Origin of the sequence: Sulfobacillus thermotolerans, assembly GCF_039623705.1 — a bacterium.
Taxonomy (GTDB): domain Bacteria; phylum Bacillota; class Sulfobacillia; order Sulfobacillales; family Sulfobacillaceae; genus Sulfobacillus; species Sulfobacillus thermotolerans.
In genome coordinates this window covers 1554997-1612667 of the sequence record NZ_CP133983.1, presented here as the reverse complement: position 1 = coordinate 1612667, position 57671 = coordinate 1554997, and the positions used below count along the sequence as shown (strand labels likewise).

Annotated in this window: 53 protein-coding genes and 1 pseudogene (2 of these 54 only partly in view); 19 read left to right on the top strand and 35 right to left on the bottom strand. The window is 53.2% G+C overall.

Going from position 1 to position 57671, the window contains the following annotated elements; translation table 11 throughout:
- The 3 genes from ORD20_RS08145 to ORD20_RS08135 form a co-directional block, all read right to left on the bottom strand.
- On the bottom strand, window positions 1–574 hold the 5' portion of the coding sequence (locus ORD20_RS08145; RefSeq protein WP_242968654.1) for a MurR/RpiR family transcriptional regulator. The gene continues 290 nt to the left of window position 1, outside the view; the window shows 574 of its 864 coding nt (coding positions 1–574); the start codon lies at window positions 572–574; its stop codon lies off the left edge, out of view.
- A gap of 320 nt (window positions 575–894) precedes the next feature.
- Window positions 895–2067, bottom strand: a complete 1173-nt coding sequence (locus ORD20_RS08140) for an MFS transporter (protein ID WP_103376810.1) — start codon at window positions 2065–2067, stop codon at window positions 895–897.
- Window positions 2068–2419: 352 nt separating this feature from the next.
- Entirely contained in the window at window positions 2420–2989 is a 570-nt protein-coding gene (locus ORD20_RS08135; protein WP_103376811.1) for an FAD-dependent oxidoreductase, read from the bottom strand.
- Window positions 2990–3167: 178 nt separating this feature from the next.
- Between ORD20_RS08135 and ORD20_RS08130 the strand changes: the two genes are divergently transcribed.
- A complete protein-coding gene (locus ORD20_RS08130; RefSeq protein ID WP_103376812.1) occupies window positions 3168–3749 on the top strand; it encodes a hydrolase in 582 nt (193 codons plus the stop codon).
- Window positions 3750–3903: 154 nt separating this feature from the next.
- Here the strand turns inward: ORD20_RS08130 and ORD20_RS08125 are convergent, their stop codons facing one another.
- The 3 genes from ORD20_RS08125 to ORD20_RS08115 form a co-directional block, all read right to left on the bottom strand.
- Window positions 3904–5073: a trans-sulfuration enzyme family protein gene (locus ORD20_RS08125; RefSeq protein WP_103376813.1), complete on the bottom strand. Its 1170-nt coding sequence runs from the start codon at window positions 5071–5073 to the stop codon at window positions 3904–3906.
- Between the two features lie 223 nt (window positions 5074–5296).
- Window positions 5297–6553, bottom strand: coding sequence for an APC family permease (locus ORD20_RS08120; protein WP_103376814.1), 1257 nt, complete (start codon window positions 6551–6553; stop codon window positions 5297–5299).
- Window positions 6554–7118: 565 nt separating this feature from the next.
- The gene (locus ORD20_RS08115; RefSeq protein WP_103376815.1) at window positions 7119–7718 is read right to left on the bottom strand and encodes a GNAT family N-acetyltransferase; all 600 of its coding nucleotides are present in this window, start codon (window positions 7716–7718) and stop codon (window positions 7119–7121) included.
- A gap of 267 nt (window positions 7719–7985) precedes the next feature.
- On the opposite strand from ORD20_RS08115, the gene ORD20_RS08110 reads away from it, so the two are divergent.
- On the top strand, window positions 7986–8306 hold the full coding sequence (locus ORD20_RS08110; protein ID WP_430626079.1) for a c-type cytochrome: 321 nt from the start codon (window positions 7986–7988) through the stop codon (window positions 8304–8306).
- Between the two features lie 93 nt (window positions 8307–8399).
- Here the strand turns inward: ORD20_RS08110 and ORD20_RS08105 are convergent, their stop codons facing one another.
- Window positions 8400–9107, bottom strand: a complete 708-nt coding sequence (locus tag ORD20_RS08105) for a GntR family transcriptional regulator (RefSeq protein ID WP_103376994.1) — start codon at window positions 9105–9107, stop codon at window positions 8400–8402.
- A gap of 75 nt (window positions 9108–9182) precedes the next feature.
- Here ORD20_RS08105 and ORD20_RS08100 point away from each other — a divergent pair, with 75 nt between their 5' ends.
- The 6 genes from ORD20_RS08100 (at window position 9183) to ORD20_RS08075 (ending at window position 15679) form a co-directional block, all read left to right on the top strand.
- A complete protein-coding gene (locus ORD20_RS08100) occupies window positions 9183–10388 on the top strand; it encodes an argininosuccinate synthase domain-containing protein (RefSeq protein WP_103376817.1) in 1206 nt (401 codons plus the stop codon).
- A gap of 14 nt (window positions 10389–10402) precedes the next feature.
- Window positions 10403–11116 (top strand): hypothetical protein, encoded by a 714-nt coding sequence (locus tag ORD20_RS08095; RefSeq protein ID WP_430626078.1) that lies wholly within the window; start codon window positions 10403–10405, stop codon window positions 11114–11116.
- Window positions 11100–11711 carry a DMT family transporter gene (locus tag ORD20_RS08090; protein ID WP_430626697.1) on the top strand — a complete coding sequence of 204 codons (612 nt, stop codon included), beginning with the start codon at window positions 11100–11102 and terminating at the stop codon, window positions 11709–11711. Before ORD20_RS08095 ends, ORD20_RS08090 begins: the two co-directional genes overlap by 17 nt.
- Window positions 11712–12085: 374 nt before the next feature.
- Window positions 12086–12682: a DUF4158 domain-containing protein gene (locus tag ORD20_RS08085; protein WP_430626077.1), complete on the top strand. Its 597-nt coding sequence runs from the start codon at window positions 12086–12088 to the stop codon at window positions 12680–12682.
- Window positions 12619–14691, top strand: coding sequence for a transposase (locus ORD20_RS08080; RefSeq protein WP_430626076.1), 2073 nt, complete (start codon window positions 12619–12621; stop codon window positions 14689–14691). The genes ORD20_RS08085 and ORD20_RS08080 overlap by 64 nt, the downstream gene beginning before the upstream one ends.
- A 94-nt stretch (window positions 14692–14785) precedes the next feature.
- Window positions 14786–15679: a tyrosine-type recombinase/integrase gene (locus ORD20_RS08075; RefSeq protein ID WP_103376821.1), complete on the top strand. Its 894-nt coding sequence runs from the start codon at window positions 14786–14788 to the stop codon at window positions 15677–15679.
- Between the two features lie 526 nt (window positions 15680–16205).
- Here ORD20_RS08075 and ORD20_RS08070 read toward each other — a convergent pair.
- The 7 genes and pseudogenes from ORD20_RS08070 to ORD20_RS08040 form a co-directional block, all read right to left on the bottom strand.
- Window positions 16206–16901 (bottom strand): response regulator, encoded by a 696-nt coding sequence (locus ORD20_RS08070; RefSeq protein WP_103376822.1) that lies wholly within the window; start codon window positions 16899–16901, stop codon window positions 16206–16208.
- Window positions 16876–17862: a GAF domain-containing sensor histidine kinase gene (locus tag ORD20_RS08065; protein ID WP_430626075.1), complete on the bottom strand. Its 987-nt coding sequence runs from the start codon at window positions 17860–17862 to the stop codon at window positions 16876–16878. The genes ORD20_RS08070 and ORD20_RS08065 overlap by 26 nt, the downstream gene beginning before the upstream one ends.
- Before the next feature lie 11 nt (window positions 17863–17873).
- Window positions 17874–18209, bottom strand: coding sequence for a potassium-transporting ATPase subunit C (locus ORD20_RS08060; RefSeq protein ID WP_430626074.1), 336 nt, complete (start codon window positions 18207–18209; stop codon window positions 17874–17876).
- Window positions 18210–18232: 23 nt separating this feature from the next.
- Window positions 18233–19150, bottom strand: a pseudogene (locus ORD20_RS08055) (HAD-IC family P-type ATPase); the annotation flags it as partial.
- A 220-nt stretch (window positions 19151–19370) separates the two neighbouring features.
- Window positions 19371–21068 carry a potassium-transporting ATPase subunit KdpA gene (gene kdpA, locus ORD20_RS08050; protein ID WP_103376825.1) on the bottom strand — a complete coding sequence of 566 codons (1698 nt, stop codon included), beginning with the start codon at window positions 21066–21068 and terminating at the stop codon, window positions 19371–19373.
- A gap of 19 nt (window positions 21069–21087) precedes the next feature.
- Window positions 21088–21171: a K(+)-transporting ATPase subunit F gene (kdpF, locus tag ORD20_RS08045; RefSeq protein ID WP_103376826.1), complete on the bottom strand. Its 84-nt coding sequence runs from the start codon at window positions 21169–21171 to the stop codon at window positions 21088–21090.
- A gap of 545 nt (window positions 21172–21716) precedes the next feature.
- Complete coding sequence (locus ORD20_RS08040; RefSeq protein ID WP_103376827.1) at window positions 21717–22541, bottom strand: alpha/beta fold hydrolase; 825 nt, start codon at window positions 22539–22541, stop codon at window positions 21717–21719.
- Between the two features lie 199 nt (window positions 22542–22740).
- Here ORD20_RS08040 and ORD20_RS08035 point away from each other — a divergent pair, with 199 nt between their 5' ends.
- Together ORD20_RS08035 and ORD20_RS08030 are read left to right on the top strand one after the other, a co-directional pair.
- A complete protein-coding gene (locus ORD20_RS08035; RefSeq protein ID WP_103376828.1) occupies window positions 22741–23775 on the top strand; it encodes a hypothetical protein in 1035 nt (344 codons plus the stop codon).
- A gap of 23 nt (window positions 23776–23798) precedes the next feature.
- Window positions 23799–24452, top strand: a complete 654-nt coding sequence (locus ORD20_RS08030) for a hypothetical protein (RefSeq protein ID WP_103376829.1) — start codon at window positions 23799–23801, stop codon at window positions 24450–24452.
- On the opposite strand, the gene ORD20_RS08025 is transcribed toward ORD20_RS08030, so the two are convergent.
- On the bottom strand, window positions 24449–24952 hold the full coding sequence (locus ORD20_RS08025) for a pirin-like C-terminal cupin domain-containing protein (protein ID WP_430626073.1): 504 nt from the start codon (window positions 24950–24952) through the stop codon (window positions 24449–24451). The two genes, ORD20_RS08030 and ORD20_RS08025, sit on opposite strands and share 4 nt — an antisense overlap.
- Window positions 24953–24992: 40 nt before the next feature.
- Here ORD20_RS08025 and ORD20_RS08020 point away from each other — a divergent pair, with 40 nt between their 5' ends.
- Both ORD20_RS08020 and ORD20_RS08015 read left to right on the top strand, forming a co-directional pair.
- Window positions 24993–26933, top strand: a complete 1941-nt coding sequence (locus tag ORD20_RS08020; protein ID WP_430626072.1) for an FAD-linked oxidase C-terminal domain-containing protein — start codon at window positions 24993–24995, stop codon at window positions 26931–26933.
- Between the two features lie 106 nt (window positions 26934–27039).
- On the top strand, window positions 27040–27300 hold the full coding sequence (locus tag ORD20_RS08015) for a hypothetical protein (RefSeq protein WP_103376832.1): 261 nt from the start codon (window positions 27040–27042) through the stop codon (window positions 27298–27300).
- Between the two features lie 38 nt (window positions 27301–27338).
- Here the strand turns inward: ORD20_RS08015 and ORD20_RS08010 are convergent, their stop codons facing one another.
- Window positions 27339–28295, bottom strand: coding sequence for an NAD(P)H-dependent flavin oxidoreductase (locus tag ORD20_RS08010; RefSeq protein ID WP_103376833.1), 957 nt, complete (start codon window positions 28293–28295; stop codon window positions 27339–27341).
- 455 nt (window positions 28296–28750) lie between these two features.
- Between ORD20_RS08010 and ORD20_RS08005 the strand changes: the two genes are divergently transcribed.
- From ORD20_RS08005 to ORD20_RS07990, 4 genes are all read left to right on the top strand, one after another.
- Window positions 28751–30709, top strand: coding sequence for a glycoside hydrolase family 15 protein (locus ORD20_RS08005; protein ID WP_103376834.1), 1959 nt, complete (start codon window positions 28751–28753; stop codon window positions 30707–30709).
- A 14-nt stretch (window positions 30710–30723) separates the two neighbouring features.
- Window positions 30724–31179, top strand: a complete 456-nt coding sequence (locus ORD20_RS08000; RefSeq protein WP_103376835.1) for a hypothetical protein — start codon at window positions 30724–30726, stop codon at window positions 31177–31179.
- Window positions 31169–32692 (top strand): ATP-binding cassette domain-containing protein, encoded by a 1524-nt coding sequence (locus ORD20_RS07995; protein ID WP_430626071.1) that lies wholly within the window; start codon window positions 31169–31171, stop codon window positions 32690–32692. The genes ORD20_RS08000 and ORD20_RS07995 overlap by 11 nt, the downstream gene beginning before the upstream one ends.
- Before the next feature lie 147 nt (window positions 32693–32839).
- The gene (locus ORD20_RS07990) at window positions 32840–33577 is read left to right on the top strand and encodes a PspA/IM30 family protein (RefSeq protein ID WP_103376837.1); all 738 of its coding nucleotides are present in this window, start codon (window positions 32840–32842) and stop codon (window positions 33575–33577) included.
- Window positions 33578–33741: 164 nt separating this feature from the next.
- On the opposite strand, the gene ORD20_RS07985 is transcribed toward ORD20_RS07990, so the two are convergent.
- The 10 genes from ORD20_RS07985 to ORD20_RS07940 all read right to left on the bottom strand — a co-directional run bounded on the left by ORD20_RS07985 (window position 33742) and on the right by ORD20_RS07940 (window position 45146).
- Entirely contained in the window at window positions 33742–33996 is a 255-nt protein-coding gene (locus ORD20_RS07985) for a hypothetical protein (protein ID WP_430626070.1), read from the bottom strand.
- Between the two features lie 120 nt (window positions 33997–34116).
- Window positions 34117–35523: an MFS transporter gene (locus tag ORD20_RS07980; RefSeq protein ID WP_103376838.1), complete on the bottom strand. Its 1407-nt coding sequence runs from the start codon at window positions 35521–35523 to the stop codon at window positions 34117–34119.
- A gap of 476 nt (window positions 35524–35999) precedes the next feature.
- On the bottom strand, window positions 36000–38513 hold the full coding sequence (locus ORD20_RS07975; RefSeq protein ID WP_103376839.1) for an adenosylcobalamin-dependent ribonucleoside-diphosphate reductase: 2514 nt from the start codon (window positions 38511–38513) through the stop codon (window positions 36000–36002).
- Between the two features lie 3 nt (window positions 38514–38516).
- The gene (gene nrdR / locus ORD20_RS07970) at window positions 38517–38987 is read right to left on the bottom strand and encodes a transcriptional regulator NrdR (protein ID WP_103376840.1); all 471 of its coding nucleotides are present in this window, start codon (window positions 38985–38987) and stop codon (window positions 38517–38519) included.
- Window positions 38988–39064: 77 nt separating this feature from the next.
- A complete protein-coding gene (locus ORD20_RS07965; protein WP_103376841.1) occupies window positions 39065–40018 on the bottom strand; it encodes a DMT family transporter in 954 nt (317 codons plus the stop codon).
- A 37-nt stretch (window positions 40019–40055) separates the two neighbouring features.
- The gene (locus ORD20_RS07960) at window positions 40056–40247 is read right to left on the bottom strand and encodes a hypothetical protein (protein WP_103376842.1); all 192 of its coding nucleotides are present in this window, start codon (window positions 40245–40247) and stop codon (window positions 40056–40058) included.
- A 21-nt stretch (window positions 40248–40268) separates the two neighbouring features.
- Entirely contained in the window at window positions 40269–42902 is a 2634-nt protein-coding gene (locus ORD20_RS07955; RefSeq protein WP_103376843.1) for a PQQ-binding-like beta-propeller repeat protein, read from the bottom strand.
- Between the two features lie 98 nt (window positions 42903–43000).
- The gene (locus ORD20_RS07950; protein ID WP_103376844.1) at window positions 43001–43660 is read right to left on the bottom strand and encodes a hypothetical protein; all 660 of its coding nucleotides are present in this window, start codon (window positions 43658–43660) and stop codon (window positions 43001–43003) included.
- 121 nt (window positions 43661–43781) lie between these two features.
- Window positions 43782–44183 (bottom strand): CoA-binding protein, encoded by a 402-nt coding sequence (locus ORD20_RS07945; protein ID WP_103376996.1) that lies wholly within the window; start codon window positions 44181–44183, stop codon window positions 43782–43784.
- Window positions 44184–44240: 57 nt separating this feature from the next.
- Window positions 44241–45146: a branched-chain amino acid transaminase gene (locus tag ORD20_RS07940; RefSeq protein ID WP_103376845.1), complete on the bottom strand. Its 906-nt coding sequence runs from the start codon at window positions 45144–45146 to the stop codon at window positions 44241–44243.
- A gap of 191 nt (window positions 45147–45337) precedes the next feature.
- Between ORD20_RS07940 and ORD20_RS07935 the strand changes: the two genes are divergently transcribed.
- Window positions 45338–45949 (top strand): hypothetical protein, encoded by a 612-nt coding sequence (locus tag ORD20_RS07935; protein ID WP_103376846.1) that lies wholly within the window; start codon window positions 45338–45340, stop codon window positions 45947–45949.
- A gap of 34 nt (window positions 45950–45983) precedes the next feature.
- On the opposite strand, the gene ORD20_RS07930 is transcribed toward ORD20_RS07935, so the two are convergent.
- The 4 genes from ORD20_RS07930 to ORD20_RS07915 are packed head-to-tail and all read right to left on the bottom strand — an operon-like array spanning window position 45984 to window position 50921.
- Window positions 45984–46733 (bottom strand): VIT1/CCC1 transporter family protein, encoded by a 750-nt coding sequence (locus ORD20_RS07930; RefSeq protein ID WP_103376847.1) that lies wholly within the window; start codon window positions 46731–46733, stop codon window positions 45984–45986.
- Window positions 46734–46777: 44 nt separating this feature from the next.
- Window positions 46778–47263: an NUDIX hydrolase gene (locus ORD20_RS07925; RefSeq protein ID WP_103376848.1), complete on the bottom strand. Its 486-nt coding sequence runs from the start codon at window positions 47261–47263 to the stop codon at window positions 46778–46780.
- A complete protein-coding gene (locus ORD20_RS07920) occupies window positions 47250–48518 on the bottom strand; it encodes a (Fe-S)-binding protein (protein ID WP_103376849.1) in 1269 nt (422 codons plus the stop codon). Before ORD20_RS07920 ends, ORD20_RS07925 begins: the two co-directional genes overlap by 14 nt.
- 15 nt (window positions 48519–48533) lie before the next feature.
- The gene (locus ORD20_RS07915) at window positions 48534–50921 is read right to left on the bottom strand and encodes an FAD-binding oxidoreductase (RefSeq protein ID WP_430626069.1); all 2388 of its coding nucleotides are present in this window, start codon (window positions 50919–50921) and stop codon (window positions 48534–48536) included.
- Window positions 50922–51368: 447 nt separating this feature from the next.
- Between ORD20_RS07915 and ORD20_RS07910 the strand changes: the two genes are divergently transcribed.
- Entirely contained in the window at window positions 51369–52226 is an 858-nt protein-coding gene (locus ORD20_RS07910) for an aldo/keto reductase (RefSeq protein ID WP_242968656.1), read from the top strand.
- 148 nt (window positions 52227–52374) lie between these two features.
- Here ORD20_RS07910 and ORD20_RS07905 read toward each other — a convergent pair whose 3' ends face one another.
- From ORD20_RS07905 to ORD20_RS07890, 4 genes are read right to left on the bottom strand one after another with little or no spacing between them, the layout of a single operon-like run.
- Window positions 52375–52749 (bottom strand): PadR family transcriptional regulator, encoded by a 375-nt coding sequence (locus ORD20_RS07905; protein WP_430626068.1) that lies wholly within the window; start codon window positions 52747–52749, stop codon window positions 52375–52377.
- Window positions 52750–52798: 49 nt separating this feature from the next.
- The gene (locus tag ORD20_RS07900) at window positions 52799–53653 is read right to left on the bottom strand and encodes an acyl-CoA dehydrogenase family protein (protein WP_430626067.1); all 855 of its coding nucleotides are present in this window, start codon (window positions 53651–53653) and stop codon (window positions 52799–52801) included.
- Entirely contained in the window at window positions 53578–54858 is a 1281-nt protein-coding gene (locus ORD20_RS07895) for an aspartate aminotransferase family protein (RefSeq protein ID WP_430626066.1), read from the bottom strand. The genes ORD20_RS07900 and ORD20_RS07895 overlap by 76 nt, the downstream gene beginning before the upstream one ends.
- Before the next feature lie 27 nt (window positions 54859–54885).
- Complete coding sequence (locus ORD20_RS07890) at window positions 54886–56361, bottom strand: aldehyde dehydrogenase family protein (protein WP_103376854.1); 1476 nt, start codon at window positions 56359–56361, stop codon at window positions 54886–54888.
- Window positions 56362–56601: 240 nt separating this feature from the next.
- On the opposite strand from ORD20_RS07890, the gene ORD20_RS07885 reads away from it, so the two are divergent.
- A complete protein-coding gene (locus tag ORD20_RS07885; protein ID WP_103376855.1) occupies window positions 56602–56904 on the top strand; it encodes a rhodanese-like domain-containing protein in 303 nt (100 codons plus the stop codon).
- Window positions 56905–56963: 59 nt separating this feature from the next.
- Here the strand turns inward: ORD20_RS07885 and ORD20_RS07880 are convergent, their stop codons facing one another.
- Window positions 56964–57671, bottom strand: the 3' portion of a protein-coding gene (locus ORD20_RS07880; RefSeq protein ID WP_146039121.1) for a heavy metal-binding domain-containing protein. It continues 294 nt past the right edge of the window; 708 of the gene's 1002 nt are visible here — the last part of the coding sequence; its start codon lies off the right edge, out of view — the gene reads right to left on this strand; its stop codon occupies window positions 56964–56966.

Below are 57671 nucleotides of genomic sequence, written 5' to 3'. Positions count from 1 at the left end.
GAAAGACCCATGCCACAACCAATGCCTCAGGATCTGGGTTGAGTCCAAACGTTTCCCATAATGGCGTGTTCGGCGTTGCGATTTCCACCCCATCTTTCACTTTGCTGAGAAAATATGCGGCATAGGGCACAATGGTCGACGACGCGCGAGCCCCCGCCAGGACGACACGGCGTGCGCCTGCTATGGCCTTGGCCATCTCTTGCACGTGGCTATCCGCAACTAACGCCGGTAATCCTTCGAGATTCTGAATCTCTTGAGCGACCAAAAGATCCGCTTGGGCCGACCATTCAGGTTGAACATAGACGGCCCGATCTGGCGTGTTCCATTGTTCGCGTACCAAGCCTTGCAACGTCCTGACAAAATCGGTATAGCCGGAAAAACCCATAGCCACACTGAAGCGGGTGATGGAGGCTTGGCTTACGCCAATGACGTGAGCTAGCTCACTAGCCGTCATAAAAGAGACTTCACGATAACGTTCAGAAATATACTCGGCAATTTGCTGATTAATCGATGACGTTTGGGCGGCGGCTGCCACCTGAGCGTGAAAGGTTTCTAAGGTCATAGCTTTATGCAAAATGTCCTCCCTGGATAAAACCTCTGCTCCGCGACTGCCCAAGGGCTGTTTCCACGTTCCGAATCAGTCCTAGCCCGCGCGCCCAGGGGTTTCATGCATTGGTCCGTTGCAACCTTGACAACACGATCATACAACACCCGGGGCGTCTGGTGCTGAGCGCGACACGATCATAGCACGACCGCCACACCGGGAAAAGTCGCTAGTCGCCAGTCGACAAAAATTCCCCGGCCATCGCAAGAAATGGCCGGGGAAAAGCGATTGCCTTTAGGGGCCTGGGGACTTTACACATCCCCGAGCCTTCTTCGTTTGCAACACGCCTCTTATATCTTTTTTAAGCGTAATGAAAATGGAATGCTCAGCAATACCAAGATGGCAGTAATCGTTAAGGCTTCTTGACTGCCCACGCGCGTAGCAATCATACCGATGCCACCTACGGCTAAAGCTCCTAGGGTATTGCCAATCCCCAACGTCAATCCTGAGGCCATGCCCTTATTCTCCGGGAAGAGCGCTTGCCCATACACCATTACCACAGAACCCGTGGAATACAATGAGAATCCGAGCAATCCGATGCTTAGCCAGATGCCAATGCCGCTTGCGTGCAAAAACGCCCATAGAAAAAGGCTCGACAATACGGCGGATCCAATCAAGACAGGCTTGGGGCCCAATTTATCCGAAATAGCCCCACCGGTCATATTGCCAATGCTCCCCACCAAAAACAGGGTGGACAATAATGCCGCCGATTGGCTTAAGGGCCGGTGTAAGTGATGCCACATAATCGGGAGCAATGTCATGGTAGCCATGGACGCCATATTTCGCAACATGACCACGGCTAACAGGGTGCCCGCATGCTTCAAGCCTTGGCGAAAGGCCGGGGTCCATATTTTTTGGTTGCGGATTTTAGGACGCGGGGCCGGACGCATCACAAACCACATGACAATCGCCATGGCCATTCCGGGTAGCGCTAATACCCATAAGCCGTGTCGCCCCAAATATAAGAATGTCGTGGTCGCCGCGATCGGGGCGATCGCGCGTCCAAAATTGCCCCCTATCATAAATAGACTCATGCCTAAGCCTTTACGTGAACCCGAGAGCTCCCCAACCAGAGCCGAGGCATGAGGATGAAATGCGGCATTTCCTAACCCGCCGATGAGCAAGGCTGCCACAAAGACGGCATAAGACGGGGAAAACGCTAAAGCCGTAGCTGACACCAAGCTGCCCACAAAAAGGCCGCCGGCCACAAACATGCGAGTTCCCACCCGGTCGGCCCACAATCCCATAAGCGGCTGCAACATTTGTGTCGTTAAGGCGGCGATGGAACTGAGTAAACCCGCCAACGCGACAGAGAAATGCATGCTCACCATCAGGACCGGTAACAACGCTGGATATAAATTCGGATACGCATCATTCAAAAAGTGCGAAAACGTATAATAGCCCGTCTTCCATGATGGGCGACTTGCCTTTGCTGACGCCGCAATCGTTCCCCCCGAGACCATCTGCGCTACCCTTCCTTCTTTGAACTGTCATTATCAGTATACTGATTTCGTATCTTCTGCCAATAGTCCAGTGGGTGGATTTTTCTTTTGGGCATCCGTGTGGGCAACAGGCGTCAGTGTGGCAGCGCAGTGGATTCGCGAAGCATGAAGAAGCACGGCGTAGTACGGCTCAACCCACCTGGCAGGCCAAGATATGTCTTTTAAGCCCTGCGCCGTGGGCCGACCTTAGTGGTAAAATCCTGTTACTCGCCGAGATTTTTGTTCAACCCCGAGACCTCTTCAAGCGACGTCCCCACGAAAAAATAACGAAGGCCTCCACATTACGAGGCCCTCGTCACGTCACTGCTTGACCTTAGTCCGGTTTGTAAACATCATGATCCACATAACGGTTCCCTGATAACTCGCTTAGTAGATTAATCGCCACTTTGGCTCCATCGCCTGCAGTAATAATCGTATGCATGCTGACTCCTGCAAGGGTTCCGGCGGCCCATATGCCGTCCACCGAAGTTTTGCCCGCGGCATCCGTCGCCACAATCGTTTTAATTCGCGGTTCCGTGCCCGGCTTGGTCTCAACCCCGATACGTTCAGCCAAATCGGTATAAAGACCGGTGGCGAGAATTACTTGTTTCGCTTGATAGACGTGGTGTTCCGTCTCGATGTCAAAGCCTCCACCATCGCGCGGAACAATATTGGTGACCTGTTCATCTGTGATCTCCGCTCCTAATTCCCTGGCTTGGGATTTTCCAAGCTCGACCATTTCAGGTCCCGTCAAAGTGCCTGCCCCATAATGGTTTTTTATCAAGGCTCGTCGCGTGACACTTAACCCATTGTCAAACATGAGGGTTTTTTGCCCGGCTTTTGCTAAAAACATCGCGGCGCTGGCCCCTGCCGGCCCAGCCCCGATAATTGCGACATCATACATCGGTTCTTTTCTCCTTCCAAGCCTTTCATGGGTGAGTCTTCGCATGTTTAGCATACCAGACAGGAATGGGTCCCTCAACGAAGGCGGCAAAGATTGGTATAATATTTCTAGCATATCCGAAGTGATATGTGTTGACACCGGTCCCGATGCCACCGACTTTGAAAATGGAGGAACCAAAATGCCTGAACCTTTAACGCTTGACCCTCAACATACGGCATTAGTCGTGATTGACTTGCAAAAAGGCATTGTCGGTATGCCTGCTGCACCACATAGTACCAGTACCGTGGTCTCCAACGCAGCTAAATTGGCAGACGCATGCCGAGCCGCTGGGGTATTCGTTGTGTTAGTCCATGTGGGACCGTCCCCCGACCGCAAAGACGCGCTAAATCCTCTGACTGATCAAGAAAACAGTTGGCCCACACCGCCTCCGGGTTGGGACGAAATTGTGCCGGAAATGGGGCCAAAACCGGGCGATCATATTGTTCGTAAACGGCAATGGGGTGCCTTTTATGGAACGGACTTGGACTTGCAGCTAAGGCGGCGTGGCATTAACACCATTGTGTTAGCGGGCATATCCACTAACTACGGCGTCGAAAGCACCGCTCGCGATGCTTATGAACGTGGTTACCAACAGGTCTTTGTTGAAGATGCCTGTTCCGCGCGCTCTGCTGAAGATCACGCGTTCGCCTTTCGTGTGGCCTTAAGCCGCATCGGACGCATCCGTTCGACAGACGAAGTTATTCAGAGCCTACAAGCTTAACGCTCAGGGGATAAACGCCCGTGCTTACGCACCGCGTTTATCCTTACCCTATCACACCAAGACTGCCTCTTCTCGCGGCGACCTTAATGTCACGACACTATCCGTGGAGAAGAACATGCTATAGTTCTGGAGCATTCGAAGGTACTCACGCGTGTCAAAGCGAATGGCTTAGCGCTTGAACAAAATCGTCAATAATATCGCTGCTGGATTCAATACCTACAGAAATACGCACAATACTCTCATCAATCCCTACAATCTCTTTCTCTTCAGAGGTTAACTCGCGGTGTGATGCCACCACAGGATGGGAAATGGTCGTCGCGACGTCTCCAAGACTTGGCACCAACCGCACCCGGTCGAGGTGACGGATCATCGTCTGAACGCCCTCATATCCACCGTCCACAGAGATCGACACAATGCTTCCAAAGCCCCGCTGCAGAAGGCGTGTTGCCACCTCATGATCGGGGTGAGATGGCAAGCCCGAGTAATAGACACGGCGCACGCCCTGGGCCTGCTCTAATGCCTGCGCCAGCTCAAGCGCATTTGTGCTCGCTTGCCGCATACGCAAAGCCAACGTGCGTGCCCCGCGTAAGCAAAGCCATGAGGCAAAAGGATCGGGGGTAAAGCCCGCCGCATCCACAATGTGCGATGCGCGCTGAATCGTGTCATGGACCCCCACCACGACTCCCAAGATGAGATCACTATGCCCTCCGATGAATTTTGTCAGGGAGTGTACCACCAAATCCGCTGCCCACTGTAATGGCGTCGCATGAAACGGCGTCGCAAAGGTATTGTCAATCATGACAGGCACATGGTGCTCGTGAGCTATGGTAATAAGGTGCTCAAGATCACAGACACGCCCTAAGGGATTCGAAATACTTTCCATGATTAGGAGCCCCGCGCCTTGCCCCAGTGCGTCACGAACCGTTTCTGGGTTGTGGGTATCGACCCACTGCAAACGATATCCCATGGGACCCAATATATCACGGACAAGCCCGACCGTTCCCCCATAAATTTCCCGAGCTACAAGGATGCAACCGGGATGGGGCAGCAATGTCATAATGCCGGCTAGAAGTGCCGCGGTCCCCGACGATGTGACAAGGCCGGCCTCAGCCCCTTCTAAATTGGCGACAAATTGCCCAAGCGCCTCCGTGTTAGGATTTCCTCCGCGCGTGTAGGAATAACCGGGGCGTTGTCCGCTCAGCACTTCGTCGACTTCGTTAATATCCCGAAAGGCATAGGCAGCCGTTTGAAAAATTGGTGGGGATACCGCGTTATCAGGAGAAGGAACAAGGATGGGCTGAACCGCTTGCGAATAAATATCCATAGAGTATCCGCCCCTTTATGATGCGTGAGTACAATGAGACTACTTTTTACGCCCAGCTTGGTATTTGAGTCATTATAGCCGGGCTATAGCCTACACCGCAAGGCGGCCACAAATTCCTGTTCTCATGTCGCGACCTCCACGCACTTAAAACGCTTAGAGCACTGACGACTGTTTGTGTATTCGGTCATCATCTCATGTGTTAGAGGCAAACCGTCAGAAACGGTCAATATGTTTGGGGCGGTATTTCGTGAGTCGGCGCCATTGCCCATCCGGTTAGTCCTAAAACTGCAGGTAATAATGCGGCCCAACCGACAAAAATAAATGCAGCAAAACTCACGAGCCCAACAATCAGGGCCGCGAACCGTTCAGTGGGAGCTTTCAACAAACGCCACGCGGATGCCATAGCCAAAAGGTATAACGCAATAAACACCGCAGACGGCCAGGCAATTAATGTGGCCAGCGATACATCAAAGAGGGCTTTGGCACCTAAAACGATGGCAAACGGAATGACTAACATCGCCAGAACCCGGTACGGCGTGTGCCATGTGTCATGCAGCTTTGAAAAGTAAGGCGGCAAATCCCCAAGACGCGACTGGGCATAGACCAAACGCGAGAACCCCGCAATATACGTATGCATAGTGCCATAAGTAATGAGCAAGGCAATGACCGCGGTCAGCATGGCCCCCCACGGTCCCAGACCAAGTCCCACCAACTTGGCCAAGCCCGCACCACTGTGCCCCATATCGTACGATTTTGTCCCAATGGTTACCGTCACGACACTCAGATATAACACGTCGATAACCACCACAGCTAGCCCCAAAGACTTGGGGATGTTATGAACCGGGTCAACAAATTCTTCGGCCAAATGCCCGACCATTTCCCATCCCACAAATGCCCAGTATAACAACGCAATCGATTGACCAACAGGCCACCATCCATGCGGAGAAAAGGGGCCAAAGTTTCGCCAATGGACGGCCGTGACTGCGCTGGCTACGGCTGCGACGAGCAGGGCGCTAATCCCCAACACAATTCCCGTTGCTGTTTTTCCTGACCATTCCACGCCCAACAAATTGATCACCAGGGCCGTAACAAGTAATGCTGCGGCCAATAACACAATAGCTCCATTACTCCAATGAAGCAAAGCTCCCATATAGCCAGCGCCAATCAGTGCTGCTGCGGGCGCGGCGACGGGAACGGTGCCTAAATAGAGAATCCCGACCATTCGTCCTGCCCGGTCGCCAAAAGCCGCTCGAACATAGCTGGCAATGCCGCCTGCATCCGGATAGCGGGTTCCTAGTCGGCCAAAGGTCCACGCCGTAGGAATCGCGAGACAAGCCATCGTCAGCCATGCCACCATCGCAGCAGGACCTGCCATTTGGGCGGTGACTTCAGGCAAAATGAGAACGCCAGAACCCAAAACCCCCGCGATCGTCAACCCTGCGCCCTGACGCCACGTCAACACCTTGTTCAATGAGGCCACGACTGTTCTCTCCTAATCATGAGGTTGACTGCCCAGAGCCTCCATGGTGTATTTTAACCCACACAAAAAATAGGACGGACTGTCTCAATCCGCCGTCACGGCTAGGAGTATAACGCAAGGACACCTTGACTGTCGAGGTGGTGAACTTCTGCTCAGCTGCAGGAAGCAACATTTTGACTCCCAAATGGAAGAGAAGAACGATAACATCAATCGACGTGCGCTAGCGCATTGCGGATGGAGCCCACGCATTACGTCCGACGGTTTCACTTATACGTTAGATAGTGGCGCCGACACGTCCCTTCGGAGGCGAGGGGCTTTTTGCTAGACACTTCCCTCTGGACTATGGTTTTCCACGGCAAACGCGGTCATGGCGTATTATCAATCGGGGTGTATTTTCCGTAACCTCAACGCCCACACCCGTCAAAATGACGCCCTCTATTATTGTTTAAGCGAGACGATGTGGTCCTTCATCCAAGACCACTTTACGTTCCATGACCATTTTGCTGTCGTGGATCGCACGGGCTGGCTATGGGCGATCAAACTAGATAATAGCTGAGCTGCGGGGTCACTCAAAGGCGGAGCGTTTTCTCATCATGTCAACCCGGGCAAAATACTCCGGGGCAAGCAATCCATAATATTTTACCGTTCGAAATTGCCCTTTTGACCACACGTGATCCCAGAGCATCCCTTCATAGGTCAAGCCGAGCCGCTGATAAATGCGCTCCGCTTGGGTATCATCGCGTAAGCAACGTCCTGTTACCCGGTGAAGTTCCAAATCTGTAAACCCAAAACGTAAAATCTCCTGCCCTGCCTCCCATTCTATCCCTTGTCCCCAAAAGTCACGGGATAAAACATACGCATAGCGTGCTCTGTGACTTTTCCTATGCCAATGATCATCAAATCCGCAGCTACCAATCACTGTTCTTTGGCGTTTGTCTTCTATCGCCCAACAAAAATATGGGGCCACCGTATAGCGCTCAACCACCGACTGTACCCTTAACCGCGACGCATTCCCGTCCGCATGGGCTTCCCATAGCGTCCACTGAGTCACCATAAGATCCGAGGCGTACGCGAAGACATCTTCACTATCAGACAGCCTGAAAGGACGCAGAATTAACCGGGGCGTTTCTATTTGCGGCAAGCCTTTGCATACATCGAATCCCACAGACGCACCCCCATTTCGAGGATTTCAGGAGTTGGTTACCGACTTTAGTCTAACGCTCTTCATAAAGAAAATATTGTCACTTGTCTTCTTCATGTAAGACAAGGCCAGTCGAGACATTCAGACAGCCCTTTGCACAATCAGCCTGGGGTCGGCACGCCTCGGCATACGAATCGCATGACAGGTGGGGGACTTGTAGGAATAGGACACGAAGTGGACAGACACACTGTCATTAGACCACACAATTTGGCAATGAAAAGAGGGAGTCTAATGAACTATCGCGCCCTATTTGTTGGGTTTGGGGTTACCATGCTTCTCTTCACCGGTTGTGGCACCGAAAATCCTCCGACACCAACACCCAAATCCCTGCCCTATGAAAGCACGCTTCTAGGACGAGGCCACCAAATCTTTTCTAATACCTGCACTCCCTGCCATGGTCAAAACGGTCAAGGTATCAGCGGGCCCGCGTTATGGGGACCAAATTCTGCGGTCGCAGGATTTCCAGGATTTAGCCAACTTGAACAGTTTATTCAGCAGAATATGCCCGCCAGTATCCATTCAGGCGAAGCAGCACGTCTTTCACCGGCTTGAGTGACCGTCCCCGACCAAGGCATGGCGGCCTTCAACCCCGGCCTATCGGCAAACAGGCTTCGGTCGCCGACTATTTGCGGGTCCACAAGCCCCTTACAGAAGCGGGCCTGCCGTTTCGCTAGATGCTATATCGTCTATGTCGAGGGCCTGAGCCAACTCATACATCGGTCGTAGCCAGTTCGCCTCCATCACTGTTCCTAGGCGATCGAGGTCTTTCGTTTCGAAAGCACGAATCAGCTCTTCATGCTCTAGAACGGACGCCTCGCCAGGCGAGGCGTGGGTGAAGAATCGATACTTCAAGCGTCGAATGTGAAGTTGCAAAGTTCCGACGAAGGCGGTTATATAATGGTTCTCGGCCGTCTCGACAATGCGGTCATGAAACTCTTCGTCATGCTCCATGGCCTTGAAGACATCATGCTCCTTGAGAGACTCCGCAAAGCGGCCATTGATTTCTCGGAGCTCGTCAAGGATGCGCGAGGTCATTCTGGGCAAGGCCAACCGGACTGCAGCTCGTTGTAAGGCGGCTAGGGGCGGATACAGTTGATAAAGATCCCGCGCCTGCACAGCGCGGACACGGGTATCGCGCCCACGCCGCATCTCAACGAACCCTTGCGTTTCCAGAATGAGTAACGCTTCGCGGACGGGCGTGCGACTAATGCCCAGCGCTTCGGCGATGACCGCATCGGATATCCGCTCCCCGTCTCCCAAGGTGCCGTCAATAATCCAACGCTGAAGCAGTTCCATGGCATACGATTTCGACGAGTGTTGCGGGACCGGTGGGATGCGTGGTGGAATTGGCATCACCAATCTACCTCCTATTTGTTGCCTAAACTCTACCAAATATATTAGTATATTACTCCGTAAAGGGGTGATAAAATGTCGCGTGTTTTCTCCACGTTTGCGGACGTCGACCGTTCCGTGACAGGCGCTGTCTTATTATACTCGGGCGGCCTCGACAGTCTCTATACTGCTCAGAGGCTACGGGATATGGACATTGCGGTGACCGCGCTCACGGTGAATGTGGGACAATCAGCCTTGCCGAGCCACGAAGAGGTCAAGTCGTACGGGCTTGACCTCATTGTGGTTGATGGGCGGGAGCGGCTGGCTGACGAGTTTTTGGCAGCGGGTATTCGAGCCAACGCTCGATACAATGGCAACTTTCCCCTGTCGTCGAGTTTTACCCGGCCGCTGATGGCCCAGGAGGCCGTACGGCTGGCTACGGAGCGTGGTCACACCTTGATCGTCCACAGTGCCACGCCCTATCAAAATACCGCAGCCCGAGTCAACTTATCCATATTTTCCTTGGCCCCTAGGTTGGATCTGCTGTGTCCCGGTTTTGGCGATTACATTTCACGGGAAGCCAAGACGCAATACCTCGCCGACCGCGGCATCGCGCCACCGCGGACCTTACATCAGACGTACTCCATTGATGAAAACCTCTGGGCCCGGGTGATCGAAAACGATTCGTTAGAGGACCCCGCGATCGACATTCCGGTGGAATCGGTGTTTGCGTGGACGCGCATGGAGGAGAAGCCACCGATCGTCGTTACGATCGCGTTCGAGCAAGGGCAGCCTGTCGCTGTCGATGGTGTCCCCTATCCTCTCTCGCAATTGATCGACCATTTGAATCAATTGCTTGGGCCCTATGGTATTGGGCGCTTTGTAGGATTAGAAGACGGTGTGTTTGGCGTCAAGAATCCCGAACTCCGAGAAGCGCCGGCAGCCCACCTGATTCTTGAAAGCCACGCGTTGCTCGAAGAGCAGATCCTAGCAAGGGAGGAACTTCGGATCAAACGCACGCTGGACGACGAATGGACCCGGCACGTCTGTCTCGGCGGTTGGTTTTCGCCGCTCAAACAGAGCCTGGATTTGGCCATTCAGAATCTAAACCGTCCGATTACTGGCGAGGTACGATGGTCCGTATCCCATCAAGGGGCGTTTTGCTTGGCGCGGCGTGCGCCGGATTCCTTACACGCCGGAGCCATCCCAACCTTTCCGGACGAATTCCAACCCTACACCCTTGAAAGTTTTTATCGCTCTCTGGCTCGTCAATACCGCATTGGAACGGTGGGCAACGAATAGGAGGAATGAATACCATGGCAATACAATTCGAACCGTGTGACATGATGACATCTACACACTCCGTAGGTCTTGTGCCGACGCTCGTTTTGTCGGCTGAAGAACGGGAGATTGTGGCTGGCGTAGTCGAGGAACTCCCCCTGTTTGATGTCTTTAATCCTACGCCAGAAATTTTAACATGGGCACAACAAGCCGCGTCCCGATTGCCGCCCCGGCTTGTCTCCATTCTCTTGGACTTCCGGGCCCGCTCCAATGAATTCGGCACACTGCTGTTTCGCGGCCTGCCAATAGACGCAGCCTTACCGCCGACCCCTCAAGATGGCCGTCCGTCGCCTGAGAAAGGCACCCGGGTCAGTGAAGGGGTCTTGCTCACGATCATGTCGGTGCTGGGAGAACTTTTATGTTATGCGGACGAAAAAGACGGGGCGCTCGTGCAGGATGTGATCCCCGTCCAGGGGAAGGAAGACACGCAAGAGAATACGGGATCGGCCTACCTCGAATTTCATACGGAAGACGGATTTCATCCCTATCGCCCCGACTACGTGGCGCTGTTGGGTTTACGGCCCGATCATGACCATCGAGCCGAGACCGCGACAGCTTGTATCCGCCGTGTCTTGCCCAAACTGCCGAATCATGCCATCGAAATCCTGCGACGGCCGCTCTTTAGGATCCGAGCGTCGTCGTCTTTCGGGGCCGCATGGAGTCGGAGTAGTGATGGTTCCGTGGGTTGAGGCGCTTTTACTACGGTATCGCATCCGCTGGCCCTTGATAGGAGCCATGGCGCTGGCGGTCTTGGGCACCGTGCTCGTAACGTCCGTGCACGGAGGCCCGTTCACGTTGAATCTCGGCGACGGACTAATCTTGATTGCCGCTGCCCTGCGCGCGACCCAAATGACCGTGACGAAGCGGTGGGTCCCGGTCGACCGTATGGATATCATTGCATTGAACGGGATCCAGTTCACCACCGTGTTCCTGATCTGTGGCGTTGCGAGCGTGCTCACAACCTCATCTAGCCACAACATGACCGTTCTCCATGCTCCACTGTTCTGGGTGATCGCGGCCTACTTAGGCGTCTTTGGCACGGTTGTGGCATTTGTCGTCCAAATGGTCAGTATTCAACACACCTCCGCGGCGCGGGCCGCCTTGTTGCTTGGCCTGGAGCCAGCTTTTGCAGCGGTGTTCGCCGTCGTCGGGGGTGAAGCCTTGTCGGTAGTGGCGGGAATTGGAGGTGCGCTTATCGTGGCCGGAACCCTGTGGGGGCGGAGGGCCGAAGAAGTCCGTCGCGCTGCTATGGATGGAGACGTATTAGCGCCAACATCCTCTTAGAGCATATCACGTGCCGAACACTCATCGCGGCAGCGGACCTTCCGGGATTCACCGCCGCCAAGTGGTTAACCGTCGCACGGGGAAATAAGAGACTCCAACCGACTCGTATCAGCGCAGAACTCTGGAGACCAATGCATTCATAGGCTGACTTCGGACTTCCTGCGCCGTAAGTATAGACCGTCGTGTCAGCAACGTTAGTTCCGAACCGTGGAACTAACGTTGCTGACAGGGTGAGTGGGAACGGCGTCATATTGCGGTTTTGCGGGATTTAGAATGTCGACAAGTTTACTTCTCTGGACACGAGTCGACATAGAATCTCCCGGTTTAGTTGCGGCTTTGACTGGCGGGTTCGGTCGGCAAAGGGGGTGAAAGAGTTGCCCAGTGTTCGAGAAACGGCTTATCCGAGACTGAAAAGCAGCTACTCACAAAAAGAGTTAAACGAAATATATACTCCTACTCCCGAAGAACTGATATGGGCGGAACAGAACACTCGAGGCGATGTGGCCCACCTGGGTCTCTTAGTCCTGCTGAAAATATCCCAACGGCTTGGGTATTTCGTGCCCCTTACCGAGATTCCGGAGGTCATCATGGATCATATTGCCCAGTGTGCGGGAATTCCTTTACGGTCTTCGGACGGTTGGAACAAGTACCACGCATCCGGTACGCATAAGCGTCACCGGGCATTGATTCGAGATTACCTGGGTATACGATTTTTTGATCGGGAAGCCCGACAAATCATGGTCAATGCCATGGCTGAGGTGGCGTTAGTGAAAGATGAGCCGGCCGACTTGGTCAATGTCGCGATGGAAAAACTGATCCAACAAAATGTTGAGTTGCCCGCGTTCAATACATTGGCCGAGGCTGCCCGTCACATTTATGCCCGCAGCAAAAGCGTACCGATGAACTCGTGGCGACGCTCCGGGATTTTCTCACGGCTTATCAAACCGAAGGCAGTGCCGAAGAACGCGTAGAGGCATTGAAAAATGTCATTGGTGACCGAACAGCGACTCTTTTAGAAGGCTGTGAATCCCACCTGGGTTATGCGGGCAACAACTATTACCCATTTCTTTGGCGACACTACAAGAGTCATCGAGCCACCTTGTTTAAAATTCTCCACTCCATTCGACTGCGCTCCACGAGCCAGGATACCTTGATGGAGCAAGCCATTACCTTCTTACAATCCCATCAGCACTCACGAGCGGATTGGGTTCCGACCGTCCAAATGGTCAAGAAGGGATCGGGAAAAGATGAGTCAGAAAGAGTCCCCCTGGTCGATCTCTCGTGGGTACCGGATTCTTGGTGGCGGTGGATTAGCCCTCAACGTAAGAGAAAATCCATGCCGGAAGAAATCAACCGCCGACACTTTGAAGTGTGTGTGTTTACTCACGTCATGCGGGAGCTGAAATCCGGGGATCTGTGTATTGAAGGCAGCGAGAAATATGCGGATTATCGCGAACAATTGATCTCGTGGGAGGAGTACGAGCAAGGCGTTGAGGCATTTTGTGACCAGGCTGGTTTGCCTTCAAATAGATCGTCTTTTGGGGAATGCATTCGATCCGACCTAGCACGAGTAGCCAATGACACCGATTTATCGTTCCCACAAAACAAACAGGTACGCATCGAAAACGGCCAAGCGGTGGTCACGAAATTGAAAGCGAAGTCGGCTCCGGAAGGGCTAAAGGCCTTGGAACGATACATTGCCGACAATTTGGAACCGATCAACATCCTGGACATGCTGGCGGATACCGAATACTGGTTGAATTGGACACGGTTCTTCGGTCCCATCTCGGGCCATGACGCCAAGCTCGAAGACCCGGACCAGCGCTATCTCACCACGGTGTTCTGTTACGGATGCAACCTGGGACCGACCCAAACGGCGCGGTCTTTGGGAACCATGGATCGAAAACAAATCGCCTGGATCAATCAAAGGCACGTCACGGAAGAGAATTTGGAGGAGGCCATCCGCTATGTTCTCAACTCCTACAACAAATTTCTCCTTCCAAAATATTGGGGAACCGGCGAACGCGCCTCGGCCGACGGAACTAAGTGGGACCTCTATGAACAGAACTTACTCTCGGAATATCACATTCGGTACGGGGGATACGGGGGAATCGGTTATTACCACGTGTCGGACACCTACATTGCGTTATTCAGTCATTTTATTCCGTGTGGTGTCTGGGAAGGGGTCTACATCTTGGACATTCTCATCCACAACCAATCCGATATTCAGCCGGATATTTTACACGCGGACACCCAAGGCCAAAGTGCTCCAATTTTTGGCCTCGCTTATTTGCTGGGGATTGAATTGATGCCGCGGATCCGCAATTGGCACGATCTGGACTTTTATCGACCGAGTAAGGAATCACAGTATCAGCATATCGATGCACTGTTTTCTTCCTCTCCAATCGATTGGCAACTGATTGAAACACACCTTCCGGATATGCTGCGAGTGGCCATGTCGATCAAAGCCGGTCGCATTACGCCTTCAACCATCTTAAACAAACTGGGGACCTACAGCCGAAAAAACCGCTTGTACCAAGCATTCCAGGCGTTAGGGAATGTCATTCGTACGCGATTTTTACTAAAGTATCTGGCCGACGAAGCGTTGCGGCGGACGATTCAAGAAGCCACCAACAAAAGTGAGGCGTTCAACGGCTTTACCAAATGGGTGTTTTTCGGCGGGGACGGCATTATCGGAGAAAACGACCGGGAAAAACAGCGGAAAATCATCAAATACAACCACTTGGTTTCTAACTGCCTCATCTTTTATAACGTGTTTGCCTTAAGTCGCGTTCTTCATGACTACACGTTACAAGGCAATGCGTATGAGGAGGAGGTGATCTCCGATCTGAGTCCCTACCTGACGACCCACGTCAACCGATTTGGGAAATATCGGATTGACCCCACTCGCCGTCCACCAGAGCTTGCATTCGATGTGCCGATTGTTCAAGGGGGGGTACCGACGCCATCGTCGCAATGAAACATAATATCATTTATGTTTCATTGCAACAGTCCGCGAGCTATAATAGGACGATGTAAAGAAACATAATTGATATAAAGGCGGCGTTGTTCCCATGAAACATAATTTATTCGGCGATCCCGTGCTGCAGGAATTCCGCGAGCACCTGGTCGTCCAGGGAAAATCCCAGAACACGGTCACGTCTTACATCACATCCGTAACCAAGTACATGGTTTGGTTTTCCAGTCGATACGGTAAAGCCCCCTCCCAGTTGTTTGCCGAAAACGTGGCGGAATACAAAGAGGATTTGAATCGGCAAACCGTCAGTGCGGCGACCTTCAATGTCCGCATGGCGGGTCTTCATGCTTGGAATGAATATCTCGTGGCCAAAGGCATTCAATCAGACCAAGTCATTCACAAGAATGATAAGAAAAAGATCCAACAACAGTATGCGTCTCCTGCAATACATACGGAACAAGAAGTGCAGCGTTTTATTCAGTCCGTGTTGGAAAGCCAAAACCAGCGGGACTATACGCTCGTGAATTTACTGGCTTACACCGGATTGCGAATTAGTGAGGCGTTGCATCTCGAATTGCACGATGTCCATTTAGAATCGAGGGAATTGGTTGTTCGCAGCGGCAAAGGAAACAAAACCCGCACCGTTTTCTTGTCCGATAAAGTGGTTCGGTTAATCCGTGATTATATGAAGCAGGAGCGGGGCCAATACGGTTTGGCCCATGTCAGTCCCTACCTGTTTCTGAGCAACCGGAGTCCACAACTCTCACGGATCACGGCTTTTAAATTCTTCGTCAAGTACAGCGAAGGAACGGGTATTCACCCACCGATTTCTCCCCATGATTTACGACATTTCTTTTGCTCGAATGCACTGGAGAAAGGATTAAATGTCCATGAAGTCGCAGCAATTGCCGGACACAGTAACATTCATACCACACTGATGTACACGAATCCCAGCCGGAAAAAGATCCTGGAGAAAATCAATTCACTGTAGCCCCGTCTGGGAATTGCTTATGGCCCGAAATTCAAGGAATCGTTGCCGTACCCGCGGTACGGGTCACCATAGAACAAATAATCCAAAGCTGTCATTATGGCGCTTTAGGTCATTTGACGATATCAAAGGGTGCGGTAGATATCGTGGTTGCAAAACTGTAGCAACGGGCGCGACTTTGTGTGCCCGGGCCTATTTTTCATCCCGTTTATCGGGTAGCGTAATGGATGTACCGTTTATTAGATGTATCTGGCTCCTTCAAACACATCCTCTAGAACAGAAAGGTTGGGATGGTTAATGGTCGAACGCTCTGCTCCACGCCCGGTCGATCACGTGGTACGGCATAGCCACAATTTATTTTATAATGCCGTAGTGCTCGGCCTGTTTTTGGCATCCTTTCTGCACGTGCTCTGGGTCGACCTGCAACATCTCGCCATGCGTCTCCTTCGAAAGCGTCTGGTCTAAGACCTCGCATCCCGCCTTTACGGGCGGGATGCTTGCGCTATGCGCTCACTTAGCCCTCGTGCCCTTACCCCTCTGTATCAGGCTCCATGAGGCGATATCCAACACCGGGTTCCGTAATAATGTAATGAGGGCGTGTGGGATCTGCTTCAATTTTTTTGCGGAGATGACCAATATAAATGCGGAGATAGTGGCCATCATTTTGATAGGTCGCCTCATGCCATGCTTCTCGTAGCAATTGGGTGTGCGTCACCACCCGACCTGCGTTGATGGCTAACACGCGCAAAAGTTCATATTCAATCGGCGTTAAATGGATGACCGTACCGTTTCGTTCCACACGATGCTGAACAAGATCAAGAACCAGATCGCCGACGCGGACCACGGTCGGTGCGGACATGACCTGACGGTGACGCAATGCCACGCGTATTCTCGCCATTAATTCTTGTTCCCCAAAAGGTTTCGTGACATAGTCATCAGCTCCTTGATCTAATGCCAGAACTTTTTGGTGTTGATCATCGTGCACTGTCAACATAATGATCGGCACCGCGGATGTCTGACGAATTTGCTGAAGGACATCCGTGCCTTTCATATCGGGCAGTCCAATATCTAAAAGGATGACGTCAGGATGCAGCGCCGATGCCATGGTGATGCCCTCTTGACCCGTGCCCGCTTCGTAAATCATATAGCCGAAATCATGGAGCATAACGCGCAGTAGCTGGCGAATCGCCACTTCGTCATCAATGATCAAAGCGGCCACGCTCATGGTCTTGCCTCCCCCTTTCCTGTAATGGTTCCCCTTCCGAGACTCTTGGCAACTCTATGGTCATGATCGTTCCTGTTGGTTGATTACGGGTGGCCACAACTCGCCCCCCATGTGCTCGGACAATGCCGTCACAAATGGCAAGCCCAAGACCCGTTCCGGAAATGTGTTGCACCGAGGAGGAGCGGTAAAATTTTTGAAATAACTTTTCCTCTTCACCAGGCACTATCCCTATGCCCCAGTCCTTTACGGCTATGGTAATAGCGGAGTCGGTCGATTGGCATGCAATTTCAATAGGACTGCCGTCCGCCGAGTATTTGGCAGCATTACTCAGGACATTCACCAAGGCTTGTTCAATTAAAATCTCATCAACCCAAAGCGGACTCACATCATCAGGAATGGTGACGGATAAGGGATGCGTGATTAATACCTCCGATAATTGGCGCAATACGACTCCAATTAAATCCGATGCATCACAAGGCTGGCAGTTGAGTCGCAGCATCCCGCTCTCAATACGCACCATACCCAATAAATTTGTGATCACGCGGTTCATACGCCAGACTCCCGATCGGACATTCATAAGCAGTGTGCGTTGGTCATCTGGTAGCCCGCCACGTTCCTTGACCAAATGATCGACCGCCCCCATGATCATGGTCAAAGGCGTCTTGAGTTCATGGGAAATTGAGTCAAGAAGCGCTGCATGCAAGCGCTCGGACTCCGCCATGAGATCGGCTTTGCGAGCTGCTTCCTCATATTGAACGCGTGCCACGGACACCGCAGCCAATCCCGTAATCGCTTCTATGGTCTGACGTTCGTCATCTGTGAACTGGTGACCGTGCCCATATTCACCCAGGCACATCACCCCATGGATAGTGTCCTCAGTTTTCAAGGGAAGATAGAGGAGTTCCGGCTTGTGCCGTTGACCAAACCCAACAGGCTCACCGTGTTGGTAGACCCATTGCAAAACGCCCCGATTCAAGGACTCGCGCGGCGGTAAAAAGGCAGTAAAGCGGCATTCGTCGGTCCATAATTGCTTGGCCCCGAATTAAACGCATTATACGGCTGAAGTTTGCCTGTGGTAATTGACGTGGTGTCTGATGGCCGACCCCAAAAATATTGCAGCGTGTTCCCAAAATATTGGCCGACATGCCGTGCTGCCACCGGACGCCCTTGGACAGTAATTACGCTCCCATTGGCTTGCCAGGGAAAGAACAACTGGCCTATGCCGACCATCACCAAGGGAAATCCTAATCCTAATAGAACCCATAATATCACGGTCAATAAGGCTGCACGCTTCATGGTCTGACCCATAATATCCCTCCTCTTTCTGACCTTTAGGCCAACCCAAATAATCCCAAGACATGGTCGATGCCCCAAATCCCCACAAAGGGAATAATGACCCCGATGACGCCCCAGTTAAAGATGTTGCGTAAGAGCAGTCGGTCGGCGGATTGGGGACGATACTTCACGCCGCGCACGGCAAAGGGAATCAATGCGGGGATGATGAGCGCATTAAAAATTAATGCTGACAAAATAGCGCCTTGCGGCGTTTTAAGGTCCATAATATTCAAAGCCGACAAGCCATGTAACAGCGGCACCCCGGCAAACATCGCGGGGACAATCGCAAAATATTTGGCAACATCATTGGAAATCGAAAAGGTCGTCAGTGCTCCTCGGGTAATTAAGAGTTGCTTCCCGACTTCTACGACGTCCAACAGTTTCGTCGGATTGGAATCAAGGTCAACCATATTTCCAGCCTCTTTGGCGGCCATTGTTCCCACACCCATAGCTAATCCTACGTCGGCTTGGGCCAACGCCGGGGCATCATTCGTCCCGTCTCCGGTCATAGCCACCAACTTACCTTGGCTTTGCTCCTTTTGGATTAATGCCAGTTTCCCTTCGGGCGTCACCTCCGCTAAGACCTCATCAATGCCGGCTTCGTCTGCAATGACCCGTGCGGTAATGGGATTGTCGCCCGTTGCCATCACCGTGCGGATACCCATAGCCCGAAAATTAGCAAACCGCTCTTTTAGCCCCGGTTTGACCACGTCTTTAAGACGAATAATGCCTAACGCCCGATTATCGACGGCCACAGCAAGCGGCGTACCGCCAGCACGGGCCACGCGTTCTGCGGCCTCTTCCAAGGCCTTAGGTGCCTGCCCAACCATTTTAACGATGGCATCCACCGCGCCTTTGCGAACACGGCGTCCATCTGCTAAGTCGACGCCACTCATTCGGGTATTCGCCGAAAACGGCACCGACTCTCCTGAAAACGCCAAGGCCTGTGGACGCTGTAAAATATGCTGGGCAAGTTCAACAAGCATCCGTCATGGCTCGCTGTGGTCTGGGGAGGGGGTCTAACTTCACAAGGGTATCACGCACAAGCTCCCCAAAGCGTGATGGCCGAGATGCGGCGGGTTGCGTACGAATGGTATTGTCCATCAAAAACTCCTCCTCATTAGGCCCTGTTCGCTAGGAAAAAACATGGTGGGCCACCAGTAGGTAATGTTCAGCGAGCGGGCCGAGCGCCATTATTGGAAAGAAGGTGAGGGCATTGAGAACAATAATCGCCCCTAACAGAATGCTTGCAAATAACGGGGTATCGGTGTGCATAGTCCCGGATGTTTCCGGAACCGCTTTCTTCTGCCATAACGACTCCGCCACTAACAGCATCAACACCACCGATGCATAGCGTCCAAGAATCATCACAACACCAATCGCAATTTCGTAGAACGGTAGGGATGCGCCCAATCCCCCCAAGGCAGACCCATTGTTTGCCGCCCCCGATGTAAAGGCATAAAGAATTTCAGACAGCCCTTGTGGACCGGGATTGAATACGCCTGCCATTCCTGATGGCGTCGCGACCGCTATCGCTGAGCCCACCAAAATCAGCAAGGGATGGAGCAAGAATGCGATGGCCGTCAGCGAAATTTCTTTTGCTTCAATTTTCTTGCCTAGGAATTCCGGGGTACGGCCCACCATCAGCCCCATTAGAAAAATAGTGAGTAAAACGAACATGAGCATGTTGAGGAGCCCGACTCCTTTACCCCCAAAAACCATGTTGAGAAACATCCCGAGAAATAAGGCTAAACTGGGGATAGGCAAAAAACTGTCATTGGCGGCTGACACGGAACCCGTCGTAAAGGCGTTTGAAGCGGTCTCAAAGATTGAAGTTCCTCCGATGCCTTGTTGTAATTCGGTACCGACATAATTGCCATGGCCGGACAACCCTAGAAGATTGATTACGGGATTTCCTGAAGCTTCGGGAAAATAAATCATCGCCAACATCGCCAAAAACAGGGTACCAGCGACAGCAATCAGGGTCCAGGCGAGACGCCTCTTTCCTGCGAACAAGCCGAACATGTAGAAAAACGCTACCGGGACGAGACCCATGGCAATGCTTTGTAGGACATTGGTCAATGCCGAGGGGTTCTCAAGGGGGTTGGCACTATTGGCGTTCGTAAATCCGCCTCCGTTTTGCCCCAAATGCTCGATCGCTTCCCAGCCGGCAATCGGCCCACGCGGAACAATTTGGGTTTGACCCGTTAAGGTGTGAAGGTGCAGATATGGTCCCAAGGTATCCGGTACACCTGCTGCGACAAAGGCCACCCCAAAAATCAAAGCCAACGGCAGTAACACCCGCGTTAAGAGCAGCGTCAAGTCGACAAAGAAGTTTCCCAATTTGCGGCCGGTAATCCCGCGGATAAAAGCCAGTCCCACGGCACCGCCACTCGCAGGCGTCACAAACTGCAAAAATTCCAACACGGCAAATTGAGAAAAATAGGAGAGGGTATTTTCCCCGCTATAGGCTTGCCAGTTTGTGTTGGTGGTAAAGCTGGCTGAGGTATTGAAGGCGAGTGGGGCATTGAGATTGGGAAAGTGTTGGGGGTTGAAGGGCAACAGTCCTTGAACTCTCAATAAAGTGTAGGCCATCAATGCCCAAAGCATATTCATCAACACAAACGAGACCCCGTATTCTAACGCCGTCATCTCACTATCCCGACTGACATGGATGAGGCGGAAGATCACATTTTCCAACGGTTTAAGCGGTCGATCGAATAACGTGGGTTGAAACGTAAAAACTTTATACATATAGGTCCCTAAAGGTTTTAAGGACAGAAGCAATCCTCCAATGACCACTCCCCATACTACCATCGTGCTGACTGTCACGGTCGTCTTCCTCCCGTCCTTAGAATTTTTCCGGATGGATAATCACGTAGACTAGATACACCATAATCACCATCGAAAGAATCAGCAGCGCCCAATGTCCCATCACACACCGTCTCCCTCATAATTTCCGAAACCAATACATCAGCCCAATGGTTCCGAGATATAACCCCACAAAAAGCAGTCCTAATCCCAGGGTTGCCACGTTTAACCTCCATTTCCTGCCACCGTTTTTCAGACCGTTTATTCGGATACTAAGCTCTTCACGTTGTTCCACGTGCGCTACCCAATATAAGACCGCGCCTCAGGGCTTTCTAGTAAAAAAACCGTAAAAATGCCGTAAAAAATTATTTCCATGCCAAACGGCTGGTCTCCTTAGCATGGAGAGATCAGCCGTGTGCCCGAAGTTTCGATGGGATTCATTGACTTGTACATGTCAGGAATGTCACTGGGTCCGGCCGGTGGCCGGTTTCGAAAGACCGTGGGGTGCCAACCCACAAAGACTATTTGGCTTCTGCAGAATCGGAGATTGGGGAATTTTGCATCTATTGAGGGGTTAAGCGCGGACTCCACTCGGGCGCCTTATCCATATGTGCCGTCGATCAATGCCATCCCAAACCACAGTCCAACAAGGTGAGGTTCTCCTAAGACTTAACGCCAAGGCTTGTCGACTCGCTGGGAGTGGCGTTGCAAAAAATTCTCCATCGCTGCGCTCACCAACTTAGGCTGCTCAATCATGGGGTAGTGTCCGGCATCGGGAATGATGGCAAATTCGGCGTGAGGGATTTTTTTGAGCGGATCGTCTCCTGGCGCTAACATGCGGTCATACTTGCCCCGAATAACTAACGTCGGACACTGAATATGCGGCAATAGCCGTTCGATATCGGTGGTGAGGTTGGTATGAATGGTTTGCTCGAGGACGTGGGGTAAAATGGCGCGGGAAGCTTGATCTTGCAACACCATAGCCCTGTCATCAGGCTTTTGATAGAAGGCCTGCAGCCAAATGCGATTCAGTACCTGCATTCGCTTGGATTCCGGGGTACGATTCAAGAGCTGCTGCACCCGTTCGAGATGATGGCGGGTCCGTCCTGCACTCGAAGGGGCGGCTCCCCCTGGAAACGTATCCATGACAATAAGCGCATCCAGGTAATGACGCAGTTTGGCCGCGACAAATAATGAGCCGGCCCCGCCAAAAGAGTGGCCCACAAGAACCACGGGGGCAATGTTTAATCGCCGAATGAGTCGAATCGTATCCCGCGCATAGTCTTCGATCGCATAACCTGACGGGGGTTTAGCACTTGCGCCAAATCCGCGTACATCCACTAAATATGCGCGGTAATCGTGCCATGAAAGATGGGGCAGCAATGGCGCCCAACTCTCCTTAGACATGAGCCACCCATGAAGAAAGACCATGGGTCGTGGGCCATCTCCTACCACATCGACCGCGAGCGTGATATTTCCTGCCGTTACGAACACGCCATCGCCTCCATTCCTTTTTATTTTACCTATGGACCATCTCTTTGTAATGACTAGTCATGTCAACGCGTCCAAAATTTTGCAAGCATGGACCATGTCGCCATGGAGAATACTGCTTGACACGGCAACAACACTTGGATGTAACCTAAAAGAGATGAGAAGCGTTATGGCTGACAGAGAACTGAGGAGGCAAAAACACATGAACCGCCGTTTCGTCCTTTGGGCTAGCAGTGTCCTATCCGTGCTCTTGTTAGGGGGCTGCGGCCAATTCAGTGCTGTCAGTCCAACACCCCCGAAGCCTGCGTCCCCTCCTGTCTCTCATTCTGTTCACGTTAGCCAGGTATCAGCAGCGCCCTCGTTAGACCCGGTGCAAACGACGAATCAACCCGAGTCGGCCACGGCGCGCCCCGCGCAGCCTACGGTAACACCGATCTCGCACGCCACAGTGACAACGACGGTACCATCACCCACGTCTTTGGATGCGGCAACTGCGTCGCCTTTTAATCCCGTTGTCCAACAGGCACTTGCTGCCATCCAAGGCCATACGGTATTGCCGTTGGCCGGTCCGCGAATTATCCCTACAGCCGCTTATGCTCCGACTATGGGGATGGGATTTCTCACCGCCCAAACCGTCGTCGGACGTAATCATTGGACCGTGCACCTGCGCGACACGACCGAAAACGAGCCCGTCAATAGCCCAGAGATTTCCCAGGTCTTATCCCGTACGCCTTTTGTGGGGTCCTTTGGGATTAGAGAGTTGTCAAGCAATGTTGTCGGCACTAATGCCTTGGATGAAACCACCTTGCGCCAATTCAACCCTTTATGGAACGCCCGCCAAGGAATTATTAATGCGACGGGCAAAGAAACCTTAGTGGTGGGCCCTCCGCATGCGGCCCTGATGGCCACTGCCTATGGGTTCGGTCATACGTTTAATAATGCCAAGTTGATCTGGAATGAAGGGGATTGGACGTTAGAAATTACGGGAGGTAGCCCGCGCTATGAACAAAACATCGCTTATGACTTGGTACGATATCTTCATGCGCATTATCTGCCCCCCTATACAGGGCTCATCATGGTGGACCTCATCCACCCTGCTCCTCTTTTAGCGGACACAGCCGTCACGCATATCGACTGGATCGACGGCCGCTATCTTATGCATATTGACACTCGCATCCCGTCGTATGCTAACCCTGTCGCGGCGGCTACGATGGCGACAACATGGTACTCCTATTAGTGCAGTGTAAGGAGGCATGAGTCGTGGAGCAGCCCCGTGAGACATGGGTGACCTTCGCGCACGCGGCGGACCTGGCGCACTGTTCTTTACAGTTAGTCAACCAACTTGTGACACAAGGCCTCCTGGAAGTGAGAACTGTGCCAAATCCGCATGGAAGCACATATCGCCCCATGCGTCTCATCCAATATGAAGAGCTGGCCCATTGGTTAGCGTCCCACCCCGGTGCCAAGACTTCGCACGTCACGGCGGTGGGGGCCCAAAGCCTCAAGCTTCGGCATGTGGCCAGTCGCCTGCGCCGTCTCGACGATCAGCGCCCATGGATTAGTTTGCTATTGATTTTGCTGCATTGGGAAGAAGATCCAGAGGTGACAGCCAACACCGTCAGCCGGGTCCTGCCTTCTTTATGGGAAGCGACCGCACGAAGTCAACGGCGTTGGTACCCAGCAAAAGACGGTCGCACCGTCATCCACTGCACATTTCCCGGTATTGGCTACGCGCAGTGGATGAGCTCCTGGCAGCCCCCAGATGCCCCCACGCCTATAGATCTACCTCTACAAACCGCCGGCGTGTTTTATGGGCGTTTCGTTGGTCCCAAGGAACCTGCTCGCTATCCCCCTAGCGTTGTGCAGCAAGACCTAAAAAACGCCCTGGTGGCTTTTCAACCGCGATGGTTTTAGTCTCCGAACAATTGCGACGCAGGAATGTGGCCCATGCGCCCGGATTGAAAGTCCTCAATCGCTTGTAATATTTCGGATCGGGTATTCATGACAAACGGCCCGTAGGAAAAGATGGGTTCACGAATGGGCTCTCCCCCAAGCAATAAGAGCTCTAGACGCGGCGTTGGAGCATCTTGCTGCGCATTGGCGCGAATGCGCACCGTATCACCGGGTCCAAAGACAATCCCATCCCCTTCAGCAACGGGTGCGTCATCGGCTCCGACCCGCCCTTGCCCGGCTAAAATGTAGGCCATGGCGTTATACGACGCAGGCCATGTCGTGCGAAACTGGGCATTGGCCGTCACACTGACATGTGCGACCGTAATGGGCGTCCAAGTCACGCCAGGGCCTTGAAAGGAGCCTAACGAGCCGGCAATCAGGCGAATAATCGCGGTTCCATCACTCGATGCTAAGAGCAAAACCTTGTCCGCTGAAATACTTTGATACCGTGGCGGGGTCATTTTCAGGCGTCGGGGCAGGTTTACCCATAGCTGCACCCACATGAAAGTTATTTTAGCCAATGGACAGATGGCGACCTGTCCCGCTGAGCCTACTCTGATCGATTGGCCTGGCATTCTCACGGGGTCAGAAGGCACCTTGGCTTTGTTCACGGAATTGACCTTGGGCATCTTACCCAAGCCGCCGGCGGTGGGCACGTTATTAGCAGGATTTGATGGTCTGCCCGAAGCGGTAACGGCGGTCTCTGCCATTATTCAGGCCCAATTGCTCCCTTCCACGTTGGAGCTATTAGACAAAGCTACCCTTGACACCGTGCGCCCGTTCATCGATGCAGGATACCCAGATTGTGAAGCGGTGCTCCTGATTGAAGTAGATGGGACCTTAGAAGGTGTTCGCGATCAGCTCAGTCGTCTGCATGAGCTGTTGGGCTTGTTGGGGGCCAGTCCTGTCACCGTAGCCCAAAGCCCTGCTCAGGCTGACGCTTTAATGGCTGCGCGCCGCGCTGCCTATGGCGCCGCCGCGCGACTGAGTCCCCATTTATGGGTGCAAGATGTCACGGTTCCACGCCCACGCCTGGCCGAAATGATGGCGTATGTTTTGACCATTAGCGCCCAAGAACAGATTCCTATTAATACGGTCGCCCATGCCGGCGATGGCAATCTGCACCCCCTGATTCCGTTTAATCCGGACGATGCGGATGAAGTCGCCCGGATGAAGCGCGCAGATGCCGCCATCTTGAAAAAGGCCGCCGAACTCGGCGGCTCCATAACCGGCGAACATGGTGTTGGTATTGATAAATTGCCGTCATTGCCTTTGATGTTTAACGAAGACGAACGAGCTGTCATGGCCGCGGTCCGCTCCGCCTTTGATCCTGATGGGATTTTAAATCCCGGCAAAGCCGTATATCCCGTCATCCCACAAGCTTCAGACCCTGGATCGTTAGCGGTTGAACCGTCGTCTCCCGGTTTATATCGGCCGCAGTCCGAGCCGGAATTAATCGACTTTGTGCGGTCGTGCTACCATAACCATCACTCCATTTATATGGGCACCCACTCGGCTAGAACGGCCAATCTGTCCCTCGAAGGGTTAAACCGCATCTTAGACTTTGACGCGGACAATATGACCATTCGCATTCAAGGCGGTCTAGACGTGTCGGAGATCGAAACATTTCTTCACCACCATGACTTGGATTTTCCGGTCAAGACACTAGGGCCACACCGTTCTTTAGCCGCGCTGTTAAGCGAAGGCTGGCCCAACATGCTGCATATGGGCTATGGCCCTTTGAAAAATTGGGTGTTAGGCGTGAGCGTCATTGACGGCCAAGGACGCCTCTTGCGCTACGGACGGAGTGTGATGAAGAATGTGGCGGGACTGGATATGCCCAAGTTATATTTGGGTTCTTTAGGCCGTTTGGGCCTGATTGTCGATGCCACTCTGCGCTTGGTTCCTTGGGCGACGCGGCCGGTCCACTTGAGCTTTCCTGTGGACATGATGACGTCTGATCAGCTAATGGCCTTGGTCGACGCTCTCAACATGATGGCGCTAGGCCCTCAAGGTCTGTGGATGGCCCAAAATCAAGGGCACATCATGGTGCAAGGACCTGACCTCGATCGCAAGGTGGTAGCCATTCGCCACATACTCAAAGACTTTGGGATTGTTCCCATCGATGCGGACGGCGTCTCGGCCTTAAGCGATATCCGGCGATGGTACACCTCACAAGAGCGCACCCGTCAACAAGAAGGCGGCACGCACTATTTTGGGGTCGGTCGTTTACCAAGTCCTCTCACAGCGCCGCTGTTGTATCATCAACCCGACGGCAGTGGCTGGATCAGCACCGTCAAGCCCGAGCCATTTCAGTTTTTTCGGTCCCTAGATTCTCACGGATGGCAGGTCAATGAGCCGCTAGATAGTGGGCTGACAGCCATTCAAGAACGCCTTGTGCATATGGCGGATCCGCGCAACCTTTTCACGCATCTGTGGTAACGTCTACAGCTTTGTCGGGCCCGGCTCACTTTTTCACCGTTCTCTCATGCCTTGCGTGGTACAATATTTGATGTGAGAGGCAAGCGACTAAAGGAGGGTCACAGCGATGAAGTTCACATTCAACGACGACACAGTTTTTGACTTCGACCGCTTGGATGCAGGAATTCAGGACTTGCTGCATCGCTTTGTTCCGTTCTCCAATTTTTCTCATGACACGCTCGCAAAGTTGGATGATTTTACGCTCCGTTCGATGATGCGGCGTCTCACGGCCCGGCGAGACACCTTAAATGATGCTATCGACATGATTCAAGCCGAACTCACCAAGCGTCAAACCGCGACAACGCCAGAACCCCCCGCGACACTGTAACCTAAAGGGAGTAAAAGAGCGGGCGTGAGCCCGTTTTTTTACTCCCCTACCGTGAAGAGCGTCTGACGTGTTTTCCACCAAGTGCATGCACCCTCCATCAAGTCCCGCACGATATCCGCGGCCCGTTCGCGGTGCGTGACAAACCCTACGCCCATGCCTGCATAGACAGGCATAAGCTCGGGGTCTTTGTTTGTGATGCCTTCTTGCAGTTGAGTGCGCGCTTGATTTGTTAAGGGACGGTTTAGCCACTGGTCCGTGAAGATATTGGGCAGCACACGGCCCGGATAACGGGCAGGCCACGGCACATTAAGGACATTGTCAAACAGGCTGGTCAAGATCGTTGTGGTTGTCCCCGCTTGGCATATGCGGTGAATAACAGACTCAGGTAATAAGGATTCGTAACTGGCCATAAAGCGCGTCCCCACCCAGACACCGTCAGCGCCCCCCATGAGCGCAGCAGCCACCCCTTGCGGGGTGGCAATGCCTCCCGCCGCTAAAAGCGGTACCTCGATTTGCCCGACCAACGCTTGGAGTACAGGCCACAAGGGCGCTCGGCCGGTATGTCCGCCTGCTTCACAGCCTTGTACGACAACAGCGTCAACCCCCTCATCTTGAGCTTTTAGACCCTCGTCCACCGTATTCACCTGTGTGACAATGCGAATCCCGTGTTCATGAATTTTCTTTACATATGGAGCGACAGAGCCAAACGATATGGAGATCACAGAAGGCTGGACTCGAATGACTTGATCTAACAATTCAGGTCGCCGCAACAAATCCCAGGCAATAAGCCCGACCCCAAAAGGAGTTCCGGTAGGCACCGTCTGTGCCTCATGCGCTAACCAATCCCCGTCATTAATCGGCCCTACCGCAATAAAGCCTAGGCCTCCCCCACGGTGCACAGCGGCCGCGAGTTTTCCTCCTGAGACACCAAGCATTGGCGCACAAACAAGGGGATATCGCACCGTCCATTCGTGTGTCAATCGTGTTGCTATCAATTCCCTTGACCCCCTTTACTTTCTCTTCGCTAAGACGATCGCGACTATCTAGGAATATCATACAATGATGGGAGCTGACCAACCGCTCTATCCAAGCGAGCAGCATATTAAAAAAGTATAAGCGTGAGCTTTGGGGACCAAGGTCGGTACGCAAGAAGTCTAACGGAGCCAGCGAGTCCCCCAGCCCTTGAGTTCCAGGTATCTCTTAGACGTTGCCTGCGTTTTTGTGCCTCCGACAGCCCAAGAACGGCATGCCTTGTCTTCGCCGTTCATCAACCAGGCAGGCCACCCATGGTTGCATGCATTTCGCGTAGGAAACTTGCGCAATCTCTCCAACATCGTTATTCTGCGGGATAAAGGGATGAAGGACGGATGCGGCCACCACTTTTCAACTTCCGGGGCACCGCGACCCTCCTCTTAACGATTTGCCCTTACAAAGGACGGGATTACAGACGATGCCACGGCACCTTGTTATTGGCAATGGACATATTGCCATTGGATTTGATGACACAGCACAAATTAGAGATATCTATTACCCTTTTGTGGGAGAACTGAATCATGTGGGCGGTCATCGCTGCGCGATTGGGCTATGGGTGGACGGCCAATTTTCCTGGTTCCGCGATCCGGCGTGGACGTTCGACATCGGCTATCATGAAAAATCATTGGTCACCCGGGTCCTCGCCGAACATCCCGATTTGGAACTGTCCATCACGTCGGAGGATGCCGTTCATCAGCGGTTGAACATCTATCTTAAACGGATGACGATTACCAATACCGCAGATGTGGCCCGGGAAGTGCGTATCTTTTTCAACAACGACCTGATGATTAGTGAAACGGAGGTGGGTGATACCGCCGTCTATGACCCCGAGCGGCACGTCATCTATCATTACAAACGCAATGTGTACTTTTTGTTTAACGGTTCAACCGAAGGCTCGCGGCTTTTTCAATATTCGACCGGAGTGAAACGCTTCAATCATAGCGAGGGGACCTGGCGGGATGCGGAGGATGGCGAATTAATGGAAAATCCCATTGCCCAAGGCTCGGTAGACAGTGTCATCAGCTTTCGTATGTTCCTAAAGCCGCATGAGTCCCAGACGTTGAATTACTGGATGACCATCGGGAGCAATTTGCAAGAAGTGAGTGACCTCGATGACTACGTGAAAGATAGCGGACCGAATCTATTATTAGACCGGGTGACGGTCTACTGGCAGCGCTGGGCCGACAAATCGGCCACCTGGTTTGCTGATTTGCCAGAATCTGTACAAAACCTATTCTACACGAGTCTTCTTATGGTTCGGGCGCATGCGGACGCTAATGGGGCTATTGTCGCGGCATTAGATTCCGACATCTTGCAATACAACCGCGACCATTACAATTACGTATGGCCGCGTGACGGCGCTTTAGCTGCTATGACCATGTCGGAGGCTGGTTATCACGGTATGGTGCGGCCGTTTTTTCGGTTTTGCGCAGAGGCTTTGACAGAACAAGGATATTTGCGCCATAAATACAATCCTGACGGCACTCCCGGCTCTAGCTGGCATCCTTATATCGTCCGCAATGAACGGCGCCTGCCCATTCAAGAAGATGAAACCGGACTCACCTTGATGGCCTTATGGCGCGATTTTACCCACCACCAAGAAATTGAGTTTCCCCAATCTGTCTACGACACCTTAATTCGCCCAGCAGCGGCCTTTCTCGCCCAGTACATTGACAACACATTAAGCTTGCCCAAGCCCAGCTATGATTTGTGGGAAGAACGCTACGGGATCTTTACCTTTACGAGTTGTGCCGTCTATGGCGGGTTGATGGCTGCAGCCAACTTCTTTCACCTCTATGGCAATGACTACTTAAGCGAACGTTACCGGAAAACCGCGGCGGCTATTCACCACGGAATTATGACCAAGCTTTACGATGCCGAACGTGGTATTTTTGTCCGGGGACTCATCCAGGAGAATGGCCGCTGGCACCAAGACAAAACGATTGATAGTAGTGTCTTCGCGCTGTGGGCATTTGAGGTCTTGCCCCCAGATGATGAGCGCGTGGTCCGCACCATGCAAGCCGTTGAAGAGACGCTCACAGTAGCCACCGATGTAGGAGGGATCGGGCGTTATGAAGACGATTCCTATTTTCGCTTTAGCAATGCCGATATCAACCCTTGGTTTATCTCCACCCTGTGGGTAGCCGATTGGAAGATTGCCAAAGCCCAAGCACTCTCCGATCTCGCCCCGGCACGTCAAACGCTGTTATGGGTGGCGGATCATGCCTTGCCCAGCGGGGCATTGCCCGAACAACTGCATCCTCAGACAGGCGAACCCCTCTCGGTTTCGCCGCTCACGTGGTCGCACGCGGCTCTCGCGTCAACGGTGTTGCATTACATTGACCGCTACCGCGTACTCCTCAACCATTCGCTTTGAAAGGACGGATGACGATGACGAATCGGCCGTTTTGGCAGTACTTGCTGGCTGCGCTATTTTTGGGGCTCGTGCAGTTTCTGATTGCCTTAATTGCCCCGTTTCACAATTTGGTGTTTAGTTATCTTCTGGACTTTTTGATTTTAGTGGTCGCCTTTATCGCAGGACAGTATGCCAAAGAGCACCACGGGCATCCTGGTTGGTTTGCGTCAGCAACCGGGGCGATCTACGGATTCTTTACCGGGCTGAGTCCTTTCTTTGTCAAGCTCACGCCGCGTGATGTGAAACGTGAACTGCACAATCATCCGATGTCATCTCAAGCCCTGCACCAATTTGTTACGCTCGCCAATTCCCCCGCGGCGCATCTCACGGACTGGATAGTCTCGGTGCTGATTTACGGTTGTTTGACCCTCCTCGCAGGATCGATTGGCGGCCTCGTACTGAAAAAGGACCGTGATCGCAATGCCATCTGAGCCCATGGCAACTCTTCCGGTCTTGGCCTTGCACCATGTGAGCAAACATTATCAACGCGGCACTGAAGACGTGGTGGCACTTCTTGATGTCTCGTTTGAACTCGCCCCGGGCACCGTAACCGTGATTTTAGGGCCATCGGGCGGCGGGAAATCTACGTTGCTGCATATTTTAGGGGGCATGGACCGTCCATCCGAGGGCCATGTGGACGTGTTTGGCCAAGATATTAGTACGTGGAGCTCTGATCAATTAGCCCAATATCGCCGAGAAACCGTAGGCTTCGTGTTTCAAGCCTTTCACTTAATTGCCAGTATGACCGCATTGGAAAATGTCGAGTTGCCCTTGTTGCTGGCTGGCGTCCCTACGACAGCCCGCCGTGCGCGGGCTTTGGAACTCCTGAAGCGCGTGGGCCTTGAAACCCGTGCCAACCATTACCCCGGTCAATTGTCGGGCGGCCAAGCTCAACGTGTGGCGATAGCCCGTGCCTTAGCCGCCAATCCCCCTTTAATCCTCGCGGATGAGCCCACGGGCAACCTAGATTCAGCGAGTGGCGAAGATATTATTCGGTTGTTGATTGCGTTAGCCCATGAGGATGGCCACAGTGTCGTCATTGTCACTCATAACGAGGAATTTGCCGCCCGCGCCGACAGGGTCCTAAGAATTCGCGACGGGGTATTGCATGGCGACCTTAAACAGGAGGAAACCGCCCCAATGGCCCTGACTGCCGTGACACCGCTTGACACGCCCTTGAGGCATGTGAAATGGCCCGCTCTGTGGCGGATGGCATGGCATTCTCTCGCCCGCCGATTATCTCGGGGCATTTTGACGGGTCTCGGTATCGCCATTGGTGTGGCGGCCATGATTCTGCTCATGGGATTGGGCAGTGGATTGAAATCCCACGTAGTCGGTTCCGTCGTATCATTAGGGCCCTTGACAGCCATTAACGTCTCTCCCCAAAGCCAAACCACGGACAACGGCCTATTTGGGCCCCAAGCCGTTGTGGGACACTCCCAGCCCATTACGTCTCGGACATTGCTCACCTTCGCCCATCTCCCAGGTTCCCGCGGAGCCTATGCGAATATGACCTTTTTGAGCGGAGTAACGTGGCGAAATCGTGCGACGACCACTGCTCTGCTGCCCTTGCCACCCACACCGTTATGGTCCGTCAACGGGATTTTACCCAAAGTCTCAGCCGGTCGCGTGAGACGCCGTGAAATTGGGGTCTTGCGCGCCGTGGGTGCCAGGCGCCGGGACATTTCCCGCTTATTTTTACTCGAAGCCTTAGCCATTGGTCTGATGGGGGCTGTCGCCGGCCTCGCCATCGGATCTGGCGTGGGCCTTCTCATCAACGGATTTGTCTCACATGCCGCGGCTGGCGACACGATTTTTGCATTACCCGTATGGCTCATCATCATGGGTCTTGCGTTTGGCGGTGGGGTTGCTATCATTGCCGGTGCGATTCCTGCCTCCCACGCCGCGTCTTTGAATCCCATCGACGCCCTACGCCAAGAATAGTAAAGCCCAAGACCTACGTAAAGCCTATAAGGAGGCCATCATTGTCTTCTGTGACCGGCAATATTTGCACAATGCCAGTTAACAACCACCCGAACCCGGGCAGAAGGACTATACTGAGGATAATCACAAGTCAGGGGGAATCAGCGCATGGCAGGTTTGCTAGAACGAGTCAAGACCATCTTAGGCGCCAAGGCTAACAAAGCGCTCGACGCCGTCGAAGATCCAACCGAAACCTTAGATTACTCGTTTCAAAAGATGCAAGAGGCCCTACAAGAGACACGGAGCCATATTCTTCAGGTTGCCACCGCAAAAAAACAGCTGGAAATGCAAGTGGCTACTTTGCAGCAAAAATCCAACCAATATGCGCAAGATGCTCGTGACGCCGTGCAAGCGGGGCGCGATGATTTAGCGACGCAAGCCCTATCGATGAAGAGCACGATGGATCAACAAATTGCCGACCTCCAAACCCATATTCAGCAAACGCAAGCCGAGCAAGATAAGCTCACGCAAGCTCAGCAAAAACTAGAAAGCCAAATTGAGAGCTTCCGTACCCAAAAAGAAGTGATGAAGGCCCAATATTCGGCGGCTAAGGCTGAAGTGCAAGTCGGCGAAACAGTGACGGGCATTACCCAACACGCCGAGGACATTTCGGGTGCACTGCAACGGGCACAGGACAAAATTGCTGCGATGCAGGCTAAAGCATCAGCGATTGACGAACTGGACGCATCACCAGATTTTCAAGCCTTGCCCGGCGCCTCTAACGGAGATACCATTCGCCAACAGCTGGATCAAGCCAAGACAAGCAGTGATGTGCAAAATGAACTCGCCAAACTCAAGGCCGAAATGCAAGGCGCATCCAAACCCCTTGATCCGCCCCAGCAATGACGCAATGAAGCAAGTCGGTGCCCGCTTTGTTCTCCGGCCGTCGGCTTGCTTATCACATATCAGCGTTCGTATTTCATATACTCGCCCCCACACGGGGGCTGTTGAGGATATGGGCGTCTTAGGCAATGCAGAGGGAACCCGTTCTATCAGACCTCCTCACCTTCCTAAGCCGCTGGAAAGCTGACGTCCTCTCCACAGACTTCGCATCCGGCGGAACTTGCCGTAGAGCCATTGAGGCGGGACAAGCCATACGCCAGAAGATTTCTGGACGTCTCGCTCGAGGGAAACCAACGGTCGGCCACCATCACCAAGCCACCGCGCCGCTCGGCCTTGTATTCCAGTGGCCGCCGAAATTCGCAAATGCTGCTCATATCGGCTATGGACCGGGCCAGATGGTGGTTTTTCAGCGTCGCGCACACGTTCAATCCTCGATGACGAGGGTGTAAAACCGCCGCGTGAGGTCAGGCGTGAGCTTGTACAGGGCATCGTGCCGGATACCGGCGATGCGGGCATGGAGCTGACCCCTCTGGAAGCTTCTATCAGAGGGGCGCGACGGCTAATAACCCGCGCACACGGAATCCGCCTCCAGCGCTGCTGCCAGTGGACCGGCCACAATCAACCCAAAGCCTGGCCGACTGGGACGCATGTGATGAAGGCGGGTAGAGATTAGCCGCGTGTGGAGAGGACGAGTTGTGGGCATCCGATGGATTTTGCGGTGGAATCTGGCTGGCTTCCGTGGTCGTGACTCCGGAGGGTGGCCATCTCCGCCCAACCACCACCCACCATGTTGTGCCCACCAGCATGGAACCCACACCAGCGATCACGGCAATGCCTTCCGGGCCAACCCACGCCATGAACAGTGCTGTGAGCGCCAAAGAAAGCTTGCCAACGGTGCCGTATGTAGCATTGTGTAAACTGTAAACTCGACTGTGAAGCTGCGGAGGTACGGTCTCCAATAGGAGCATCGTATCCCATGCGATAATGAGACCGCTGGCCATCCGCATAACGAGGAGCCATGGAAGCGCGATGTTCCATGTGTGACTGACCGCGAACAAAGTCCAGAACAGCCCTTGTAATAAGTAAGCCAAACCATAGGCATGGGGACGCCAACGGGGGCAGATCCATCGTGCCACGAGTGTTCCAAGTAAGACCCCTGCGCCGTCCGTGATATATAAGCTACTGACACCCCATCCGCCCCCATGCAATATCCGCACGCCGTAATCGGTGAGGAGCACATCATAGCTGCCCCCAATTAGTCCCCAAGCGATTCCGACGATGAGCACGCTGGACGCTGCGGGAAAGTCCCGCAGTGCCCGAAAGCCGCTGTGTACAGTGCGGCCGAAAGATTGGTGCGGCTCGGGCGGGTACTCGACCGGACGAGCCCGGGCCAGCAGAACAAGTGATGCGAGCAGCCCGCCGGAAAGCAGGCGGAGAATGGCTGCCAGGATGAGAAGGGTCATGAGCCCCCAAAGAGCCACGGTCCCCCCGAGGAGGGCGCCGACAATCGTGGTCATCCCAGTGATACTCCCCAGACGAGCATTCACGTCGGCCCATTGGGCCGGTGGCGTCACGCGGTACCGCAACTGTTGGCGACCTGTCGTCCCGGCACTACCCAAAACATTATATAGTGCGTAAAGGCCCGTCATCATAATGATATGGTGCGTCAGCAGTATGCCAATGAAGGGCAGCAGGAGTGCTTGACCAACCGAAGCGGTGGCGGCTAAACCGGGCACATCATGCCGATCGAGCCAGGCACCAACCACGGGCGCTAGGAGGAGTGACGGCAGGGTAGCCACCAAAATCACGGCGGCCATCACTGCGGCAGAATGGAGCATTACGAGCATGACAAACAGTCCGACTTGAACCATCCAGCCCGACAATCCAATCTGAACCGCAGCCCACCCGAAACGCCCAAATCCTGGGGGTCCCTTCCACGTTCGAATCATCGTTCAGCCTCCTTGCGATAGGTCGATTATAGCAATTCCTCGTGTACGCTTGGATACAACTACGCTTGGATACAACAATAGTTGGAGGTTAGGCAATCCTCACCGCACAAACAGGGACGTTAGTAACCTAAAAGGTGACCGGGCCCCACCCCTTGTGCTAAAATCTTCACCTCGAGAACTGTGCTAATCAACCTGAAACGAGCCACTCTACAGATAGGTGAAAAGTCTGGGTTAAATGACCAATTCCCGACAGCCGAGTTTATCGACGATAGTCTAGCCCTGTCCCCGCGACGAGCAAGGGAGTTTTCCCCGAGAGAATGTTTCGCCTAAAAGCGCACTCATTTTGGTAGAAAACCGCAGCAACCCTCACTTTCATAACTGTGAGGGTTGCTGCGTATAGCGGGTTCGACCTATTCACCCATCGGTGCGAAAGAGGCCTTGGATTAATTACCATGGCACAATGGCGAGATTCGAGACTAACATTTGGAATAGCCACACGACTGGCAATGCTGACAGCCTTCCTCGTAAACTAAGGTTGGAGCGTCACACATCGGACACAAATCAAGGTGCAAGGAGGTATGGCGGCCTTCCGGCTCTACAGTCCGAGCAGGAGTCCCCTCTCCGGTATGCGCCGCCGCCACTTCTATGGCCTCATTGCGGAGGTGAGATTCCAATAGCTGACCGATGGCGTCCACCACACTGAGCACCCGCCCAGGCCCAAATCCCATTTGGTTGGCACCCCCAATACCCTTGAGTTGCTCGGCCACCAATTCTAGGCGTCGTCTTGGGCTTAGGTTGCCACTCGAACGTAAGTACAGACTAATGACACGCCCTAACGACTCCATAAACGACTGCACTTCAGACCCAGCTCGTCCCAAAAGCATAAACACTTCAAAAGGATTGTCATCCACTTCATTAATCACGACGCGCGCTGTCCCTGCGGGGGTCTCCTTGCGGTATGTCCTCCCATGAATTAAGGACGGCACCGGGTACACTTCGGCCTCCGCGTTAGGAGTTGTTCCCCACGATATGGTCGCGGACTCGGAGTCCTGGGGTGTCTTCTCTTCTGCTAAGTGCAACACTTGCTCACTACGGCTTTGATCGCGATAAATCGTGACCCCCTTGCATCCGAGGTCATAAGCCAATTCATACAACCGTTCCGTATCTTCAACCGTATAGGTACTCGGCGCGTTGGCCGTCTTGGAAATACTGGAGTCTGTCCACTTCTGGATCGCCGCTTGGACGTAGACATGCTCTTCGGGGGTTAGGTCCATGGCTCCGACGAAATAAGACGGCAACTCTTCGCCCGGATGCGCAGCTTTCCACTCCGCGGCCACCGGCACATATTGCTCATCAAACCCCAAGCGCGATTGCCTAAAGTACGTCAGGGCATAATAGGGTTCAATGCCTGTACTAGTGCCGACCATCGTACCCACAGTGCCCGTGGGGGCCTGGGTTAAAATGGTGACATTGCGCACGCCGTGCTCATGGATAGCGTGACGCAGGTCGTCAGGCAGGCGCTTGATAAAACCGCTTTGAAGATACAAATCGGGATCAAATGCCGGAAAGGCCCCTTTTTCACGCGCCAACTCCACGTCGTAGGAATACGCTTCCACCGCAATAAATCGGTACAACTTCTCAATGAATTCCAAGGATTCCGGGCTGCCGTAGCGTAGTCCCAAACGAATCAAGAGTTCGCCCAGTCCCATTGTGCCCAAGCCGATGCGTCGTTCCTTTTGTTGGTTGTCGTAATTTTGTTGAAAAAAGTAGGGCGTGGCATCGACGATATCGTCAAGAAAACGTGTGCCCACCCGAACAGATTCACGCAAACCTGTCCAGTCGACATCGTGGGCCTTGGGATCATAAAACGCGGCAAGATTGACGTGTCCGAGAGTACACACACCCCAAGCGGGTAGCGGTTGTTCTGCACAAGGATTGGTGCTAATCAACGGATTAAAGTACCAGCTATTGGAATCCTTTTCGTGGCGTTCGTCAAAGACAATGCCTGGCTCTGCTGCTTGCCATGCGCCTTGAATGATTTCACGCCAAATCTTGCGAGCCTTCACGGTCTCGTATAAAACAATCGGTTTGCCTGCTTTTTTCCATGTTTCTAAATTGCCATCCCACATCGTATCATAATCGGGATCCGTCGTATCCGGAAATACCAATTGCCAATCCTCGTCGGCTTTAACTGCAGCCATAAACGCATCCGAGATGCGGACACTAATGTTAGCATTTTCCACCATACCGGGCGTCTTTTTAACTTCGATAAAGCGCCATAAATCGGGATGCCAATCTTCAATTTGCAGCATCAATGCGCCGCGGCGCGACCCGCCTTGCTCGACAAGCCCTGTTGCCCGCGAATAGAGATCCATCCAAGATACCGCCCCAGAGGAACGCCCATTGACACCCCGAACCGCAGCGCGTGACGGGCGCAAAGATGAGATATTGATACCGACGCCACCGCCCCGGCTCATAATTTCAATCATTTGCCCTAAGGTCTCGACAATGCCTTCGCGACTATCCCGCGGGCAGGGAATCACATAGCAGTTAAAATATGTCAGTTGCTGTTCGGTTCCAGCGCCGGCCCAGATGCGGCCGCCAGGAATAAAGCGCAAAGCGGCGATTTCCTGGGCAAAAGCTTGTTCTGTTTGCGCCCGGACCGCTTCTGGCTCGACTTGCGCCACGCCTTGTGCAATACGTTGAGCGACTTCATAAATGCTGCGCTCCAAAGGCCGGTCGCAGTCAGCAATCTTTCGTTCAATGAGGTCTCCTTTGGCTGGTCCCGTGAGCAACTCAATGGACAAATACCCATCGGGCAAGATGTCGCGCACAATGCCAATATCTTTCTTGGGCCACTTCGGATGCGGTTCCACCAGCGCAATGGCCAAGTCCCCCACGACAAAACTGCGGGTCGGATCCTTTACGGTATAGCGGTCTAGAAATATTTTCCAGCTCAATTCGGACGAAAATCCATGAGACAATTCCAAATGTTAACCCTCCTGATTATGATGCGGATGGATAAGGCGCTCCAATTCTTGGCGAAAGCCTTCAATATCTGTGAACTGGCGGTATACAGACGCAAAGCGGACATAGGCGACCTGATCGACCACTTGCAGCCGATTCATCACTAATTGCCCAATATGTTGGGAAGACACTTCCCCTGTGTGCTGATCGCGTACTTCCCGTTCTACTGCCTCTGCGACTTGTTCTAGTTGCTCCAAGGTTATCGGACGTTTTTCGCACGCAGTGAGCATCCCTCGTAAAATTTTGGCACGATTGAACGATTCTCGCTGCCCATCTTTTTTTACCACCCATATCGGTGCCTCTTCGATCCGCTCGTAAGACGTAAACCGCTGGTGGCACTGCAAACATTCACGTCTCCGGCGTATTTCACGCCCCTCATTCGCAGGCCGTGAATCAAGCACCTTGCTGTCAGGATACTGACACACCGGACAACGCATATTTCAAAACCCCTTTATGTAGTACTAGCTGCATTATAATACCACAATATGTGGCGCACAAAAGGATAAGATGATATTTATTGCGGAGATTCTTCGACACGCCGCGACCGCCATGCCAAAAGAAGCACCGCCGCAATAATCGACACCGCGCCTAAATCTTGAAAGCCGCGAAGGGTGACCCCTAGCCATAGAACCGACCCCGCCGTCGCCACCAAAGGTTCGGCACTGGCCACCACACTCGCTATGGCCGGAGAAATATTGCGAAGACTCGCTAAGTACAACCAAAATGCTGCTAACGTTCCGAGGAGTACCACAAAAGCGATGAGCAGAATGTCAGAAAGCGACCACCAAGGAGCGTTGGGAGACCATACCGGGGCCACCGCCTCAGACAAGATGGCACCGCCGATCATGCCCCACCCCACAATACGCGTGGAACCCCATTCGCGCAATAAAGAGCCAGGATACAACGTATAGAAGGCTAACGCTATCGCCGACGTGATGCCCCAACTCAATCCTCCGAATGAGAGGCGCAACATGCCAAATTGGCCATTGGATACGAGCAGCCAGGTCCCGCCCAACGACAGTCCCACAGCCACCATTTGCCGCCAGGCGGGCATAGTTTTAGAAGCCAGCGCCACGTACAAGATGATGAAAGCGGGCGCTGTATATTGCAATAACGTGGCGGCCGCCGCGTTGCCGTCACGGATGGCCGCCATATAGGCATATTGCACCAGCCATAAGCCAAATACCGCAAAGATCAACAGGCGCATGCGAGCCCGTGCGTCGAGTAATGGCGCCACGACGTAACGCCACCCTTTTTGGCGCCATACGACTGCGAGAATGCTGACTCCCGCAATACCCATGCGCACACTCACGAGCCATCCGGCACTTAAATGCGCGGAATCAAAGAGTTTTTGTGCAGCTACCGCCGAAAGGCCCCAAAAGACAGCCGCAATCAACGCCATCGCAAATCCGAACCCGTAAAGGGATTTTGCAGGGATCAGCGATGGCGAATGGTCTGTGGTCGCCATAACCGTTCCTCATCCTTTAGAAGCCTACAACCGTGTCTCAGTCATGCGGCTTGGATAGTATGTGATAGCCGTAGTAGCCAAACCCAATGATCAGGAAAATGCCCAACCATAACGTTCCGCTTCCCACCAATCCGCCGGCTGTTAGCAAGACCCCCACGATTTCTCCCCATTTGACCCATTTTAGCCGCGGCCGTTGCCGTTCTAATGTTGTCCATCTCCTCGTCAGCATCGTGCCATCTCCTTTTTGGATTTACTGCCCGAACGCGAACGGAACCATACCAATATTGCCGGACAACGTCGCCATCAAAAAGCCACGGGGAAAGATGATCGGCGCCGCCGGGCCAATCGGACCAAGCCCCAGTTGTTGGCTACGGACAATCGTCCCTGATGAGGCCTGCATTTCCATAACCACGCCATTATGCAGCCCTATCCATAAGTACGGACCACTGGCCACGGGGTTCGCGGTCAGACTCGCGGGCAAAGACCGTGCCCAGACCAGACGGCCCGTGACCGCATTGTATGCCCGCAGGGTCTTTGCCGCAGGGTTTCCGATAAAGACTAGTCCCCCATGCACAAAGGGAATCCCTTCTTCTTCTTGGTCTAGTCCTAAATAGCCGCCTCCGGTAATCGTGGACCACAAAATCCGCCCACTACGCGCATTGAGTGCAAACAATCGATTGTCAAGCCATGTTCGGCCTCCGGTTACATTCACTATACGAGGGACGCCTGCAATATACAATATCCCCTTTACGACGATCGGACTGCAATCCGACAGCCCGCTTGCCACCGGAATATTTTTGGCCCACACAATGTGGCGTGTCGCGACATTAATGGCCCACACGGTCGAACGCGTAGCAGGATAGGATTTCATATAAACATTCGTGGCAACATAAAGAATATGACCCACGATAACGGGCGAGGACATGCTGTCAAAGCCCCCTAAAAACAGAGACCACATTAGGTGCCCATTGTTGGCATTTAGCGCAATTAGGCGTCCCCCGCCCGTCACTTCATAGACTACGCCGTCTTGTATGACCGGAGTCGGCATGTCCTCACCGTGCGTGGGGGTGAACCACAGTTCTTTCCCTGTAGCTCGACTCAAGGCCATGACACCATTTGTTCCTGAGCCTCGAATCCATCCTTGCCGTGATGAAAATTCTCGAAATGCATTATTCCCTAACCCCACAATCACGCGGGATTTGGTCACAAGCGGTGTGGTCATCACCATATTGGGGACAACATCAGACCACAAGCGTTTGCCGGTTTGCAAATTCCACGCGACCACCGCGCCCCCATTGGATCCTGCGTAGGCATCATGCCCCACGACAGCCGGTTGATCAACCACTGCGCCATTCAGATGTAACACATACCCCGTGGCTAAAGGCTCAGACTTGGGCCATGTCCACGCCGTGTCATGCGTGGCACCCGCCTCAAACGCCGTCCAAGTCGAGGGTACCGACACGGACGTGGACCAACGGCCAAAGGCCGCAAAAGATGATACCGAGGTAGGCACGGGCACATGGGACACGGGTTTGGGCTTGGCATTCCATGTGGGCGACCAAATTATACGATGGTAGAATCCCGTAGGCATGGCCAGTCCCACCCATAAGGGGAAAAGATAGGCCGTAGAGCTCCCTAAGGCTCCAATAATCAGAAGAGACCCCACACGGGCAAACCGTGTACGGAGCTGCCATAGGGCCATCAACCCCGACGCCAGGGCCATAATCAGCATAGGCATCATGGACAAAAAATAATAATTAAACTTCGACCGGGGCGTTAATAGCCATGTGCCATAAAAGACGAAGAGCCACACGACGAAAAAGATAGTCACCGGCCGCGTCCTGTGCTGACGAATATCTTGCACCACGAGCATCATCAGTCCCAGCAATCCCAACCAAATAACCAAAGGATTGGAAAAGGCTAAGAGACGAATCGTGGCGTGCGCTTGGGTGATCCACAAATACGCGGTGGGTCGAGGTAAGAGCATCCAGGTCCACGCATTAGCTGTCCACGGGTGGTAAAAGCGTAACGTCCACATATTTTTGAGAATCAGCCACTGCAATTTGCCCCATGCCTCAAACACATTACGCGGCAACCATGTCTGATGAAAACCACTAGGAAAGGCGTAGGCATACGTAAGAAAATAGGTCACCAACGGAATAATGGTCATCGACAAGGCGATCAATAAGCGGCGTGGGGATCGCTGAACATGGCGCCATGACCATGCCAACACAATCCATGCCATTAAAATCGTTTGCGCTCCAATCCACTTAGCCGAAAATCCCAAACCCAAGCTGATCCCAAATCCCCACAAGGTGACACGGGACACACTTGCGTCTTGGCGTATGCGTGCCCAAATGGTCCACAACCAATATAAATTGAAAACCACGAAAGGAAAAGCAATGGAATCGAGCAAGGCCACACGACTGGTGCTGACCATAAGGCCATCCACCGCGCTCAATGCGGCAGCAATGCCAGCGGTCCAGCGGTTATCAAAAAGCGCCATCGCGAACAAATAAATAACAAGCGGCACCAACGACCCTAGGAAGGCACCAGGCAACCGCCAAGCCCATGGGTGATTGCCAAAGAGCCAAATCGAGGCTGCAATGACTTCCTTAGCGAACGGTGGAGCCGACAACAAATTTGGATCAATGCCATAGACTAGGTGCGGAACAAGTACGGGAGGCTTGCGGTGAAGCAATACATCAGCGGCCGTCACGTAATAATACTCATCATAAATGAGTCCATGATACGCCCCTAAACCAATGAACCGGGCCAAAAAAGCCACGACCTCAATGGCGGCAAGAATTCCCCACTGGGGTCGTAGGCTCGGAATAATTGTTGTCTTGTGATTAACTTTGGCGTAAGAAAGCGACGAGAACACATCCTTCTAGGCCTTAAACGTTGCCCTTGGTTCTACTAATGATGATGGTTAGAGTATAACGCCAGCATCGTGGAACTTTCGAGCGGTAGATTGTGGCGTTATTGCCACCACCGCAAAAAGGGCGTCACCAAACGCTCCAGATTCGGCCGGGTAATATCATCGCCTTCCAGTCCAAAGAACAGCGACACCCAGTACCAACGCCACTCAGGCAGCGTCTCGAGATAGTGCAAAACGTCTGGTACTGACGTAGATTGCGCGACGCCTCCCACTACCCCCATGTCAAAGACCGGTTCGGCCAATTCCAATTGGCCGTGTTCGTGAATACGCCAATGAAACGCATGTTTAAAGGGTCCTACGAGCGGTGTAAAGCCAGGCACTAAGCCATTGGTGACCGATACCCATAAATGCACGGGCAATTGACCGACCAATGAAAAGAATGTTTCACGGAATTCCCCATCGTGACTTAGCGCCATAAAGGGCCAAGGCTCATACATGATAAAGCGAGTTGGCACATTGTACGCTCGCGCTTCCGGGCTCAACCCTTTGTCCAGTCGGTACCCGACCCGCTCGACCGATCCCCGTTGACTCACACCTACCTTGAACGCGCCAAGATCGCGTGACAATGCCCTAGGCGCTGCCCACCATTCCTGGCCGTCCGGAAATGCGATGGTCTCTTCGATTACCGGCGATGCTTCTGCTCGCATTAAGATCTCTTGGACCACATCAATCGTGCGTTCACGATTTTTCGTTGCCGTCATTGTCCACGGTCTAATTTGCCTTGATGGCGCGATTTGGTGCCCACGGTTTCACGTCCGGGACACACATCCAAGAAATTAGACCTTCCTCCTCTCGGCGCTAGACTCGACCGCAGTCGGTCTCTTATCCCAACAGTCTTTGGTGTTCAATTTTTATACAGTGGTCTTCCACGACCGCTAAGCCCGCGGCTTCCGCGATGCTGCGCGCGACCTCGTTGGCAATGCCCAATTGCAGCCATAAGGCCTTAGCACCAATGCGCACCGCACTCTCGGCAACAGGCGGCGTATCTTCCGCTTTACGAAAGACATCGACCACATCTACAGGAAACGGAATATCTTCTAACCGGGCATAAACGCGCTCCCCTAAAATGGTCTCTTCACGCGGATAGACCGGCACGATGCGGTATCCGTGGTTTTGCAAATATTGAGCGACCTGATAGCTGGCGCGGTCGGGCTTGGGAGATAATCCGACTACGGCTACGGTATGGCTCTGCTCTAATAATTCGCGCATCATTTCATCCGTCATTTTCACCATCTCCCCTCTTGGCGTAAAGGTCGTTCTGTTTGATGACAAAACCTCGCGTTAATCAATAGGGGTCAACCATGACCGGTAGGCGTCGCTTTCGCCACGCACCACTTGGTTGTACAAGGATTGCAACTGCTGCGTAATTTTGCCTATGGTGCCGTCTCCAACCATCCGGTGATCAATACGCGTAATGGGAGAAATTTGCACACCCGTGCCCACTAAAAATAACTCATCGGCAACATAAAGTTCCGATCGGTCGATTGTGCGACTCGCCGCCGGTATGCCCAAGTCGTGGGCGAGCTGCATAATGGTTTGACGGGTAATGCCTTCCAAAATATTTTCACTAATATCCGGCGTAATTAACATGCCCTCGCGGACCATAAAAAAGTTGGCGGCACTCCCTTCAGCTACATGACCAGCCTCCGTAAGAAAGATCGCATCATCAAATCCGGCCAGATGCGCATCGGTGACCGCCAAAGCGGTATTGACGTAAGATCCCGTAACTTTAGCCCGCGACGGAATGGCGTTGTCTTCTAGCCGGCGCCATGACGAGACCGCGACATGAATGCCTGAAGTCGGTAGATAGTCTCCCAAAGGAACCGCGAACACGCCAAATTCATCGCGAATGCCTTCCAACGTGACTTTAATGACGGGATCCGCTTTAAATGCCAAGGGCCTAATATAAACATCTTCATGAAAGTTTTGTTGAGCCAGAAGCTGGACCGTGCGCTCCATCATCTCGTCCACACTATGGCCTGGGTCAATACGCATAATTTGGCATGACCGTGCAAAGCGCTCATAGTGTTCCCGCAACCGAAAAATGTACAATTTGTCCTGTTCGCGATTGTGGTAGGCACGAATGCCCTCAAAACATCCCGTGCCATAATTCAGTCCATGAGTGGCAATGGACACGGTAGCCTCTTCAAGCGGCAAAAACCGGTGATGAAAATACGCCAATGGCATGATAATCCTCCCAACGCAATAAAGTTGAGATAATGATATCATGGATTGTCTTGTGTCGGGGACGTCATGTTAGGCCATTCCACTTCCTGCCAGACCAATGCCTCTTTGAGAGTGGTTAGAATTTTACGCAGAATTTTGGTATGATTACATCACCAAGTGATACCCCGTTCCGTGCCAGAAAGGAGCCGACCGTGTCCAAGAAGCCAATCTCTTTTAAAGACCATAGTCGCAAGCGCCATATGGAGAAGCTCTATCAACGTAAAGCCCGCCGACAGCCGCGGGAATGGGACGATTTCTTGGATTACTGGCACTACTTTTTGCGCAACCCCTTTCAGGTCGCAAGCCAAGGACCGTGGACTGACCGGATGCTGTGGAGCAATGCCATTGTCGCGGGCATATTGGCGGCCCTGCGCGTGGTGGCCTTTATTGGATTTCACGTGATGTTCATGTTAAGTGCTGTCATTAACACGCTCTTTATCGCATTTTTGTTTTATTATGGACTAACATGGGTCATTGTCTGGGTCTTGAACCGCACCGAACCTGGTCGCCGCTCCTATGCCGTAGATACCATTCGGGTTCAAGCCATTGTCTATTCCGGTTGGCTGATTGTCTTAACGCTCATCAGTTGGATTCCTATATCTGGCCTCGTGTATTTGGCTGGAGCCATTTTAGTGATTTTAGGCATTCGGGCTGTCCATCAGTTATATGGCGTGAGCTGGCCGCGTGCTGTCTCTAGCATGTTAGCGGGGTCTGTGAGCATGATCGCGATTATCATGATTTTGAATCACTTAGCTGCGTTGTAACGGTGCCAAGTGACCCCCGAACCGCCGCTCCCTATTAAGCGCCCAACAGCCCTAAGGCCCACCCAATCGCAGCACCAACGGTTGCCGACAATGATGCTAAAATCGCAAATTGCAAACTGCTCTTCCATAGCGCACTCCCGGTAAATTTTCCTTTTAACGCACCAACCACGAGCGCAGCCATAATCGAGAGAGCCCACGCCAAATCACGTGCCCAAATGGTTGAGATGGGTAGCAAAAAAGGAATGATTGGGGGGCTTGATCCGACCACAACAGCCACAGCCATCGTGATCGCGTTGACAAGCGGGGTTTCTTCATGACTCGGATGAACGCCCAAGGCCTCTCGCACCATAAACTTCAGCCAACGAGGTCGACTTGCGGTAATGGTTTTACGCACATCGGGGATCACCGGATCGGGAATTCCGATGTCTTCCAATAAATCCTCAACTTCCTCGGCTTCTTGGTGTGGTCGCCGTGCGATATCTTCTTGTTGCTGGCGAATTTGTTGCCGCACCCAGTCATTTTGCGATGTCGTCGCCAGATACGACCCCACACTCATCGACACCATGGCTGCTCCCACGGACGATAGCCCGGCAATAATTATAGACCCATGCGATTGATGGGAGAGCGCCTCACCTGATACTAACCCTACCGTGGCCACTAATCCATCATTCACCCCAAAAATTGCTTCACGCAACAACACCCGGAAGTTTAAAGACAGCCGGGGACGGCGTCCCCCAGCCTTCAGTCCATCGCGTACTCGTCCCCCACGCAGTTTGGTTGACATGCCAACACTCCTTCTGCCAAGAGTGTCTGACGAAAGTCTGGCCCTTATTCAGGTTCTTGACATGCCATCTGTATAATGCGCACCTCATAGTCATTCATGTGTCCGGCAGGTAATGCCTCAATGGGCCACCAACGAAGGTCTAACAGCTCATGCGCATCAGGTGCCAACGTCACGTCCGGCGCCAGAAGCTTCACCGTATAATAAAAACGGAGCGAGTGATAGGGATGGCTAAAAAACGCAATGAAGTTTTCTTGCATTTCGAGAAAGCGCTGAACACTTACCGTAATCCCGGTTTCTTCCAAGAATTCACGGGCCAATCCGTCCGCCAACGTTTCCCATGGTTCTATCCCGCCCCCAGGCAAATCCCATTTTTCGCTAAAACGCGACTGGGAGAGCAGAACCTGGTGATTGTGACATAACACGCCATACGCGGCAGGGCGGAAGCGAATGCTTTCCGGCGCAAATTCGTGATCGTGGCCATATAAGTCGGGGCAGGTAATCATATGAGCAGGGGGTTTAGAGCGCGCCATCAGGACTTCCTCCTTGTGTGGGCTGCGAAGATGCGGCAGCACGCGCTGCCGCGCGTTCTAAATAGGTGGCAAGATGCTCAACCTGGACCGAGTGGTCTCCAGCTTGTTCTGCACCCCACCGCATTTGCAAGTGACAACCGGGGTTATTGACGAGGATCCGGTTCGGTCGTAACGCAGTAATGTCTGCCATCTTGGCCGTTACAATCGCCAACGCCCACTCTTGGTGCTCAATATTATAGGTGCCAGCCGATCCACAACACCGGTCTTGCCCGGGATAACCGACAAATTGATCACCTGGCACACTGCTGGCTAACGCCGCCGCATCATCTCCCGCATGCTCGACATTGACCAGGTGGCATGAATTTTGCAATACAACCCGTTCGCCAGACCCAGCAAGCGGTATCGCCTGCGGCTGCTGACGCAATACGGTCGACCAATCTCTTACGCGTTGACTAAACCGTTGGGCTCGGGTGGCCCACTGCTCGTCATGTTCAAAAAGCTCTCCATACTCGGACAGCATCGCGCCACATCCGCCCGCTGTGTTGACAACAAGGACATCCCCTGTCGCCTCAAACGCGAGAATATTGGCTTTGGCCATCGCCACGGCTTCCTCGCGTTGCCCAGCATGCAGGTGTAAGGCGCCGCAACACCCTTGGCCCTGCGGCGTGACCACTGCTAGTCCCGCACGTTGCAGGAGATTTTGCGCAGCACGGTTTGCATCGGGAAAAATTGCCGACATTACGCATCCTTCAAAGAATGCGACGTCCGGTTTCTTTGAGGGAATAGGCGAGACCGGCTCGGCAACTGCCGCCTGGTAGCCCGTCAATGGCAACAAAGGCTGCAAGGCACGAGGCATTGGCCATTTCCGAAAGGTGTGCCCAATGCCTGCTAAGCGGCGCAGCCGTCTAGGATGTTTGACGGTTCCGAGAATTTGGCGAGTGGCCCAACTGAGCCGACGAGGACGATGCTGAGCCAACGCGGTACGCCCTGCCTCCAAAATCCGGTGATACCGCACCCCCGATGGACAAGCTGTCTCACAGGCGCGGCACGACAAACAATAGCTCAACGACTCCTCAATACCCTGGCCCCATTCAATTTCTTGACGCGTGGCGGCTTCCACCATCGCAATCCTGCCGCGAGGGGAATGGAGCTCACTGCCGGTGAGTTGATAGGTGGGACACGCTGGTAGACAAAAGCCACACTTATTACAATGGTCAATTTCGCTCAAAATGCTGTTGCGTGCCACTGATTGCATTGCTGTATCCCCCTTTTATGTGCGGGATTTTGATGGTCCAAAAATGCCATCCGGATCGAAGACGTGTCTGATCCGGTCTTGGGTAGCGTCCCATCCGTCCGTGGGTTGTTGCCAATACTGCCCCTCACTAATTCGGCGGCTCAACCCCTCAAGATTGAGCGGCACGTCATTGGGCCCCGCAAAGATTTCATAGGCGCCTGAGGCCGGATACACAATAAACAGATGGTCCAACGCGACGCGGTTTATGACGTGGCTTAAGTGTGTCGGCAAAACCCCGCCTTCGGCATAGGTACCATGTTGTAGAGCCTGTTGCCATAACCGAGTGCGTTCATCTTCCCACGAAACCCATGCGTCGTCCTCCAGCCACGTCCACGTCAAGCCCGCTTCCCGCCCTTGTCCCTCCACCCACGCCTTGATCGGTTCTGCACCTGGGCTTTCGTGGGCGATCCATAACTGCGCCTGACCGGGCTTGAGCCGCGTGATGACCACCCCATCGGGTCGGCTAGCGCTCGTTCCAAATTGCAAAGCCATGTCCAGTAATCGATCGACCGTATCACTTTGCGTGTATCCTAGCAGGCGCTGTGGTGCTAGCGGCCGTAACCGCAAGATAGCCTTAGAGATAAGACCTAAGCGACCCCATGAGCCGATCGCAAGCTTTGTTACATCGTATCCGGCCACATTTTTCATCGTTTTGCGGCCAAAACGCAAAATCTGTCCTCGCCCATCGATCCATTCCACACCCAATACCACATCCCGCCAGCCTAGCAAATACGCGTGGCGCCAGTTCCTGGCGTTGGCAGCAATCATCCCGCCGACCGTTGTCTTGGGGCTACTATAGGGAAGAAACGGACTCTGCAACCCTTCGTGCCGCAGCCACTGTGCAAGCTCCGATGCGCTCATCCCAGCCTCAACTTCCACCGTCAAATTGTCTTTATCAAAATCCACAATCTGGCGCAAATGCGACGTGCTTAGCGGCGTCGTCAGGGGGCGGCCGGTCATGGCCCAGCCCGTAAAGTAGCCTCCGACGCTAAGTTGTATACCCGCTTGGCGCGCGTCCATGACTGCCTGGCTGGCCTCTTGGGCCGTGTTGGGCGTCCATGTGTGATCTGAAGGTTCTTCCCAATGGGGATCTGAAGGGCGCACAGGAGGCGGTAGCACGACTTTGAGGGGATTCAAGACCCCGTTGGGGTCAAACGCGTGTTTGAGATCGGACATCGTTTGCCGTTCCCGAGGTCCATACATCAGCGCCAAATTTTCCAACTTGTCAATGCCAATACCATGCTCCCCCGTGATCGCTCCCCCACGGTTGACACACGCCGCTAAAATGTCGTGATCCGCTTGGCGCATCCGCGCCACTTCGTCGGCATTTGCCGGGTCATAGGTAATGATAGGGTGAAGATTGCCATCGCCAGCATGGGCCGAGCAGAAAATATTAAAGCCATGGTGCTGTCCAATGACAATGACGTCGCGCATCATCTCGGCCAACAAAGGCCTTGGAACGGTCACATCTTGAATCCATAAGTGGGGCGCTATGCGAGCCGCCGCTCCATAATGAGCACGGCGCCCTTTCCAGAGGGCGTCGGCTTCTAGCGCGCTCTGGGCAATGCGGAATTCGTGGGCTCCGCCTTGCGCGGCGATGTCAGCAATCGCGGCCGTTTGGGCCTGTACCACGGCAGAAGGGCCGTCCACTTCAATTAACAAGACGGCGCCCGCATCTACAGGATAGCCAGCGTGCACAAACGATTCCACAATTTCCAACGATTTCTTATCTAACAGTTCCAGCGTGGAGGGAACGATGTGGTGCGCAATAATGGCAGAGACGGTGTGCAAAGCCTCGTCGACCGACGCGAACACCGCTAGCATCGTGGCCGTCTGTTCAGGTTGCGGGGCGATTTGCGCCGTGATTTGTGTCACAATGGCCATGGTCCCTTCGGACCCTGTTAAAAGACCCGTGATGTCCAAGCCTACACGGTAATCGCGTGCCGTTGGTGTCAAGAGGCGGCGACCGTCGGCTAACACCACTTCCAACTGGATAATGTGATTGACGGTCACGCCGTATTTCACGCAATGTGGGCCCCCCGAGTTCTCGGCCACGTTGCCGCCTAATGTAGAGATCCGGTGACTAGCGGGATCTGGGGGATAAAAGAAATGCCACGACTGAAGCGCCACTTGCAGATCAGCATTAATCACTCCAGGCTCGACCACGGCTTGACGGTTTAGGACATCAACATGGCGGATGTGGTTCATGCGCGTCAACGACAAAATAAGGCCCCCTAGGACAGGCGTTGTTCCGCCGCTCAGGTTAGACGAAGAGCCCCTTGCCAAAATATAGACGCCTTGGGCTGCCGCGATTTGAACCGCTGTTTCGACCTCTTGAGCCGATCGCCCGACGCAACCTGGCAAATGGTTCTTCCAGCACACAAAACAAAAGCCTACCCAACAGCCCAATGGTCCAAAACGGGTATTTCGGGTAGCGTCCTCCCGTGACCAGGAATGCTAGCTCCTTTGTGGGCAAATTTCTTCCAAAGGAAGAACGCACGACCGGGAGGACGATTCAACGCCACGCCGACTGATTCGTGCTTTGAGACCGTCTGCACAAACCAGACCCTTGATCACCCTGTACCACGCTCTTCACACACCCAGCAGCACGTGGTGAGGATTTGTGCCCTTTCTGTTCCAAGCCGTTATCCAATCCTATTCAGTTTCTTATACTCGGCAGACCTCTCGACAAGTGGCCTTGTCTCGTATTTTATCATTGACGACTGCCCTTGCCACGTCGTGACCATGAATTTCCCCGCTGATGCTCTGCTATACTCGTATTAAGTAAACATTTTGAGGAGGACGATCATCGTGCGGACCGTGACCTTTGCGAGCGACGCGCGCTCCTTGGCGGCTTTAGGCCAGGGGACGTGGAAAATGGGGATAAACCCTGAACACGCAAGCCAGGAAATTGCCATCTTGCAAGAAGGATTGACTCATGGCTTGCAGGTGATTGACACCGCGGCCATGTATGCAGACGGGGGCGCTGAGCAAATTGTGGGGCAAGCCATAAGAGGTCAGCGCGAACGCGCTTTTGTGGTCAGCAAGGTCTGGCCAACGCATGCAGATCGTGATGGGGTGCGGCATTCTCTAGAGGCATCGCTTAAGCGATTAGGCACCCCCTACTTAGATTTATTTCTCTTACATTGGCCCAGTGCTCGCGTACCCCTGAAAGAGACGATGCAGGCTATGGCGAACGCTTTCCACGAAGGCCAAGTCAAAGCCGTCGGGGTCAGTAATTTCTCTGTTGCCCTTATGGAACAAGCCCAAGATGCGTTGAGAGACGTGCCTTTAATTGCCAATCAGGTCGAATACAGTTTATTTGCTAGGGAGGCAGAGACCCGTGTCATTCCTTATTGCCAAGCGCATAACATAGTCGTCATGGCGTATTCTCCAGTCAAAAATCTCCAAGAAATAGGAACAGACCATCCGGGTTATCAACTTCTACACGAATTGGCAACCCAGTATCACACCAGCCCTTATACGGTGGCGCTCGCATGGGCAATTCGGTCCCCCCACGTGATAGCGATTCCGAAAACGGCAAATCCTGAACACCTTCACAGCAATGAGAAGGCGCTGACGCTCGAATTAAGCACGGCTGACCTTGACCGACTGGACGCCGTGTTTCCAGCCAGTGGCGAGGACATTGCGGTACAGTATATCTCCTAGCTCAAGACGCTCCCTCTGGGGGCTTGGTCATGGGCAGAGCCGATTAATTAAAAGAGCACCAGGAACAGGCTGTGCCCACCCGGTCATGACCGGGTGGAAGAGGGGGCGCGAAATGCCCAGCAAATAATCTCCAACGTGGCGGGGCCAATCATGACGCCCCATCATCTGGCCGCGCCTCGTCCCACCACCGTAGAAAAAGATCCATGGAACTACGCCTGACCCGCAGTTCTTGCGACCACTGGTTCAAACGTTCCCTGCCCTCTGGCGTAATTTGATAAAAGCGCTTGGGAGCGCCCTGCCCTTCCGTCACCCAAGAGGACGTCACCGCTCCCTGGCTTTCCAACTCACGCAATAGACGATAGACGCCGCCACTGTCAATGACCCAGACCGGCGGCAACTCATCTTGCAGCCGTTTCAAAATCGCTCCGCCATGGCTCGGCTGTTGATAAATAAAGAGCAGAATAAAGGCTTCTAAATGTTTTCCGGTTTGATATCGACGTCCCGGTTCCATTGCGTTCGTCACAACAATCCCTCTCATTCTCTTAGTTCAGCTGAGCCCTTGTTCTCATCAATCAAAACGCATCTTCTTGCAAAAGGTCACGCCCGACAATCAAGGTGTGAATCTCATACGTTCCTTCATAGGTGTCAACGGTCTCCAAATTGGCCGCATGGCGCATACTGTGATACTCTGTGCTAATCCCATTGCCGCCCAAAATTTCACGCGCCTGACGCGCAATCATTAAAGCGGCGCGGGCGTTATGGCGTTTCGCTAAAGAGACATGAGCATAGCGCAAGGTATGATCGGCGTATAAGTGCCCCAGTTGACGCGCCAACAATTGCATTGTCACTAATTGTGATTCCATATCCACAATATGGGCTTGCACGAGCTGTGTCGCCGCGATGGGTTTGCCAAACGCCACACGACTCTTAGCATACAAGGCGGCCTCGGTTAATGCATCAAGGGCCGCGCCGATTGTCCCCCACACAATACCGTAGCGCGCTTGGGTTAAACAGCTTAAGGGGGCTCCTAGCCCCCGGGCGTCGGGCAATTGATACGACTGCGGAATTTTGACATGATCCAAATATAATTCCGAGGTGGCTGACATGCGCATCGATGCTTTCGTGCGAATGGGTACGGCATGAAAACCCGGGGCATCCGTTGGGACAATGAAGCCCCGAACAATCCCCGCATCATCTTTAGCCCAAATGACCGCAATGTCGGCCAAATGGCCATTGGTAATCCATCGCTTCGCCCCCGAGATTACATAGAAATCCCCGTCTTTCGCAGCGCGAGTCGTCATCGCAGCCGGATCCGATCCGGCATCGGGCTCGGTGAGGCCAAAACACCCAATCAGTTCGCCCCGTGCCATTCGCGGCAAATAGGTGCGTTTTTGCTCTTCGGTCCCATACCGGTAAATCGCGTACATCGCCAGGCCGCCTTGTACTGAGGCAAATGAACGCAGTCCTGCTTAGGGTCGGTAACAAGCTCCATCGCGACCATCGCCCCTAAACCGCGTACATCTCCTATGACGGGGTGCCGCCCTTGCATGGCTTTCAAGCGCGCTTGCAAATGCTCCCCTTGCCGTACCGCTTGGTCCAACAGGTTTTCTTCTTCGAAGATATCTAACACTGCATTGCCCGCGGCAGTGGCCAGAGGATTGCCCACATAAGTCCCGCCAATTTGGGAATCTCCCGGACCATTCATAACTTCCGGTTTGCCCATCACCCCCGATAATGGGACGCCATCGGCAATTGACTTGGCCATGGTGAGCAGATCCGGGGTAATGCCGGCGTGCTCGGTCGCAAAGAATTTACCTGTGCGGCCAAATCCCGTTTGGACTTCATCCACGATTAATAGAATCCCATATTTTTCCGTAAAAGCGCGCAACCACGGCAGAAAGCTTTTCGGCGGGACGATAAAACCCCCTTCGCCCTGCACGGGTTCAACAATCACGGCCGCCACATCCTCCGGTGCCACTTGAATGGTCAACGCCTCTTCAATGGCCGCATAACAGGAGACATCGCACACATGATGGGGGTCACCATGACGGTTGGGACAGCGGTAGGGATACGGAAAGGGCACACGGTAGACTTCAGGAGCAAAGGGCCCCATGCCGGCCTTATATGGATGAACTTTGCTGGTTAACGTCATCGCCATCAATGTGCGTCCATGAAACGCCCGTTCGAAGGCGATTATGCCCTTACGGCGTGTATACGCCCGGGCGATTTTGACCGCGTTTTCCACCGCTTCAGCGCCGGAATTAAAGAAGACGGTCGTCGCCGGATGGCCTCCGGGAAAATGGGCATTAAGACGTTCGGCAAGACGGACATAGCTTTCATAAGGCACGACCGTAAAGTCTGTATGTAAAAATCGGTCCACTTGCTCATGCAGCGCTTTTCGCACTTTGTCATGGGTATGGCCCACATTGAGAACCCCCACCCCCCCTGTGAGGTCAATGAAGGTATTGCCATCAATATCGGTTAACAAGCTACCATGGGCGTGATCCACCACGAGTGGGGCATAAACGGATGTCGCCCTTGGGGTCGCTTGCGGAATGCGGTCTAGTACGGCCGCTGATTTGGGACCAGGAACGGTTGTTTTCAAGGCGATATATTTGGTTGTCGCTGCCATAAACGTCCTCCTCTAGTGCGTTGGTCCTCAGTCATCAATCTGAGCCCGTTGCAACTTTCCACTAAAATCGACATAGACGGCTTTCCACTCGCTAAAAAAGTCCAAAGCCGCAGTTCCGGCTTCCCGGTGCCCATTACCGGTCCCCCGTGTTCCTCCAAAGGGCAGATGAATCTCCGCGCCCGTTGTACCGGCATTGATATACACTATGCCGGTCGCAAGGTCTCTGATTGCCTGAAACGTCCGATTGACATTCTGCGTAAATATTGACGAACTCAGGCCATAGGTGACTTGATTGTTCGCGGCAATCGCTTCTTCTAGTGAACGGACACGAATCATAGATAACACGGGCCCAAAAATTTCCTCTTGAGCGATTCTCATGTCCATCGTGACGTCCGTAAAGAGCGTGGGCAAATAAAAATTTCCCCCTTGCAATGCGGGATCAGCCGCTATTTGCCCACCGATTTCTAGATGAGCTCCTTCATCTTGGCCAATTTTTACATAACGATGAACTTTTTCCAAGGCTTGGCGATTAATCAAAGGTCCTACATCAGTTTGTTGATCTAATCCACTTCCGAGCTTGAGCGTAGCAATCCGTTCCTTTAAACGGTCACGCAGAGCACCATAAACGGCTTCATGGACAATCAACCGTGAACACGCAGTGCATCGTTGGCCTGTGGTGCCAAATGCACTCCAGATAATGCCGTCTACAGCCAAGTCTAAGTCGGCATCGTCCATGACAATAATGGCATTTTTCCCACCCAACTCCAAAGATACCCGTTTAAGTCCCGCCCCAGCCACTTGAGCGACGTGACGCCCCGTCTCATTCGACCCCGTAAACGAAATTAACGCCACGTCGGGGTGGGTAATCAGCGTTTCGCCGACTTCCTGGCCGGAGCCAAATACCAAATTCACCACCCCATCAGGGACCCCGGCTTCTTGCAAAATTTTCACTAAATGATACGCCAAATGCGGAGTTTCCGAGGCAGGCTTGAACACGACCGTGTTCCCTGCCACGAGGGCCGGGAACATTTTCCACGTCGGAATCGCCATAGGAAAGTTCCAAGGGGTGATAATCCCCGCAACCCCAATGGGATCGCGCACGGCCATCGCGAACTTGTCGGGTAACTCTGACGGCGTGGTGTAGCCAAAGCTTCGGCGGCCTTCTCCGGCCATATAAAAGGCCATGTCGATGCCTTCTTGCACATCACCCATGGCCTCTACCTGAACTTTTCCCATTTCCCGCGTCATATCCCGAGCCAAGTCCATTTTGCGGTCCATTAAGATTTGTCCCACACGGAACAAGATCTCCCCGCGCTTAGGGGCGGGAACGAGCCGCCACGTTTTAAACGCGCGTTTGGCCGCGGCAATCGCACGTTCCGTATCCTCCCGGCTCGAACGCGGCACTTCAAGCAATACCTCGCCGGTTGCCGGATCATAGTCTTCTTGAAAGATTCCGTTTGTTGGTGCGACCCATTGCCCATCAATGAAGTTCAGCAAGCGCATCCACTTTGCCCTCCTTAATATACGGACGAAACGTCTTGCTCCTGGGGCTCTATTCCATCGCCCCGTTTCCAGTATACTGAACTTCTATGTCCGCGGGGCGATTTTTGCCACGCCTCAGGTGTTTCCACAAAAATGGATAGGCTAAGCGGGGGTATGGGCTCATCCGCCTCTGGATTGCGTCGCGAATTAACCTTTGATATAATTTCATTTAACTTTAGTACATCTCAGAGGTGGTCGTTCTTGGTTCATCATTTGTCTTCAGATCGCGTGGAAAGTATGGCGCGCAATGGACAAGCCATTGTAGTGGATGTACGCGAAAGCAGCGAATATCGTGCCGGACACATTCCTCGTTCGCGCCACATCCCTTTGAGCCAATTGGTTCATCGCTTGAAAGAAGTCAGTAAGTCCCATACGGTCATTGTTGTTTGCCAAAGCGGAAGTCGGTCTGCGCGCGCTTGTGAACTCCTTAGTCAAGCAGGCTATACGAAAGTCTTCAATCTTTCGGGCGGCATGGCCAATTGGAAAGGCCCTGTGGAACGCTAACCCGTCATTTAGGCGCACAAGGATCAACGCATTATCCGCCGATCTTTGTGCGCTTATGTTTACGACAACGCGAGATAGTTTTCAATATCTTGCCCTGACACAGCCCCATGAGCCAAGCGGACAACACTCGCCCCTGTCGCGAAAAATTCGGTATTGTATGCCGGGACTTCAACTTGGCCGTTTTCTTCATACGGATAGAACGTACCATCAATGGTTACCCCGCTGTCGTATAGACTGCCGCGGGAAAATATGATTTCGGTTTCTTCCACCGTATAGTCAACTTTGACGCCCACCAAACCATCCACGCCGTGGTGTTGGGTGGCATCTTGGCGCATTTTCCGCAAAGCAAGGGAGCGGCTATCCATTAATTTTCGGCTCACACTGGTAAATTCTTGATTGTACCAACTTTGCCCGATGCCGTACTTAGTTGAAAAACCGACGGGCATGCAGTGCCAGTGATATCCTAAGGCCATTCCAACTGGCAACCATCCTTGGCGCAAGAGCTTATAGGTTTCTTCCCCTGACAGTGGACTAATCAACGGATGGCTAGGCGGCTTCACATGGGCAAAGCGCACGGCGGTCCCTAAGATAGTAAAGGAGACGATAGTGCCCTCACGGTGAAAACGATAACGCGCGTTGAGGACTGCGTGAGCTCCCACGGTGGTTGCTTCCATCGACAGACGGGTTAACGCGTCGTCCTTGGCCCGGTAATACGCCCGAACCAAGTTCGAAGCATCCATGTTGCTATCGAGAAAAATGTGTCCTTG

Coding starts and splice junctions, on each gene's coding strand:
- ORD20_RS08140 (WP_103376810.1), bottom strand. CDS start 2,067: ATGGTCTCGGGGGGAACGATTGCGGCGTCAGCAAAGGCAAGTCGCCCA.
- ORD20_RS08135 (WP_103376811.1), bottom strand. CDS start 2,989: ATGTATGATGTCGCAATTATCGGGGCTGGGCCGGCAGGGGCCAGCGCC.
- ORD20_RS08130 (WP_103376812.1), top strand. CDS start 3,168: ATGCCTGAACCTTTAACGCTTGACCCTCAACATACGGCATTAGTCGTG.
- ORD20_RS08125 (WP_103376813.1), bottom strand. CDS start 5,073: ATGGATATTTATTCGCAAGCGGTTCAGCCCATCCTTGTTCCTTCTCCT.
- ORD20_RS08110 (WP_430626079.1), top strand. CDS start 7,986: ATGAACTATCGCGCCCTATTTGTTGGGTTTGGGGTTACCATGCTTCTC.
- ORD20_RS08105 (WP_103376994.1), bottom strand. CDS start 9,107: ATGCCAATTCCACCACGCATCCCACCGGTCCCGCAACACTCGTCGAAA.
- ORD20_RS08100 (WP_103376817.1), top strand. CDS start 9,183: ATGTCGCGTGTTTTCTCCACGTTTGCGGACGTCGACCGTTCCGTGACA.
- ORD20_RS08095 (WP_430626078.1), top strand. CDS start 10,403: ATGGCAATACAATTCGAACCGTGTGACATGATGACATCTACACACTCC.
- ORD20_RS08090 (WP_430626697.1), top strand. CDS start 11,100: ATGGTTCCGTGGGTTGAGGCGCTTTTACTACGGTATCGCATCCGCTGG.
- ORD20_RS08075 (WP_103376821.1), top strand. CDS start 14,786: ATGAAACATAATTTATTCGGCGATCCCGTGCTGCAGGAATTCCGCGAG.
- ORD20_RS08070 (WP_103376822.1), bottom strand. CDS start 16,901: ATGAGCGTGGCCGCTTTGATCATTGATGACGAAGTGGCGATTCGCCAG.
- ORD20_RS08060 (WP_430626074.1), bottom strand. CDS start 18,209: ATGGGTCAGACCATGAAGCGTGCAGCCTTATTGACCGTGATATTATGG.
- kdpF (WP_103376826.1), bottom strand. CDS start 21,171: ATGGGACATTGGGCGCTGCTGATTCTTTCGATGGTGATTATGGTGTAT.
- ORD20_RS08035 (WP_103376828.1), top strand. CDS start 22,741: ATGAACCGCCGTTTCGTCCTTTGGGCTAGCAGTGTCCTATCCGTGCTC.
- ORD20_RS08025 (WP_430626073.1), bottom strand. CDS start 24,952: ATGACCCCGCCACGGTATCAAAGTATTTCAGCGGACAAGGTTTTGCTC.
- ORD20_RS08020 (WP_430626072.1), top strand. CDS start 24,993: ATGAAAGTTATTTTAGCCAATGGACAGATGGCGACCTGTCCCGCTGAG.
- ORD20_RS08015 (WP_103376832.1), top strand. CDS start 27,040: ATGAAGTTCACATTCAACGACGACACAGTTTTTGACTTCGACCGCTTG.
- ORD20_RS08005 (WP_103376834.1), top strand. CDS start 28,751: ATGCCACGGCACCTTGTTATTGGCAATGGACATATTGCCATTGGATTT.
- ORD20_RS08000 (WP_103376835.1), top strand. CDS start 30,724: ATGACGAATCGGCCGTTTTGGCAGTACTTGCTGGCTGCGCTATTTTTG.
- ORD20_RS07995 (WP_430626071.1), top strand. CDS start 31,169: ATGCCATCTGAGCCCATGGCAACTCTTCCGGTCTTGGCCTTGCACCAT.
- ORD20_RS07990 (WP_103376837.1), top strand. CDS start 32,840: ATGGCAGGTTTGCTAGAACGAGTCAAGACCATCTTAGGCGCCAAGGCT.
- ORD20_RS07980 (WP_103376838.1), bottom strand. CDS start 35,523: ATGATTCGAACGTGGAAGGGACCCCCAGGATTTGGGCGTTTCGGGTGG.
- nrdR (WP_103376840.1), bottom strand. CDS start 38,987: ATGCGTTGTCCGGTGTGTCAGTATCCTGACAGCAAGGTGCTTGATTCA.
- ORD20_RS07965 (WP_103376841.1), bottom strand. CDS start 40,018: ATGGCGACCACAGACCATTCGCCATCGCTGATCCCTGCAAAATCCCTT.
- ORD20_RS07960 (WP_103376842.1), bottom strand. CDS start 40,247: ATGCTGACGAGGAGATGGACAACATTAGAACGGCAACGGCCGCGGCTA.
- ORD20_RS07950 (WP_103376844.1), bottom strand. CDS start 43,660: ATGACGGCAACGAAAAATCGTGAACGCACGATTGATGTGGTCCAAGAG.
- ORD20_RS07945 (WP_103376996.1), bottom strand. CDS start 44,183: ATGACGGATGAAATGATGCGCGAATTATTAGAGCAGAGCCATACCGTA.
- ORD20_RS07940 (WP_103376845.1), bottom strand. CDS start 45,146: ATGCCATTGGCGTATTTTCATCACCGGTTTTTGCCGCTTGAAGAGGCT.
- ORD20_RS07930 (WP_103376847.1), bottom strand. CDS start 46,733: ATGTCAACCAAACTGCGTGGGGGACGAGTACGCGATGGACTGAAGGCT.
- ORD20_RS07925 (WP_103376848.1), bottom strand. CDS start 47,263: ATGGCGCGCTCTAAACCCCCTGCTCATATGATTACCTGCCCCGACTTA.
- ORD20_RS07920 (WP_103376849.1), bottom strand. CDS start 48,518: ATGCAATCAGTGGCACGCAACAGCATTTTGAGCGAAATTGACCATTGT.
- ORD20_RS07900 (WP_430626067.1), bottom strand. CDS start 53,653: ATGTACGCGATTTACCGGTATGGGACCGAAGAGCAAAAACGCACCTAT.
- ORD20_RS07895 (WP_430626066.1), bottom strand. CDS start 54,858: ATGGCAGCGACAACCAAATATATCGCCTTGAAAACAACCGTTCCTGGT.
- ORD20_RS07890 (WP_103376854.1), bottom strand. CDS start 56,361: ATGCGCTTGCTGAACTTCATTGATGGGCAATGGGTCGCACCAACAAAC.